Source organism: Mesorhizobium sp. M1406, from assembly GCF_040317555.1.
GTDB lineage: Bacteria > Pseudomonadota > Alphaproteobacteria > Rhizobiales > Rhizobiaceae > Mesorhizobium.
In genome coordinates, this window is record NZ_JAMYKW010000019.1 from 1 (window position 1) to 56,233 (window position 56,233).

Annotated in this window: 53 protein-coding genes and 1 pseudogene; 32 read left to right on the forward strand and 22 right to left on the reverse strand. The window is 60.2% G+C overall.

What is annotated here, in order from left to right; all coding sequences use genetic code 11:
* Window positions 1–149: 149 nt before the first annotated feature.
* Window positions 150–1,241, reverse strand: coding sequence for a hypothetical protein (locus tag NKH03_RS17510; RefSeq protein ID WP_352608046.1), 1,092 nt, complete (start codon window positions 1,239–1,241; stop codon window positions 150–152).
* A 673-nt stretch (window positions 1,242–1,914) separates the two neighbouring features.
* Here NKH03_RS17510 and NKH03_RS17515 point away from each other — a divergent pair.
* The 8 genes from NKH03_RS17515 (at window position 1,915) to secG (ending at window position 8,503) form a co-directional block, all read left to right on the forward strand.
* Complete coding sequence (locus NKH03_RS17515) at window positions 1,915–2,253, forward strand: helix-turn-helix transcriptional regulator (protein ID WP_352969525.1); 339 nt, start codon at window positions 1,915–1,917, stop codon at window positions 2,251–2,253.
* Entirely contained in the window at window positions 2,243–3,523 is a 1,281-nt protein-coding gene (locus tag NKH03_RS17520; RefSeq protein ID WP_352608042.1) for a type II toxin-antitoxin system HipA family toxin, read from the forward strand. The genes NKH03_RS17515 and NKH03_RS17520 overlap by 11 nt, the downstream gene beginning before the upstream one ends.
* 222 nt (window positions 3,524–3,745) lie before the next feature.
* Window positions 3,746–4,327 carry a hypothetical protein gene (locus tag NKH03_RS17525; RefSeq protein WP_352608040.1) on the forward strand — a complete coding sequence of 194 codons (582 nt, stop codon included), beginning with the start codon at window positions 3,746–3,748 and terminating at the stop codon, window positions 4,325–4,327.
* Window positions 4,324–5,700 carry a 7-cyano-7-deazaguanine synthase gene (locus NKH03_RS17530; RefSeq protein WP_352969527.1) on the forward strand — a complete coding sequence of 459 codons (1,377 nt, stop codon included), beginning with the start codon at window positions 4,324–4,326 and terminating at the stop codon, window positions 5,698–5,700. Before NKH03_RS17525 ends, NKH03_RS17530 begins: the two co-directional genes overlap by 4 nt.
* Before the next feature lie 5 nt (window positions 5,701–5,705).
* Window positions 5,706–6,890, forward strand: a complete 1,185-nt coding sequence (locus NKH03_RS17535; RefSeq protein ID WP_352608067.1) for an ImmA/IrrE family metallo-endopeptidase — start codon at window positions 5,706–5,708, stop codon at window positions 6,888–6,890.
* A complete protein-coding gene (locus NKH03_RS17540) occupies window positions 6,865–7,479 on the forward strand; it encodes a PIN domain-containing protein (RefSeq protein WP_352608036.1) in 615 nt (204 codons plus the stop codon). The genes NKH03_RS17535 and NKH03_RS17540 overlap by 26 nt, the downstream gene beginning before the upstream one ends.
* Before the next feature lie 231 nt (window positions 7,480–7,710).
* Window positions 7,711–7,863, forward strand: a complete 153-nt coding sequence (locus NKH03_RS17545; protein WP_352606528.1) for a hypothetical protein — start codon at window positions 7,711–7,713, stop codon at window positions 7,861–7,863.
* A gap of 178 nt (window positions 7,864–8,041) precedes the next feature.
* On the forward strand, window positions 8,042–8,503 hold the full coding sequence (gene secG, locus NKH03_RS17550) for a preprotein translocase subunit SecG (RefSeq protein ID WP_352606520.1): 462 nt from the start codon (window positions 8,042–8,044) through the stop codon (window positions 8,501–8,503).
* A 366-nt stretch (window positions 8,504–8,869) separates the two neighbouring features.
* On the opposite strand, the gene NKH03_RS17555 is transcribed toward secG, so the two are convergent.
* Window positions 8,870–9,115 carry a hypothetical protein gene (locus tag NKH03_RS17555; RefSeq protein WP_352606518.1) on the reverse strand — a complete coding sequence of 82 codons (246 nt, stop codon included), beginning with the start codon at window positions 9,113–9,115 and terminating at the stop codon, window positions 8,870–8,872.
* 513 nt (window positions 9,116–9,628) lie between these two features.
* Here NKH03_RS17555 and NKH03_RS17560 point away from each other — a divergent pair.
* From NKH03_RS17560 to NKH03_RS17585, 6 genes are all read left to right on the forward strand, one after another.
* Complete coding sequence (locus NKH03_RS17560; protein WP_502899599.1) at window positions 9,629–10,267, forward strand: TetR/AcrR family transcriptional regulator; 639 nt, start codon at window positions 9,629–9,631, stop codon at window positions 10,265–10,267.
* A 187-nt stretch (window positions 10,268–10,454) separates the two neighbouring features.
* Window positions 10,455–10,844, forward strand: a complete 390-nt coding sequence (locus NKH03_RS17565; RefSeq protein ID WP_352606514.1) for a hypothetical protein — start codon at window positions 10,455–10,457, stop codon at window positions 10,842–10,844.
* 194 nt (window positions 10,845–11,038) lie between these two features.
* A complete protein-coding gene (locus NKH03_RS17570; protein ID WP_352606512.1) occupies window positions 11,039–14,425 on the forward strand; it encodes a helicase-related protein in 3,387 nt (1,128 codons plus the stop codon).
* Window positions 14,426–14,439: 14 nt separating this feature from the next.
* A complete protein-coding gene (locus NKH03_RS17575) occupies window positions 14,440–17,724 on the forward strand; it encodes an Eco57I restriction-modification methylase domain-containing protein (protein WP_352606510.1) in 3,285 nt (1,094 codons plus the stop codon).
* Between the two features lie 300 nt (window positions 17,725–18,024).
* The gene (locus tag NKH03_RS17580) at window positions 18,025–18,420 is read left to right on the forward strand and encodes a hypothetical protein (protein WP_352606508.1); all 396 of its coding nucleotides are present in this window, start codon (window positions 18,025–18,027) and stop codon (window positions 18,418–18,420) included.
* A gap of 257 nt (window positions 18,421–18,677) precedes the next feature.
* Window positions 18,678–19,349 carry a tyrosine-type recombinase/integrase gene (locus NKH03_RS17585; protein ID WP_352606506.1) on the forward strand — a complete coding sequence of 224 codons (672 nt, stop codon included), beginning with the start codon at window positions 18,678–18,680 and terminating at the stop codon, window positions 19,347–19,349.
* A 397-nt stretch (window positions 19,350–19,746) separates the two neighbouring features.
* Here NKH03_RS17585 and NKH03_RS17590 read toward each other — a convergent pair whose 3' ends face one another.
* The 5 genes from NKH03_RS17590 to NKH03_RS17610 form a co-directional block, all read right to left on the reverse strand.
* Window positions 19,747–20,148, reverse strand: coding sequence for a hypothetical protein (locus NKH03_RS17590; RefSeq protein ID WP_352606504.1), 402 nt, complete (start codon window positions 20,146–20,148; stop codon window positions 19,747–19,749).
* Between the two features lie 40 nt (window positions 20,149–20,188).
* Window positions 20,189–20,680 (reverse strand): helix-turn-helix transcriptional regulator, encoded by a 492-nt coding sequence (locus tag NKH03_RS17595; RefSeq protein ID WP_352969531.1) that lies wholly within the window; start codon window positions 20,678–20,680, stop codon window positions 20,189–20,191.
* 281 nt (window positions 20,681–20,961) lie between these two features.
* Entirely contained in the window at window positions 20,962–21,354 is a 393-nt protein-coding gene (locus NKH03_RS17600) for a hypothetical protein (RefSeq protein WP_352606500.1), read from the reverse strand.
* Window positions 21,355–21,357: 3 nt separating this feature from the next.
* Window positions 21,358–21,627, reverse strand: a complete 270-nt coding sequence (locus NKH03_RS17605) for a hypothetical protein (RefSeq protein WP_352606498.1) — start codon at window positions 21,625–21,627, stop codon at window positions 21,358–21,360.
* 163 nt (window positions 21,628–21,790) lie between these two features.
* Entirely contained in the window at window positions 21,791–22,504 is a 714-nt protein-coding gene (locus NKH03_RS17610) for a ParA family protein (RefSeq protein ID WP_352606526.1), read from the reverse strand.
* 675 nt (window positions 22,505–23,179) lie between these two features.
* Between NKH03_RS17610 and NKH03_RS17615 the strand changes: the two genes are divergently transcribed.
* The 5 genes from NKH03_RS17615 to NKH03_RS17635 all read left to right on the forward strand — a co-directional run bounded on the left by NKH03_RS17615 (window position 23,180) and on the right by NKH03_RS17635 (window position 26,974).
* Window positions 23,180–23,581: a MobC family plasmid mobilization relaxosome protein gene (locus tag NKH03_RS17615; protein ID WP_352695716.1), complete on the forward strand. Its 402-nt coding sequence runs from the start codon at window positions 23,180–23,182 to the stop codon at window positions 23,579–23,581.
* 3 nt (window positions 23,582–23,584) lie between these two features.
* On the forward strand, window positions 23,585–26,038 hold the full coding sequence (locus NKH03_RS17620) for a relaxase/mobilization nuclease domain-containing protein (RefSeq protein WP_352606496.1): 2,454 nt from the start codon (window positions 23,585–23,587) through the stop codon (window positions 26,036–26,038).
* A 6-nt stretch (window positions 26,039–26,044) separates the two neighbouring features.
* Entirely contained in the window at window positions 26,045–26,251 is a 207-nt protein-coding gene (locus tag NKH03_RS17625) for a hypothetical protein (protein WP_352606494.1), read from the forward strand.
* A gap of 45 nt (window positions 26,252–26,296) precedes the next feature.
* The gene (locus NKH03_RS17630) at window positions 26,297–26,485 is read left to right on the forward strand and encodes a hypothetical protein (protein ID WP_352606492.1); all 189 of its coding nucleotides are present in this window, start codon (window positions 26,297–26,299) and stop codon (window positions 26,483–26,485) included.
* 237 nt (window positions 26,486–26,722) lie between these two features.
* Window positions 26,723–26,974: a DUF2285 domain-containing protein gene (locus NKH03_RS17635; protein WP_352606490.1), complete on the forward strand. Its 252-nt coding sequence runs from the start codon at window positions 26,723–26,725 to the stop codon at window positions 26,972–26,974.
* An 87-nt stretch (window positions 26,975–27,061) separates the two neighbouring features.
* On the opposite strand, the gene NKH03_RS17640 is transcribed toward NKH03_RS17635, so the two are convergent.
* The 4 genes from NKH03_RS17640 to NKH03_RS17655 all read right to left on the reverse strand — a co-directional run bounded on the left by NKH03_RS17640 (window position 27,062) and on the right by NKH03_RS17655 (window position 28,881).
* Window positions 27,062–27,313: a hypothetical protein gene (locus tag NKH03_RS17640; RefSeq protein WP_352606488.1), complete on the reverse strand. Its 252-nt coding sequence runs from the start codon at window positions 27,311–27,313 to the stop codon at window positions 27,062–27,064.
* Window positions 27,314–27,393: 80 nt separating this feature from the next.
* On the reverse strand, window positions 27,394–27,639 hold the full coding sequence (locus NKH03_RS17645; RefSeq protein WP_352606486.1) for a hypothetical protein: 246 nt from the start codon (window positions 27,637–27,639) through the stop codon (window positions 27,394–27,396).
* An 8-nt stretch (window positions 27,640–27,647) separates the two neighbouring features.
* The gene (locus tag NKH03_RS17650; protein ID WP_352606484.1) at window positions 27,648–27,830 is read right to left on the reverse strand and encodes a hypothetical protein; all 183 of its coding nucleotides are present in this window, start codon (window positions 27,828–27,830) and stop codon (window positions 27,648–27,650) included.
* A gap of 247 nt (window positions 27,831–28,077) precedes the next feature.
* A complete protein-coding gene (locus NKH03_RS17655) occupies window positions 28,078–28,881 on the reverse strand; it encodes a BtpA/SgcQ family protein (RefSeq protein ID WP_352606482.1) in 804 nt (267 codons plus the stop codon).
* A 264-nt stretch (window positions 28,882–29,145) separates the two neighbouring features.
* Here NKH03_RS17655 and NKH03_RS17660 point away from each other — a divergent pair, with 264 nt between their 5' ends.
* From NKH03_RS17660 to NKH03_RS17670, 3 genes are read left to right on the forward strand one after another with little or no spacing between them, the layout of a single operon-like run.
* Window positions 29,146–29,514 (forward strand): Rieske (2Fe-2S) protein, encoded by a 369-nt coding sequence (locus tag NKH03_RS17660; RefSeq protein WP_352606480.1) that lies wholly within the window; start codon window positions 29,146–29,148, stop codon window positions 29,512–29,514.
* A complete protein-coding gene (locus NKH03_RS17665) occupies window positions 29,504–29,851 on the forward strand; it encodes a hypothetical protein (RefSeq protein ID WP_352606478.1) in 348 nt (115 codons plus the stop codon). The genes NKH03_RS17660 and NKH03_RS17665 overlap by 11 nt, the downstream gene beginning before the upstream one ends.
* A gap of 4 nt (window positions 29,852–29,855) precedes the next feature.
* Entirely contained in the window at window positions 29,856–31,082 is a 1,227-nt protein-coding gene (locus NKH03_RS17670) for an amidohydrolase family protein (protein ID WP_352606476.1), read from the forward strand.
* A gap of 15 nt (window positions 31,083–31,097) precedes the next feature.
* On the opposite strand, the gene NKH03_RS17675 is transcribed toward NKH03_RS17670, so the two are convergent.
* On the reverse strand, window positions 31,098–31,757 hold the full coding sequence (locus tag NKH03_RS17675; protein WP_352606474.1) for a phosphoribosylanthranilate isomerase: 660 nt from the start codon (window positions 31,755–31,757) through the stop codon (window positions 31,098–31,100).
* A gap of 325 nt (window positions 31,758–32,082) precedes the next feature.
* Here NKH03_RS17675 and NKH03_RS17680 point away from each other — a divergent pair, with 325 nt between their 5' ends.
* Complete coding sequence (locus tag NKH03_RS17680) at window positions 32,083–33,846, forward strand: GMC oxidoreductase (protein WP_352606472.1); 1,764 nt, start codon at window positions 32,083–32,085, stop codon at window positions 33,844–33,846.
* A 100-nt stretch (window positions 33,847–33,946) separates the two neighbouring features.
* Here NKH03_RS17680 and purH read toward each other — a convergent pair whose 3' ends face one another.
* Window positions 33,947–35,485 carry a bifunctional phosphoribosylaminoimidazolecarboxamide formyltransferase/IMP cyclohydrolase gene (gene purH, locus NKH03_RS17685; RefSeq protein ID WP_352606470.1) on the reverse strand — a complete coding sequence of 513 codons (1,539 nt, stop codon included), beginning with the start codon at window positions 35,483–35,485 and terminating at the stop codon, window positions 33,947–33,949.
* Between the two features lie 131 nt (window positions 35,486–35,616).
* Between purH and NKH03_RS17690 the strand changes: the two genes are divergently transcribed.
* Window positions 35,617–36,636: a phosphoribosylaminoimidazolesuccinocarboxamide synthase gene (locus NKH03_RS17690; protein WP_352606524.1), complete on the forward strand. Its 1,020-nt coding sequence runs from the start codon at window positions 35,617–35,619 to the stop codon at window positions 36,634–36,636.
* 59 nt (window positions 36,637–36,695) lie between these two features.
* Here NKH03_RS17690 and NKH03_RS17695 read toward each other — a convergent pair whose 3' ends face one another.
* Complete coding sequence (locus NKH03_RS17695) at window positions 36,696–38,075, reverse strand: S8 family serine peptidase (protein ID WP_352606468.1); 1,380 nt, start codon at window positions 38,073–38,075, stop codon at window positions 36,696–36,698.
* A 302-nt stretch (window positions 38,076–38,377) separates the two neighbouring features.
* Here NKH03_RS17695 and NKH03_RS17700 point away from each other — a divergent pair, with 302 nt between their 5' ends.
* Complete coding sequence (locus NKH03_RS17700) at window positions 38,378–38,854, forward strand: NUDIX domain-containing protein (protein WP_352606466.1); 477 nt, start codon at window positions 38,378–38,380, stop codon at window positions 38,852–38,854.
* Here the strand turns inward: NKH03_RS17700 and NKH03_RS17705 are convergent.
* From NKH03_RS17705 to NKH03_RS17715, 3 genes are all read right to left on the reverse strand, one after another.
* A complete protein-coding gene (locus tag NKH03_RS17705) occupies window positions 38,811–39,842 on the reverse strand; it encodes a beta-ribofuranosylaminobenzene 5'-phosphate synthase family protein (RefSeq protein WP_352606464.1) in 1,032 nt (343 codons plus the stop codon). The genes NKH03_RS17700 and NKH03_RS17705 overlap by 44 nt on opposite strands.
* An 18-nt stretch (window positions 39,843–39,860) precedes the next feature.
* A complete protein-coding gene (locus NKH03_RS17710; protein WP_352606462.1) occupies window positions 39,861–41,369 on the reverse strand; it encodes a phenylacetate--CoA ligase family protein in 1,509 nt (502 codons plus the stop codon).
* Between the two features lie 281 nt (window positions 41,370–41,650).
* Complete coding sequence (locus NKH03_RS17715; RefSeq protein ID WP_352606460.1) at window positions 41,651–41,902, reverse strand: hypothetical protein; 252 nt, start codon at window positions 41,900–41,902, stop codon at window positions 41,651–41,653.
* Window positions 41,903–42,408: 506 nt separating this feature from the next.
* Between NKH03_RS17715 and NKH03_RS17720 the strand changes: the two genes are divergently transcribed.
* Entirely contained in the window at window positions 42,409–43,323 is a 915-nt protein-coding gene (locus NKH03_RS17720) for an ABC transporter substrate-binding protein (RefSeq protein WP_352606458.1), read from the forward strand.
* A gap of 152 nt (window positions 43,324–43,475) precedes the next feature.
* Window positions 43,476–44,198, forward strand: a complete 723-nt coding sequence (locus NKH03_RS17725; RefSeq protein WP_352606456.1) for an HAD family hydrolase — start codon at window positions 43,476–43,478, stop codon at window positions 44,196–44,198.
* Window positions 44,199–44,306: 108 nt separating this feature from the next.
* On the opposite strand, the gene NKH03_RS17730 is transcribed toward NKH03_RS17725, so the two are convergent.
* Complete coding sequence (locus tag NKH03_RS17730) at window positions 44,307–45,848, reverse strand: FGGY-family carbohydrate kinase (RefSeq protein ID WP_352695714.1); 1,542 nt, start codon at window positions 45,846–45,848, stop codon at window positions 44,307–44,309.
* Window positions 45,849–46,362: 514 nt separating this feature from the next.
* Here NKH03_RS17730 and NKH03_RS17735 point away from each other — a divergent pair.
* The 3 genes from NKH03_RS17735 (at window position 46,363) to NKH03_RS17745 (ending at window position 50,505) form a co-directional block, all read left to right on the forward strand.
* Window positions 46,363–47,628, forward strand: coding sequence for a type III PLP-dependent enzyme domain-containing protein (locus NKH03_RS17735; protein WP_352606452.1), 1,266 nt, complete (start codon window positions 46,363–46,365; stop codon window positions 47,626–47,628).
* Between the two features lie 153 nt (window positions 47,629–47,781).
* Window positions 47,782–50,124: a xanthine dehydrogenase family protein molybdopterin-binding subunit gene (locus NKH03_RS17740; protein ID WP_352606450.1), complete on the forward strand. Its 2,343-nt coding sequence runs from the start codon at window positions 47,782–47,784 to the stop codon at window positions 50,122–50,124.
* Between the two features lie 30 nt (window positions 50,125–50,154).
* The gene (locus NKH03_RS17745) at window positions 50,155–50,505 is read left to right on the forward strand and encodes a hypothetical protein (protein WP_352606448.1); all 351 of its coding nucleotides are present in this window, start codon (window positions 50,155–50,157) and stop codon (window positions 50,503–50,505) included.
* 150 nt (window positions 50,506–50,655) lie between these two features.
* Here the strand turns inward: NKH03_RS17745 and NKH03_RS17750 are convergent, their stop codons facing one another.
* Window positions 50,656–51,189, reverse strand: a complete 534-nt coding sequence (locus NKH03_RS17750; protein WP_352606446.1) for a Ros/MucR family transcriptional regulator — start codon at window positions 51,187–51,189, stop codon at window positions 50,656–50,658.
* A 208-nt stretch (window positions 51,190–51,397) separates the two neighbouring features.
* Here NKH03_RS17750 and NKH03_RS17755 point away from each other — a divergent pair.
* A pseudogene (locus NKH03_RS17755) lies at window positions 51,398–52,541 on the forward strand (ISAs1 family transposase).
* A gap of 183 nt (window positions 52,542–52,724) precedes the next feature.
* Window positions 52,725–54,071 carry an IS5 family transposase gene (locus NKH03_RS17760; protein ID WP_352969540.1) on the forward strand — a complete coding sequence of 449 codons (1,347 nt, stop codon included), beginning with the start codon at window positions 52,725–52,727 and terminating at the stop codon, window positions 54,069–54,071.
* A gap of 87 nt (window positions 54,072–54,158) precedes the next feature.
* On the opposite strand, the gene queE is transcribed toward NKH03_RS17760, so the two are convergent.
* The 3 genes from queE to queC are packed head-to-tail and all read right to left on the reverse strand — an operon-like array spanning window position 54,159 to window position 55,947.
* Entirely contained in the window at window positions 54,159–54,896 is a 738-nt protein-coding gene (gene queE, locus NKH03_RS17765; protein ID WP_352607715.1) for a 7-carboxy-7-deazaguanine synthase QueE, read from the reverse strand.
* A complete protein-coding gene (queD, locus tag NKH03_RS17770) occupies window positions 54,893–55,249 on the reverse strand; it encodes a 6-carboxytetrahydropterin synthase QueD (RefSeq protein WP_352607713.1) in 357 nt (118 codons plus the stop codon). The genes queE and queD overlap by 4 nt, the downstream gene beginning before the upstream one ends.
* Window positions 55,249–55,947 carry a 7-cyano-7-deazaguanine synthase QueC gene (queC, locus tag NKH03_RS17775; RefSeq protein ID WP_352695710.1) on the reverse strand — a complete coding sequence of 233 codons (699 nt, stop codon included), beginning with the start codon at window positions 55,945–55,947 and terminating at the stop codon, window positions 55,249–55,251. The genes queD and queC overlap by 1 nt, the downstream gene beginning before the upstream one ends.
* Window positions 55,948–56,233: the final 286 nt, after the last annotated feature.

Here is a 56,233-nt window from a genome sequence, read left to right on the forward strand (position 1 = left end):
GAACAAAATCGCGTGTCTCGCCGCAGCGTGACAGCCGTCCCGGCCAGCTATCGCTGCATCAATCCGCTGATAACTTTACAGTGCCCCGGCGGGAACTGAAATCGTCTTTACTCCTGACGGGAACGTGTAGGTTGGCACGGCGGAATCTCTCACGCCTCGTCGAGGCTGAGATAAGCTCTCGCCGCTCGAACAGCCGCATCCTGCTCACCCGCCTTGAGTGTCTCCAGCGGCGTTCGTTGCAGTGTAGGGTCGACTTCGATCAGGAATTGCAACGCCGACCATCTACCAGCGCCAGAGGCGTCGAATTCGCGCATGACGGCGCCCAGACCATCGACGATCTTGACCTTGCGATTCTTAATGACGAATTGCGCCTCGGGCACGACCAATTCGGAACCGCGCATCAAGCCGAGCGCCGTCCCAAGTCCAATGCGCTTGTGCAGGGCTTGTCGGGAAACGCCGAGCTGCTTTGCGGCTTCGGTCAGCGACAGCGATTTCCCCGCCTTGCCGAGCAATTCCGTCTGGACTGCCTTGAGCCGCGCCTCTTCCTCGCTCGCATCGTCTGATGCAATTGTCTCGAGTTCACCAGCCAGCTCGATCGCGGCCTTCAACTGGTCCGCCACCAGGTCCAGGTGACGTGTCAGTTCGTGAAAAGCGCGCGGCCGATCCTTGACGAAGAGATCGCGCAGCTGGCTTTCCACCGGCGTTATCTCGCTCAGCATGCGGAATGCATAGTAGGTAAGGGGTTCGACTTCGACAGGCGGCGACCACTTATGCAGCAAAGCGCATTTGAGCTCGCGATAGCGGTTGAACGTCGTGTTCACCAAGCTGTAGTACCACACACTGATTCCATGCGTTGGCTTCACTACATTGCGCGCCACGGGTAGCTCGAAGTCCACGACGTGCGCCTTGTCGAACGCAACATACATATGAAGCGAAGCGCATTCGACACGGTGACCAAACCGCGCAACCGAGGCGACGTCGCTGCGCTCCCTCTCCAGCACATGAACCAGGTCGATGTCATAAGGTTCTGCCCGACCGTGCTCCAGCAAGGAAGCCACCGCTGCTTCCATCGGTTGATAGTTGCCACCAAGTAGCCAGCTGCCTGACAGATACTGATGCGGCTCTGGTCGCCCAGCGGCGCGAAGCAAAACCTCTCGAAGCGACTGGTCCAGGATTGACCTGCCAGCTCCACTCAGGTCCGCCGCCGCCATCAACGCGCTTGTGAGTTCATTGGATGCCATGTCTATCTCCGATCCTCGTTCCGTCTGGATGATCGGACGGGTTGATAGTCAGGGTTGATATTGGGCCCTTGCCCCAGTTTGTCAACCTAGCGCCCAGCTAAACAGTCATCCGTCGGTAAGCAAAGAGCCGTTTCGACGGATGCCCCTGTGCCCTGGTGCCGTGGGGCTCGGCGAACCCGCCAAGCGGTTGATACATACGGGTGATGATCTCATGCATCGGACATGATGGCTCCGGCATAGATTTTCGACGGCATGTGTGATGATACTTCCTTGGTCAACCCCCGACGTTGAATGCCTACTTTTGGAGCGGGACACCTCCGGACGAGCTTGCATCGCGTGATCGAGCAACCGGGCGATTGGAGCGCGAAACGAATGGGACGCGTCGCGACGTCCCATCGGGCACCTGCAAATCACCAACGGTCTTACGGGCGACGCCGCGCGACCTCGAAGCCTCAAAATGCGTTCGCCTCCAAGGCCATGAACGAGGCTGCGCCTTCCGACCGGATGGGTGTCCTGGTGCCGATATCCACTATTCTGTAAGATGGTCCATTAACAGGTCTGGAAGCTATCTAAAAATCGATTTATGGGGCGTATTGTCGTATGTCGCAGGCTGGTGTATATGTTCATCAACAGAGCACAAAGTAGGTTAGCGACCCATTAATGGAACAATGCAATGGTCAAACCGACTGCGCGGTCCTTTTCGCGCTACAGCACCCAAGCTGTCAAGCTTCTCGGCCAGTCGATCCGGCTTGCACGCATCGAGCGAAAGCTAACCATTGCGGAACTCGCGGAGCGAACCGGGCTGTCGCGCGGCTTGGTCCAGCGCATCGAGCGCGGCGATATGGGCTGCGCAATCGGTGCAGTTTTCGAGGCGGCGGCCATCCTTGGCATTCGGCTGTTCGATGCGGGCGAGGTGACGATGACGCTAAGGGTCAATTCGAATGAACAGGTCCTGACCCTGCTGCCGCAATCCGTGCGCACACCAAAGAAGGCCCTCAAAGATGACTTCTGACACGCCTCTGGACGAGGTCTATGTCTGGATTTGGCTGCCAGGCGAAATCTCACCTGTTGTGGCAGGGTTGCTCGGGCGTGCCGGCAACACGTTGGTGTTCAATTATGGCCGCAGCTATCTCCAGCGGGACGATGCGATCCCTATCTACCAGCCGGAGCTTCCTCTTGAAGCTGGAATTCTGCCGCTGACCGCCGGACTGTCCATGCCTAACAGTCTGCGCGATGCGGCGCCCGATGCGTGGGGACGGCGCGTCATCGTCAACCGCAAATTCGGCCAGAAGGGCGCTGCCCTGGACGTCGGCCAGCTTGATGAGCTCACCTATCTCATCGAGTCCGGTTCCGACCGGGTGGGCGCCCTCGACTTTCAGCGCTCCGCCACGGTCTATGAGCCAAGGCAGGGGAAAGCCGCCTCGCTCGACGAGCTTCTCACGGCCGCCGAACGGGTCGAGTCCGGTGTCCCCATCACGGCGGAACTCGATCAGGCCCTGTTTCACGGCAGTTCCCTTGGGGGCGCCAGACCAAAGGCGATGATCGCGGAATGCGGGGCGAAATACATCGCCAAGTTCTCGTCGCGCACCGACGTCCTCAACGTTGTCAAGGCCGAGTTCGTAGCCATGCGTCTGGCCGACCTAGTCGGGCTCACCGTTGCCCCGGTGCGCCTCGTCGCAGCCGCAGGTAAGGATGTACTGCTGATCCAGCGCTTCGATCGGGTGCATGGCAAGGCGGGGTGGCTTCGAAAGGGTATGGTCTCGGCCCTCACCCTGTTGGCCCTCGACGAACTCATGGCGCGCTATGCTAGTTACCAGGACCTAGCCGAAATCATCCGCCATCGCTTCGAAGCGCCGAGGGCGACATTGCATGAGCTGTTCGGACGCCTGGTCTTCAACATACTGTGCGGCAACACCGACGACCACGCCAGGAACCATGCTGCATTCTGGGACGGATCGACGCTAACGCTGACACCTGCCTACGACATCTGTCCGCAGGGCAGGGCCGGCAACCAAGCAGGGCAGGCCATGCTCATTGCTGGCGATAACCGGCAGAGCCGGTTCGCGGTCTGCATCGCCGCAGCTGCACAATTTCAACTCCATGAGGAAGAGGCCATCACCATCATCGAAAAACAGGTCGATACAGTTCTCAAACAATGGAGCGTCATTTGTGACGAGGCCCAACTGAGCGCCGTCGAACGCAATGTGATGTGGCGCCGGCAGTTTTTGAACCCGTTTGCATTCGAGGGCGCACCCAAACGTCTGTCAGGAATGATCGAGTAGGACAAGGGCGCTTTCGAGGGGAAAACTTCACCCAAGAATTGCTCTGCCGCAGCCTGCGTCGTCACGACGCGTCATCAGCAGCAAGGGACGGGAGGCGGCAGGGTCATCATTCTTGACCGCCTGTGAAGCAACGGACGCCAGGGCAGCGACGTTCCTCCGCACGCGCCGGAGTTGACATTGTCAGGAAAAAATTTTACGACAGCTGACATTGTGGAGATTCGAATGAGCGACGGTCCGCACAAAAGCCTGCCATTGCGTCCCAAATACAGGCGCGTCGCCGAGTGGGCGTACAAGTCGGCATTCGCTATTCCAGAGGTCTGCGAAGCGGCCGAATCTGCACTCGTTCAAGACGCACACATAGAGCTGCGTAGTGTGATCAAGCAGCTGGTCGAGCTCGTTGAGGGGAGCGATCTTTTTAGCAGGCAACCGGATGAGTTGCAGCGACAGTTGTACGAACTACGTGACGACCCGGCGGTACATCCGTTGGCCGCAAACGCGATTGAATGCATTCAAATGGCAGTCCAACAAGGCTTGCAAGGACGCGATGCGGTCCAGAGCGGGATTGCCACGGCATTGAGCGAGCGTCTGGACGCGAATGGGCGGACGACGGAGGAGCATTATCTAGCCGAGCGCGGGCCGGGTGCAGGTCGCACCATCCGCAATCGCATGGGTGAAGTAAGCGCTGGAATGCACGAGAACGGCTCGTTCACCCGCATTGCTCGTTCGCTCCTCGGTGACGGTACTGTCGCCATCACGAGAACTCCCGCGGTGCGAGGCGGGCTTGATGAGGGAGTTTCCCTATGAAGGTTCTGCAAGGAGAATGCCCTGCTCTCAAAGTTCATGTCATTGAGGCCGGCGGAAAAGCACAGGAAGGCTGGCAACCCGTCGAGATTGGCAAATCCATCATTTTCAACATGAAGGATCTAGATGATTACCGCACGAAGAATTGGGACAGCCGAATCTTCGACACGCTCGTTCTGATCGCCGCGGTGGAATATTGCGACAAGGCCTGCAAACGCTCGGCATGGGGATGGATGCGGAAGTTCCAGTTGGCTATGCCCGTCAATGATCTGGATCGCTGGCAAGATCCCAAAGTCGTAGCGGCGCTCATGTCTGCCCTCAAATTTCTAACTGGCGATGCGTGGAACATATCGTTCTATCAGCGCCAACTCGCTCCCGAGGAAGACGTCGGTAGACAGAGTCGTTTGGAATTTGGTGATACCACACGCATAGTCACGCCGTTCAGCGATGGTCTGGACTCACGGGCAGTGAGCGCATTGCTTTCGGCGGGGGGACGTTCGGATCGATTGATCCGCATTCGGGTGGGGTCAAAAAAGGGCGATCGCCCCCGTCGCGGCAGCCAGAGGCTCCCCTTCCTCAACATTCCCTTCAAGATCAAAGCCGGGCCGGACGGATTCAAAGAGTCCTCCGCTCGGAGCCGCGGCTTTAAGTTTGCCTTTATGAGCGCGACCGCCGCGTATCTGATCGGGACCCATGACATCGTGATGCCGGAAAGTGGTCAGGGGGCGCTCGGTCCATCGTTGGTACAAACCAGCCACGGCTATGAGGACTACAGAAACCACCCTCGTTTTTTGACCAAAATGGAGCGGTTGTTCGCCGCGCTTTTCGAGTACCAAGTCGTGTACCGGCTTCCGCGCTTGTGGAAAACGAAAGGTGAGACGCTTCGCGAATTCGCAGCCCTTCCCATCGAGCCGAAAGAGTGGATCGAGACCCGTTCGTGCTGGCAGCAGAACCGGAATTCCTCCGTAGATCATAAATGGCGCCACTGCGGCATCTGCGCCGCTTGTATGCTCCGCAGACTCAGCTTTCACGCGGCCGGTGTCGACGAGCCGAAAGAGAACTACATCTGGGAAGAGTTGTCTGTTCCTGCGTTTGCTCAAGGAGCTGCCAAAGGGTTCGACAAGATAACGGGGGCGATGGAGCAGTATGCCGTCGCCGGATCTCTGCACCTTGATCATTTGGCCGATTTGAGCTCTTCGTCTGCCCATCGGAAACGCATGAGCCGGCACGCTTGGCAATTGTCCGAAGAACTGGACATGTCGCATGCGGATGCGGAAGGCGAGCTCTTCGGTCTTCTTGAACGGCATAGGATTGAATGGATGGCATTTACGAAAGATCTGGGTCCTAGATCATTTGTTGCTCGGTGGTTGGCTTGACTGCGATGAACGGAGCCGATGATCAGCTCTCAGCTGGGGAAGTAGGCGAGAGAATTCGTATCGCACGTGAAAATGCAGGCAAGACCCAGGCAGACGCTGCCCAGGCTATCGGTGTGGCACGCACCACCTTGGTCGCGATGGAAAAAGGGGCGCGGCGCGCAAAGATTGGCGAGTTGCAAAAGCTGGCACGCTTTCTGGACACCAGCACCAACGCGTTGCTCCGTAAAGAAGCGATCCACGTCGAGCTTACACCAAAATTTAGGAGACTAACCGAAAACGAAGGACAGCCCGTTGCGGCAGCAGCAGACCTGATGGCGCAACTCGTAAGGGCCGAGGTCGAACTCGAGGCTCTCCTCGGTGTCGAACATGTGCGCAATCTGCCGCCTGAAAGACGCATTCTTGCTGGCGACGTTCGTCAGCAGGCAGAACAACACGCCTTGGAACTTCGTCATTGGCTCGGTCTTGGGCTTGCGCCGATCGCGGATATCGTCACTCTGCTCGAACTGCAAATGGGTGTTCGTGTCTATGCGAGGCGTTTAGCGGCGAGAATTTCAGGCTTGTTCGCCTATGATGAAAAGGTAGGTGCCTGCATTCTCCTAAATGCGAACCATCCAATCGATCGCCGCACGCAAACGGCCGCGCATGAGCTTGGTCACTTAGTGGCCACTCGCGGAGACGCAGAAGTCTATGAGATCGATGAACTGGAGAGCTCGCGCGAGGAAAAATATGCCAATACATTCGCAAGAAGTTTCCTGACGCCGGCGCAGGCGGTTCGGCAGAAATTCGCCGAAGTGACGGCAGGTGCTACGAGCCTAACTCGCCGTCATGTGATCGTTCTTGCACATTACTTCCATGTTTCGCGCGAAGCCCTTGTCCGACGACTTGAAGAGCTGCAACTCACGAAAAAGGGAACCTGGGATTGGTTTGTGCAGAACGGAAACATTACGGATGAGCAAGCGCAACAAGTTCTAGGAGATGTGTCCAGAAATGACCATCTGAAGGACGACGCAGGCAGGTCCGTGTCGCTGAGAACCGGCCTGATGGCATATGAGGCGGCAAAGCGAGGCCTCCTCAGTGAGGGCCAAATTGCAAAGCTCCTTCGTATCGATCGGGTCGAGGTGCGCGATCTGCTGAGCGATATAGATGCCGAGGAAAGTGGGGCCAATGCGGCAACCTCGATTCTCCGGTGATCTTCCGTCTCACATAATTGCTGATACGAGCGTCATTATTAATCTCAATGCCACCGGCATTGCGAGCGACATCATTCGGTCGCTGAACGTGACGCTGCGTGCAAGTATCGTCGTAAGGGACGAGCTTATCGACGATCGGAATAGCGGTCGGAATGATGCCGACCTCGCTCAACAGTTGGTGCGGGATGGCCTGCTGCAGTTTGCTGAGTTTGACGACGAGAGTGAGGGGGTATTTGAAAGCCTGGTGAGTGGCAGCGCAGAGACGACCCTGGATGATGGAGAGGCGGCAACGTTGGCTATCGCGGTATCGTCTCAAGGGTTGGCGATCATTGATGAACGCAAGGCAGTTCGTATCGCCGGTGATCGCTTTCCTGCACTCCAACTGCTCGCTACCGCGGATCTCTTGCAATCCGATCGCATCCTTCGCGCGCTGGGAAATGAGCGTCTCGCACAAGCCGTCTTACGTGGCTTGAAGGGAGCGCGGATGGCGATTGCGGAGCGCCACCATGATTGGATTATAGGCCTACTTGGTGAGCAGATTGGAGAGTGTCGCAGTTTGCCGGCCGCACTGCGTCGAGCGTCGACCTGATCGCTCGACAGCCGTTGGCGCGTTTCGCGATCTCAGCACACCGCACTACTAGGCAATGGAATTGGAAATTCATCAAGGAATCCTGCGGGAGGTCGTAGAGCCGGTGCCGCAAATGTCGAAAATCGACGGGTGTCGAAATAATCAGTTGGCTTGAACAATCGTGTAATCTCTCCATCCCGGCAGGTCTGGTTCCGGAGGAAAGAAGGAGCCGTATGACCGTTTGAGTGCAAAATGACGCTCAATGGCTTTGCTCCTTTCAACCTTTGCCGCATCCGGGGTCAAGTCGAGCTAAAACACCACCTCACGAGAGCTCTGGTCGGCGGCGCCAGCCTGAAGGCGGCGGACTTTCTCGGCATCGCCGAAGCCTATCGAAATATCTCGTAGCATCCAAAGCCTATCGGGCGCTTCGGATAGGCTGTGCTGCAGCGGGAATCCTTGCAAAGGGCGCATTGCTTCTCATATTCCGGCGACGGGCTTGGAAATGCCGTCAAAGCATCGTATTGAGCCGCCTCCAAATCACCGGTCGTTTCCGCGGCCGCGCAAGGCTTTGCCAGGATAAACTATGGAAACCGTACTGATCGTCGTCCACCTCATGGTCGTGCTCGCTCTTGTCGGCGTGGTGCTGCTGCAGCGCTCCGAAGGCGGCGGCCTCGGCATCGGCGGCGGATCGGGCTTCATGACCGCGCGCGGCGCCGCCAACGCGCTGACGCGGGCGACGGCGATCCTAGCGGCGGCTTTCTTCGCCACTTCGCTGACGTTGTCCATCGTCGCCCGTTACGGCGAAAAGCCGATCGACATTCTCGATCGTGTGCCTGCGACGAACGGCGCGGGCGGCGGCGTGCTCAACCAGTTGCCTGGCACCACGGCGCCAACGCCACCTTCCGACAATACGGCGCCAACGCCGCCTTCCGGCAATGATGCCGCAGCCCCGGCTCCCGCTACACCACCCGCAGCGGGATCGACTACGCCGCCGGCTACAAACGGCGTCACCCTGCCAGTAACGCCGCAGGTTCCAAACCAGTAATCGGCAGTGTCCGGCGCCGCGATCTGTTGTTGTTTGAACACATTGGTCCGACGGCCAGGGTCATTTGGTCATTTAGGATTTAGGACACGTGAGTCCGGCGCCAGCTAGTACGACGCTTTGATTGGGGACGCCGGCGGTGTCGAGAACTCCGTTTCTGGTGCGGAGGACGTGCATAGAGCCAACGCCGGGCGCTTAGTTCGGCATCGAAGACGAAGGCGACGCTGAAGCACGCGGTACATGTAGCTGCGAAATAAGAGTTCCAGTTGGGGCCGGAGCCGGACCGAATAGCTTCGAGGCTCGGATTTTGTTAAGCGGACCGTCACATCCTTCGTGCCTCAGCGTGAACTGACCTATGCCGTCATTCGCCTATAGCCTCAGCTCTTCCAGAGTGAGGGAGTTTAGCTTCTTGCCACGGGTGCGCTTCAGCTCGGGGTTTTTCAGCTCATCGAGCATCACGAACTTTCCATCACGGAACACATGCCACTTCCGGATGGCGCTCAGCGACACCGTTCCCCCGTTCGTCTTGCTGAAGTGCTTCTTTTTGGTCTGCACAATTTCCATGGCGGGCTGGAACGGCCGACCGTGTGACGGCTCGATCCGCTTGCCGTCCATATAGAAGCCGTCCCCTCACGGATTACGGCTTCCCCGTCGGGAATACCGGCATACTTCGCGGGGCGAGACAGGACCAAATACAGCTTTTCGCCCACCGGCGGGTGGATGCCTTCCTTGTAGTCGATGAATTTAGCTGCGGGAGCAGCGGGCTTTGCTGTCTGTTTCTGAAGCGGGGTAAGCGCCCGCACCAGTATCTGTGACTTGGTATCGTCGGGGCTCTTCCAAAGCCCCTCAATCAGTCTCACGGCATCAGCGGTGAGGCCTGCAAGTGTCGCTGTTGGACAGCTTATAGATATCACCGATATATTCCGACGCGGCCTTCACGCCGACGGGCTGAGCCTTTCTGCCTAGCCGGTGTCCGGCCAGATGCCATGGCATTTTGCCAATCTGCATTGGCAGTCGGCCGCGGCCGGGAGCAGACTTGCGGGCTCGATGGACATGACATAGTCGATCCCATGACTATATTAACGGGGGCTCACCGGACCCTCCTCTGCCCGGTTCAAGCCCGGATTGATGTTGGAGAAAAAATTGGCCTCGCAGCCTCCCGTCACGCCTGGAGACAGGGCCGAAGCCGCAGCGACAAAACCGTTGCGCGCCGATGCGCAGCGCAACCGCGATGCGCTGATCGAGGTCGCCGCGGTGGCCTTTGCGGCACATGGCGTCGATGCCTCGCTGGAGGAGATCGCGCGCCAGGCCGGCGTCGGCGCCGGCACGCTCTACCGGCATTTTCCGACGCGCGAGCATCTGGTCGAGGTGGTCTACCGGCGCGAAGTGGAAGGCCTGTGCGCGGCCGCCGACGAGCTCGCCCTGCACCATCCGCCCGACGTCGCGCTCGAACAATGGATGCAGCGCTTCGTCGACTACATCGCCACCAAGCGCGGGCTGGCCACGAGCCTGCGCATCCTGCTCTCGACCAATTCCACGCTGTTCTCGGATACGTCAGGCCGGGTGTCGCTGGTCTTGCGGCGGCTGGTCGACGCCGCCGTCGCCGACGGCTCGATCCGCGGCGACGTCGACAGTTCCGACGTGCTGCACGCATTGGGCGGCATCTATTCGGCGCCCGACAGCCAGGACTGGCACGACCGCTCGCGCCGGCTGGTGTCGCTGCTGATGGACGGGCTGCGGTTTGGGGCGACGAAGGGTAGTGGGTAAAGGCTGGGCCGCCGAAGGCGCGGCGCTAGAACGAAGTCGGCTTTGCGCCCGAGAAAGACCCGCTGCGCGGGATGGGCGCGCGCTGTGAGGTAGAGGGCGCAAGCCGGCCGGCTTCGGATCTTGATCGGAAAAAGCGGACAGCCGGCCAACCGCCACTTCCATTCTACTCTACCTCGCATGGGGGCGCGTGGCGGGAGATTATGCCAGTTTTGTTGCTAACATCGTTTTGTCATCAAACACTGTGTTAGGAAGAAACGGTGCGGTGCCTTACGCTGAATTCCTCGCCGAACTTGATCGTGCTGGACTCAGTGTGCGCAGTTTTGCCGAGTTGATTGGTATGAACCCCAATTCGGTGACCAACTATGCCGGCCGGGGCGAACTGCCGCAGCACATCGCGCTCGTCGCCGTGCTGTGGCTGAAATGGCGGAGTGCGGGTCGACTATCGAAACGCAATTGCCAAGGTCGCACCAACCAAGAAGCCGCGCGGCGCGACCCGTTGCGGCCATTTCGGCGGCGACCGGCAGGCCAGCCTGGATTTGCAGTCGTGAGCGGGCGGAGGGATCACGCTCGTGACTGATTGGCTGGCGCGACTCGAACCCTTCGGCGCTGATCGGCAGGCGCTGCATACGCTCGACTCCATGCTTGTGGTACCTCCCTTAAACTCCTAGGCCTTTATTGGAATTCAAATTCCTGGGTATTTGTGGCATTACGGCTTGGGGCGAGAAGATCGCATGACCGCAGCAGCGGCAGGCGCACATCTAGGGGGAGCGATTGCCGCGAATATTTGACAACATTGAAACCGGCTTGCTTCCGGCTTTGCGTCAGACGCTTGAAGTCTCGGCGCGAGGTGATTTTTGCGTGGGCTACTTCAATCTGCGCGGGTGGAAGTCGATTGACGATCTGATTTCTGCTTGGCCTGGCGGCGAAGGCGATCAGTGTCGGCTGCTGGTCGGGATGCAACGTCTCCCGCAAGAGGAATTACGGATCGAACTCGGCGCTACCAAGGAAGAACATGCGCTCGATAACCAAACTGCGCTTCGCCTGAAAAGGAAGCTGGCAGAAGAATTCCGCGTTCAATTGACCCTTGGCATGCCAAACAACGCCGACGAGGCGGGGTTGCGCCGCCTTACTGCCCAACTCAAGGCGAAACAGGTGTCGGTTCGCCTTTTTTTGAAACACCCGCTTCATGCAAAGCTTTACCTGCTGTTCAGGCCAGATGCGAACAACCCGATTACCGGCTTTTTAGGAAGCAGCAATCTGACCCTCTCCGGCCTCGCGAAGCAAGGCGAATTGAATGTCGATGTCCTCGACCATGACGCAACATCAAAGCTGGCGAAGTGGTTCGACGACCGTTGGTCGGATCGCTGGTGCATCGATATCACCGAAGAACTGATCCAGGTCATTGAGGAAAGTTGGGCGCGCGAAGAGACACTCGACCCCTACATGATCTACGTGAAGATGGCCTACCATCTTGCGCAGGAAGCACGTGCTGGCCTGAACGAGTTTCGAATTCCCTCTGAGTTCGGCAACCGGCTCTTCGCCTATCAGGAAGCTGCGGTCAAAATCGCGGCTCATCACTTGAACAAGCGCGGTGGCGTTCTGATCGGCGATGTCGTTGGCCTCGGCAAAACGCTGATGGCCACGGCCTTGGCGAAAATATTCCAGGACGATCATTTCACTGAGACGTTGATCATCTGCCCGAAGAACCTCGTGAAGATGTGGGAGGACTATGTTTCCGAGTATCGGCTGATCGCCAAAGTTCTTTCGGTGACACGTGCCACCCGTGAACTGCCCGAGCTTCGTCGCTATCGCGTCGTGCTTATCGACGAAAGCCACAACCTACGGAACCGGGAAGGGCGAAGATATCGAGCGATCCAGGAATATCTCACGGAAAACGAAAGCCGCTGCATCCTCCTGTCCGCCACGCCCTACAACAAAACCTACGGCGACCTTTCAAGCCAGTTGCGGCTCTTTGTTCCCGAAGATCGAGACATCGGTGTCAGACCGGAACGATTGCTTCAAGACATCGGTGAAACGGAATTCATAAGGCGCCACCAATGTCCCGTCCGATCTTTGGCGGCCTTCGAAAAGAGTACCTATACGGATGACTGGCGCGAATTGATGCGCCTCTACATGGTCCGACGCACGCGCACGTTCATTCAGGACAATTATGCCCAGACCGACCCGGCCAACGGTCGGAAATTCCTGACGTTCGAAGACGGATCTCGCTCGTACTTCCCCGAACGTGTGCCGCGCACGCTGCGGTTCAACATCAATGACAAGGACACGACCGATCAGTATGCGAGCCTTTACGCTGCGCCGGTTGTAGATGCGATCAACCAGATGCATCTGCCGCGCTACGGCCTCGGGAACTATGTCGCGCCCAGACCACACAAGCCGCCGACGCCGAATGAGGCGAAGCAGCTCGATGACCTTTCGCGGGCTGGTAAGCGCCTCATGGGGTTCTGCCGTACCAACCTCTTCAAACGGCTGGAAAGCAGCGGTGAGGCGTTTCAGCAATCACTAGAGCGCCACGTCCTCCGGAACTACATCTTTCTGCACGCTATCGAGAACGATCTTCCTCTGCCACTCGGCACGCAGGACGCCGGACTTTTGGACACCGCGAACTATGACGAGGATATCGACGATCAGAGCGCCGACGCCGAACTCTTTGCGGAGGGCGAGGACGAGAATACGCAGAATTCCGAGACGCTTGATCTGCGCGACGAGGCAGCTTTTCGGGAGCGGGCGGCGGAGACTTATCGTTTGTATGCCGGCCAGTTCAAGCGGCGGTTCAAGTGGCTCCGGCCCGATCTATTCGTCGCGCAGTTGAAGAAGGATCTGGCGACCGATAGCACTCGACTTTTAAAGATTCTCCACGAATGCGGCGACTGGGACCATGCGAAAGATACCAAGCTCACCGCGCTGATCGAATTGCTGACCAAGAAGCATCCAAAAGAGAAAGTCCTGGTCTTCTCCCAGTTTGCAGACACGGTTCGCTACCTTGAGCGGCGCCTGAAGGGCGCGGGTCTCAAGGCAATGGCGGCTGTCTCCGGGGAAACGTCGGACCCAACCAGCGTTGCCTGGCGGTTCAGCCCAGGCAGTAACAACAAGCGCGACAAGATCCAACCCGAAGTGGAATTGCGCGTCCTGATCGCAACTGACGTGCTCAGCGAAGGCCAGAACCTTCAGGATGGCGCGATCTTGGTGAACTACGATCTGCCTTGGGCGATCATTCGCCTTATCCAGCGTGCGGGCCGTGTGGATCGTATCGGGCAGAAGGCCGAGAAAATCCTCTGCTATTCGTTCCTACCGGCCGATGGTGTGGAGCGCTTGATCCAATTGCGCTCGCGCGTCCGCCAGCGCTTGAAGGAAAACGCGGAAGTCGTCGGAACCGACGAGGCGTTCTTCGAGGACGAAGGCGAACGTCAGGAGCTTGTCGATCTCTACAATGAGAACGCGGGGATTCTCGACGGCGAGGCCGATACCGAGGTCGATCTTGCATCCTATGCCTACCAGATATGGAAAAACGCGATTGATGCGAACCCGGCGCTGCAGAAGGCCGTCCCGGAGCTTCCATCGGTTGTATATTCAACGAAGGCATATACGCCTCAGGATGGGCGCCCCGCGGGAGCGCTCGTGTATTTGCGGACCGCCCAAGGCAACGACGCTCTCGCGTGGGTGGACAAAGATGGCGCCAGCGTCACCCAATCTCAGTTCGAAATCCTAAAAGTCGCGGCGTGTGAGCCGAATACCCCCGCATTGGCGCGGCAAGAAGAACATCACACAATGGTTGCCAAGGGCGTCGAGCACATCGCCGCCGAAGAAAAGCAGGTCGGCGGGCAACTCGGCCGCCCTTCGGGCGCGCGCTTCCGAACCTACGAGCGGCTCAAGCGCCACGCCGACAAGGTGAAGGGTACATTGTTCGATTTGCGTGAGCTCGGCAAAGCTATCGAGGAGATTTACCGTTTCCCGCTCCGCCAATCGGCGACAGACACTTTGAACCGCCAGATGAAGACGGGGGTCAGCGACGATAAGCTGGCCGAACTGGCTTTGGCGCTACGAGAGGAGGATCGGCTCTGCCTGGTCCAGGATGAAGAACAATCCGGCGAACCGCAGATCATCTGCTCGTTGGGGCTTGCGCGTCTAACGGCGTGATGAAGGGGACGGGGATGGACTTCAACGCCGGGAATGCCAGAACGCTGCTGGAACAATTCGAGTTCGCGAAGCTCTTCATCGAGGAACTGGGATGGGATCGACACGCTGCCGACCTCTCGATTCCCAGCGCGGGCACGACATTTGCGCTGCGAGCAGTCGCCGAGAAGCGCGGGATGGTTGCCTGGGTCTGCCAGGCGCCTGCCGGGCAGCAAATCCCCGATCGCGCCATGCGAAGGAAGATCGAGACCCAAGTCGCAAAGACGACGCTTGAGCACCTCATCATCTTCACCGACGCGAAACGCGCGGAGCAGATCTGGTGCTGGGCGCGGCGCGAGGCCGGCAAACCCGCCTCGGTTCCCGAGCACTTTTGGTATGCGTCATCGGGCAATCGCGGCTTCCTGCAAAAGCTGGAAGCGATCGCGTTCTCACTCGCCGAGGAGAACGCCCTTACGCTGGTTGATGTCACGGCGCGGGCTCGCGCCGCCTTCGATGTCGAACGCGTCACAAAGCGTTTCTACGACCAGTTCACAAAGGAACATATCGCGTTCCTCAGCTTCATCAGCGGCATCACCGAGGTGGCGGACAAGGAATGGTATGCCTCGCTGATGCTCAACCGCTTGATGTTCATTTACTTCATGCAGCGGAAGGGGTTTTTGAACGGCGAGCGGGACTATTTGCGCGACCGGCTTGCGCGCTGCCAGCGGGAAAAAGGACAGGACAAGTTCTATTCCTTCTACCGCTATTTCTTGCTGCGCCTATTCCATGAAGGGCTTGGCGGCAAGGCGCGGAACCCGGAACTCGATAAGCTCCTCGGCCGCATCCCCTATCTGAACGGCGGCCTGTTCGAAAAACACCCGATCGAGGAGCGCTGCCCGGACATCAAGATTCCGGACGAAGCCTTCACACGCATCTTCGCCTATTTCGACCGCTATCAATGGCATCTCGACGAACGGCCGCTGCGCAACGACAACGAGATCAATCCGGACGTTCTCGGCTACATCTTCGAGAAATACATCAACCAGAAGCAGATGGGCGCCTACTACACAAAGGAGGACATCACCGAGTACATTTCGAAGAGCACGGTGATCCCCTTCCTGTTCGATGCCGCCAAGGCAAAATGCAAGGTGGCCTTTGAGAACCCGGGCGGGCCGACGATCTGGGATCACCTGCGCGACGATCCGGACCGCTATATCTACACCGCCGTCAAGCACGGCGTAGAACACGCGATCCCGCCCGAGATCGCGGCTGGCATCGAAGACGTTTCGGCGCGCTCGCAATGGAACCAGAAGGCGCCCGCCGACTTCGCCTTGCCTACGGAAATCTGGCGCGAGGTCGTGGCGCGACGCACCCGCCATGCGGAAATCCGCGCAAAACTGGCGGCGGGCGAGATCCGCGACGTCAATGATCTCATCACGCTCAATGTCGACATACGACAATTCGCCCAGGACGTGATCGAGCGCTGCGAAGGCCCGGACCTGCTGCGCGCCTTCTGGAAGGCGATCGAGGCCGTCACGGTTCTTGATCCCACCTGCGGCTCAGGCGCATTCCTGTTCGCCGCGCTTAACATCCTCGAACCGCTCTACGAGACCTGTCTCGATCGGATGGAGGCCTTTGTAGCCGATCTTGAGCGCTCGGCCGAAGGCCACGCACCGAAGAAGTTCGAGGATTTCAAAGCTACGCTGGCTAAGGTCAGCGCGCACCCGAACGCCCGCTACTTCACGCTGAAGAGCATCATCCTGAACAATCTCTTCGGTGTCGATATTATGGAAGAGGCGGTCGAGATCTGTAAGCTCCGCTTGTTCCTGAAACTTGCGGCACAAGTCGATCCCGATCAGAAGCACGAAAACCTCGGCATCGAACCGCTGCCGGACATCGATTTCAATATCCGCGCCGGCAACACGCTGGTCGGCTACGCAACTTATGGCGACGTGAAAAGAGCGCTGACGAGCAAGCTTGACCTTGACAACGCCGTGGGCCGCATCACCCGAAGCGCTGCCGATCTTCAGCAAGCGTCCGACGCCTTTCGCGCGCGCCAGATGGAGGGGGATGGCTCGGTCCCGCCCGCGGATAAGGCAAGGCTTCGCGAGCGGCTCAAGCATTTGGAGGAAGAACTCAACCGCCAGCTTGCTGTCGAATACGGAGTGAGTACCGACACCCCCGCTTATTCGAAGTGGCTTAAGAGCCACGAACCCTTCCATTGGTTTATTGAATTTTACGGCATCATGCAGGGCGGCGGCTTTGATGTCGTTATCGGAAACCCGCCCTACATAGAATTGCTAGAGGTAAGGGCTTACGCCGCTAGGGGTTATGAATGCGAGGGATGCGGGAATTTATACGCACTCGTACTTGAGAGATGCGGCCATTTGATTAGTGCGAGCGGCCGCCAAGGATTCATTGTTCCGGTTTCCTCCGTCTCGACCGACCGCTACTACCCTCTCCAAAAATATCTTACGAGCTACGACCTGTATTTCAGCAATTATGACGACAGACCTTCTCGACTGTTCGATGGACTCGAGCACATCCGCTTAACCATACACATCCTGGGAATCCGGTCCAATTCCCCGACGATCTACGCGACGCGCTATCAAAAGTGGTTCTCGGAAGAGAGACCACATCTATTTGGCATGCTGGCGTACGCTAGGTCGTCGCTGACGCTGGTGCCCAAGAGCATGGCGAAGATTGGCTCTGAACGTGACGTAGAGGTCGCTGAGCATCTTGCCCACCAGAAGACCCCAATCGCCAAGTATTTCGTGAGGGGCGGCAGTGGCTGCGTACTGTATTCAAGAAAGGTAGGATACTTTCTTCAGGTCCTGAACTTCACACCAAAGGTCTTGGACGGAAATGGTAACGAGAGACCGCCATCCGAATTCAAGCGGATAACGTTTACAAACTCCCGGCTAGCCAGTTTGGCACTGGCCTGCCTCAATTCTAATTTGTTCTATTGGTTTGTCACAGTCACTTCCGATTGTCGGCATCTCAACAAGCGGGAGGTTGAGGCGCTTCCAATGCACTTGGAAGCGTTGGCCAGCTCCCCGTATTCCGATCAGATAATCGATACGGTCGTATCACTGATGGATGATTTGCAGGAAAGGTCTGTGACCAGGTCGATGCGGTTTAAGCATGATACTCTTCGAATTCAGTTCATTTACCCGAAGAAGAGTAAAGCGATAATTGATCAACTCGATCGTCAGCTCGGGTCCTATCTTGAACTATCTCCGAAGCAGGTCGACTATTTGGTGAACTACGACGCAAAATTCCGAATGGGCGCGGCCGATGACCTTGCAGGCGAGGGTGAATGAAGGTCGCAGTCCTGGCCTGGGGTTCCCTTGTGAGAAGCGTGGCGATCTGGCCGTAGCCGCGGAGTTTGAGCCAAACGGTCCGCGTTTGCCGATCGAATTCAGCAGGGTCTCCCGTGGCGGGCGTCTAACGCTCGTGATCGACGAAGCCTTCGGCGCGTCCTGCTCTACCTATATCGCCGCAGGCGCGCCATTGGCGATCTCGATGCGGCCATCGAGAACCTCCGCCTCCGTGAAGGCATGCCAAGCGCGAAAGGTGTCGGATTTGTCGATGTCGCCTCTGGTAGGCACGGTGACAGAGCCATGGAACGTCACCCGCAAGCTGTCACGGCGATCAAGACCTGGGCGCAGGCAAACAGCTTTGATGCGGCAATATGGACAGCGCTCGCTACTAATTTCCATGAACCCGACAAAGTAGCCGAGCCGTTTTCGGTGGAAACTGCGATCCGCTATCTCGAAGCGCTCTATGCGCCAAAGCTCGACGCCGGCCGGTGTCGTCGAATTAGAGCGCGACCGGCTCAAATGAGTCGGCAATTAAGGGGTGGTCAAATAGGATTGCTACTTTCAATAGTGCCGGTCGTTCGAATTCCTGCCGACAAATTGGTTGCGAAGGATGCCGACGGAGTGAACGCCGTCATTACCTCGGCGGAGATCGAGGCGTTCGCCGCGCGCATGATCGCGAGCGGGAAGGTGAGGTGACCAAGGTTGATGATGTCTATGCCCTGAAGGTCAATCTTGCAGGGCTCCGGTGAGCTATAGATCGAACACATCGTCCCTCACCGGGTCGAGTAGATCGGGCCGGTTGTTTCTCGGGTTTCATCGGCGCATTCCTGGAGGACCTCGAGACACTGCGGTCCGCCTCAGTGAGCACCCGGAATCTCCGCCTCACGGCCATTCGGTCTTTCTTCAGATATGCATCGTTCGAGGAGCCGGCCCATAGCGCCCAGATTCAACGCGTGCTCGCGATCCCGAGCAAGCGATGCGACAAGCGACAGCTTCAGTTTCTCACCAGGCCCGAGATTGAAGCGATCCTGTCCTGCCCGGATCGCAGCACATGGCTGGGACGGCGTGATCACACTTTGCTCTTGCTGGCCGCGCAAACGGGGTTGCGGGTCTCGGAGATCATCGATCTCGACCGGGACTCGGTGATGCTGGGGCACGGTGCCCACGTGCGATGCGTTGGCAAGGGCCGCAAGGAGCGAAGTACGCCGCTCACCAAGGTTGCACAGCAAGCCCTTCGGGGTTGGCTCAACGAGCCCAGGAAGCGGGGCGCAACGGCTCTCTTTCCGAACATGCACGGCGGCAAGTTGAGCGCCGACGGTGTGCAGGCGCTGCTGAACAAATATGTCGCCAAAGCTCGTGAACATTGCGTCCCCCTCCGCTCGAAGCGGGTGTCGCCCCATGTTTTGAGGCACAGCGCTGCCATGGAGCTGCTGCAGGCGGGCGTCGATTGTTCGGTCATCGCCCTATGGCTCGGCCATGAGGCGATGGAAACGACGCTGACCTATCTTCACGCACATCTTGAGCTGAAGGAATCCGCACTTGGCAAGCTGAAGCCATACGAACGCGCAAAGGCCGAACGATTTCGGCCAAACGACCGACTTCTTGAATTCCTGAACGCCCTTTGAGCATGAGAACTATGCCGAGTGTCAACGACCGGTTCCTGGTCGAAATGGCGGGCAAAGCGCTTCATACCTCCATGATCGGAAGAGGCGCTCGGCATAGTTCGGCGGTCGGCATAAACCGCGAAGATGAACGGCGTCGATTCGTTCGCCTGGCTCGCCTAGACTCTTCAGCGCACCGCCGCCGGGATGGGCCGCTGGCGTCGGCAGACGGAGGCAACCGATTTTGGCCAGTCGTCCAGGTCCTGTGGCGGTGGCGGCATCGTGCTCGGCGGAGACTCAGGCCGGGCGGCGGGCCTGACGAGCTGCGCCATCTGCTTGAAGTCCTACACGCCCAGTGTGCCGCCGGCACGCGCCTTCGATCTGTGCATCGCAAGCCGCCTATTGCTTTTTGTAACGACCATCACGCTGCGCGATAGGTGAGGTAGACGGACCAGATACCGAGCGCGACCGACAATACCCCGAGGCAAAGGGAGATCACCGCCACCCGCGCCGGGACGCGCACCGACGGATTGGATGCGTGGTAGTACCAGAAGATGTGCTGCCACCACTTTGCGGGAACGATGTTCGCGCTGTCTATCCTACCGCCAAGCGCCACGCCCAACTGTCTGCGTAGGAACTCGTCCACCCAGATCACAGGCCTCGTGTCGTCAGCCAAGCCTCGGACCACCGCGTACACGGCTTTGCCATCGTTTTTTATCCGAACGACGGTACCGTTGGGTGTGCCATTCCGATGCTTCTTTGGGATCCGGACGGTGTCGGCAAATACCTCGTCCAGCTTCGCTTCTTCGACCGTCAGATTCATGCTTCCCTCCGCTTGGCCAGCACACTCAATTGTGCGGCTCCTAATGGCCGTTGCCCTTTGACGCATCCGCCGGCGCGGTGCCGGCGGCACGCTCCAAATCTACCATTTTCTTGACCAGGGCCAGCAGATCGCGCTTGGTGCCGTGCGGCAAAGACACGACCTGTCGCGCGAGTTCCACGGTGTCGCGCGCTTCCTCCGGCGTGCGGCCCCATAGATGCGGGGCAGCGCTGAACAGCATTTCCATCGGCATGAATCCGAGGATTTCGCACAGGTGGATCATGCGCGTGACGTGCATTTTTGAGAATGCGCGTTCATAGCGGCCATAAACCTGCATCGAAAGGCCAAGCAAGGGCGCGAGCTCGGCGCGCGTTAGGTCCTTGTCCTCGCGCGCCTTGCGAATGAACTGAGCTACTCTTTCATCGATCTCGCCGAGTGTTTTGATGCCTTCAAACCCCGGCCGGCGGAAAACAGGCTTGTCGATCTCAGGATCGATCGTCTCAACCAATTCCATCTTGTTTTTATAGGCGTCCATATCGTTAGCCACGTCCTCTCCCTTCTTGCCTTTTTCCAGTCGCGGGCAGGGCGACGACCTCAATCAAACATTCAAAACGGGATTGACCCAAGTACGCCCCGGCACTTCCTTGCACAGCGATTTTCCAGAAGCGGGGAGTGAGGACAGCGCTTTCCGCTACTCGCAATAAACGACCATCAGGGCCGTGTTGCGCTCGCCTCGCATGGTTCTTTCTGGCGGAAGCCTGCATTCATAACGCCCTTGAGCTGGCGCGGGGATAGGCACAGCCCACTGAGAGAAAATCAGCGCGCCCTGGCTGCAACCATTCGCCAAGTACCCGGTTCGCCCTCGAACACAGCTTCGACAAGTTTTTCCCCATCGACCCACCCCAGATGCGCCAAGAGTTCGCACGCGATAGAATCTTTGCCGAGACTAATACATCGCTTCACGGTAACCGTCGATCCGGTCCCGTGCATTGAGATATCCCAATTGGATAAGCGAAACAGCTCGCCTTTGGCGGTTTCGTCAGACGGCCGGATGGCCGCACCGAGAGCGGATTCCCTAAGTCCGTTCAATAGGGAAGCGGCCTTTGAGCCTTCACCAAAGTCGAAGCCTTGGCTACCGACGAACGGTGCGGCGTAGATGCCAATAAGGATACCAATCATCATCCCGAGCAGGAAGCTTCGGCCGCCCACGGATCAATAGCCGTTGTCTCGGAGAAACTGGTCGATGGCCGCCTTTATAATCACCGTCATCTTGATGTCGTTGTCGAAGGCGGCCTTTTGCAGTCGCATCTTCGTGTCGTAGTCCAGCGGGCAATTGACGTAGTGCTTGGCTTCTCGCGCGTGCGCTCGTTTGAGGTCGCGCAGGCGATAGCGTCCCTCCTCCTGAGCCAGAGCACGTTCGATCGACTTGCTCTTGCGCTCTTCACCGCCTGGGTTTGGCAGACCGCGCCGCGGCAGTTCCATTGTCGCGTCAGCTTCTGAAACCGGAGCCGCTGTTGGTTCCCGTGCAGGCATTCGCGCCTCTGCCTCTTCCGACAAAGAGGCTGGTTTCATCGCGGCTTTGGATGTGGCTGGCTTCGGCCGTCGCGGAGCGATCGGAAAGTCAGAGACGGACAGTTTGCCTGGCTTAGACATTTCCCACCTTTTCCCGGTTTGTCGCGAGATGGCGATCCAGCTCGGTCACAAACGCCGCGACCTCCGCGCGGCCCTTCATGACCGGGTCGGTCAGCTCGAGCATCTGCAAGGTGCCTAGGCCGTTACGGATTTCGCGGTAGCAATTTCTTTCGGTGAGCTCGGTTTCCATCAGCGTTGATTCATAGCCATTGTCGCGAAGATTGGCGATGAACGGACGGATCAGCCTGTAAGCTTCGAGAACGCGCCCCGGCAGGGCGATGCGCGTCACCACGTTGAGGTGGGGAATCGCGCGCCCCTCCTTGTCGCCAATATCCGCCGTGATGGTGGCGGCTTCGCCGGCCGCCTTGATTTCATCCTGGTTCGGCTGAATTGGCGTCAGCACCAGGTCGGAGTTGCGGATGATCGTATCGCGGATGACGCTGTCGACGCCCGGTGAGTCCATCAGGATTACGTCGTAGACGCCGTGTCGTTCGGCCAGCACAGTTTCAATGCTTCGCTGGGTTGCCGCGCCGTGCAGCTCGATGTTGGCCGGAAGATTGTCCTTGGCGTCACATCGCTTCCACCATTCGGCGAGGTTCTGGCGCGGATCGGCGTCGATCAGAAGAACCTTCTTTCCCTGAATAGCGTACTCGCCGGCAATGAGGATAATGGCTGTCGTCTTCCCGGCGCCGCCTTTGCCGCTGATCGCGCAAATTCTTCGAGGCATGTCTGATCTCCCTCTTTTGGCGCCCCAAAGCCGAACACGGCAGGCCGTCGCCACGCTCATGCCCTCCTCTTGGGCAACTGCATTTCCAAGCGAATGCTTGCGTTCGCATGGCCTTTTTACACGATGCGATCACGCCTCACTATCCCAAGGTGTGATACTTCAATCACATCTTCCTTTCACGTCGGAACGTCATGGCATGTGAACACATCGTGTGAAACTGGAATGTTCGCACGCTGGCGTTGAGCAAACCCTGGAGCCCTCGCCAGTCGACCTCGTTTAGCCAAAGAGGCAGTCAGCGCCGCCGCAGACCTTCCCGGTCCTTTTGTGGTGAACCCCGGAGCCGCGCGAAGGCCGTCTGTGACCCTCGCACGCAGCCGGCCAGGGCGAAGAGCGGAGCGTCCCTTGCGGGCGAGTCCGAGGGGCACACAAAGGCCGACAAAGCGGTCCTGGAGGTGAACCCTGGAGAGCGTTTTAACGTTTGATGGGCAGGGCGAGCTCGTGGTCGCGGTAAAGTCGAGCGAAGTGTCGGCCGCTTGAAAAGTTGGTGTTATTGAGTACAAATTTAACGCCTATTGAGGTGGCAGGATACGGAAAAATGTGCGACATTTTTCCCGACGATCGAGGAACAAGCCCTCGATGCCTGCCGCAAGCGCCAGAGAGAGGGGCCAAAGGCCAATGGACGACGCGAAATTCGAGGTCCGGCTCGAGCCGGACCGGAAGGGTCGAATGGTGCATGCCCGCGTCAGCGCGGACGAATATGCGGAGATCGAAAAGGCTGCCAAAGCGGCCGACATGACGGTTTCGGGATTTTTCCGGTCGCTAATCCTCGAAGGCGCCGGCGTACGACCAATCCTGACTAAGGATGATCGGCTCGTCATGGCGCTGTTGCTGGAGGACATGCGCGCGATCGGCGTCAACCTGAACCAGGTGGCGCGATCAATAAACAGCGGCAAGACCGTTCACCCAAGCGAGATCGACATCAATCTTGGCAACGTGCAGCGCATCCAGGCGGCCGTTTTGACCGAGTTACGGTCGCTGGCGAAGCGCGCCGGCCACAAGCGGCGAGGGGAGGGATAAGGGGTGGAAATCTTCTTCGGCGCCTTTACGAGCGAATGGGAACAGCGCCGCGCGGCGTTGCTGCATGAGCTATCGCTTGGGCCAAAACGCCGATCGTCGGCCGAAGACGAAATGAAGCGTCGATTGAAAGCGATGGCCGCGCTGGGCGGTGGCGGTGGTGCTGGTGGCGGCGGTGGCAGCCAGCCGAAAATGCGGCGGACGGCCGCCAAGTCGATCTTCGCGGCCGAGACGCGGGCAGCAGCAGATGCGTCCCGTCCAATAGAAGCGCGGCTAGCGGCGGTTGCCCAGGGCAGCCAGCCCGCGGTTGTCAAAATGGCATCCTATGGCGCCGGCGCGAGGGTAGGGGCGATGCTGAATTATGTGTCGCGCGGCGGCGAGCTCGCTGTCGAGAACGAGAACGGCGAGCGCATCAGGAGCCGCGAGGATCTAGCGCTGTTGCGGGGAGACTGGAACCATCTGTTCCAGAACCGCGCAGAGAGCCGCGATATCGGCAGCTTCACCGTAGAGATTGCGACTGCGGCGGTTTCGTCAGACGAGGCGATGCATGAGCTGGTCAGGAACAGTTTGACGAGCGCGTTCGGCGATCGACGCTATGCTTACGCCGTTACGCGCCTGGCCGACGGCGCGTTGACGGTTCAAGGAGCGGTGGTACTCAGAAGCGGGCAGGGCGAGCGGCTGACTGGCGACGACAAGGCCGCCAGCATCATTCAAGCGCGATATGACGCGAGTGCGGCCGCTCAGGATGTGGCGGCGCGGTTCTCGTTCCAGGGCTACGGCAACGGTGTCGAGTATGGCGCCAGCAAATTGCGCAGCCTGGTCGAACGTCATGACGGCAACGTTCGCGATGACCGCGGCCAAGTCATCGGTGACGAAAAGCTCGCTGGCGACCTGGTGCAAAAGGAATGGCGCGGTGATCTGCACAGCCGCAAAGGCCGCGACGTGATGCACCTGATCATGTCGGCCCGGGCCGGAACGAATGTCGAGGCGTTTGAAAACGCTGCACGCGACTTCCTTGCCGAGCAGTTCGCCGGCCATCGCTATGTGTTTGCCATGCATGATCCGGCCAATGATCCGAAGGAAGAAGGCGAGGGGGGCAAGCGGCCACATGTCCATGCGCACGCGATCATCACCATGCGATCGGAATCGGGCGATCGGATCGAGACGACCCCTCAGGTGTTTCGAGAGTGGCGGGCCACAATGGCGCGGATGGCTCGGGCGCATGGAATCGCGATGGAGATGACCGATCGCCGCGAGTTCGCCAGTCCGCCCGCCTTCACCCGCAATCAGGTGAGGCCGGTGAGCAGTGAAGGGCGGACCGAGCACGTCGGGACCAGCGAGGCGGCACAGGGACGGTACGATGCCAAGCGGGGCGGACGGCGCAGTCTGGCGAAGGCCGAAAGAAGCCGGGAGTATGCCATAAAGGCAACGCAGAGTTGGCAGAAAATTGCACTCGTCAGCGGTGATCGACGTGTTGTCGCTTATGCAGAGCAGCAGCGGGATCACTTGACAGCAAGCCTCTCGACTGGTCTGGCCGAAGGGAGCGTAAATGTCATCCATGCAGATTTCGGGTCAAAATTCCGCGCCAATCTGGTAACATTGCAGAAAATCGTTTTGGAGGGTCAGGAGATGCGCGAGACAACGCGGGCAGAGTTTGAAGCTTATGAAAAGAAGGTCGAGACGGCTTTGTTCCGGCTAGAGCGGAGCGTCGGTCCGGACGAGCGAGCCGATTTTGATGAAGTCGCGTCTGTTGCTCGCGAGCATGTGAATGGCCGGCGCGAGCTCATAGAGCTTTACGAGATGAAGGGCCAGGCACAGGCGGAGCAGGGAACTGCGACCGGGCGAGACAAAGGCCGGGAGCGTCGAGACGATGCGAATGAACAGTGGGATGCGGCAGCCGCCAAACACGGTAAGGCGGTTGTCGAGGCGGCAAATGACGTTCTTGTGGACATCGAAACCAGTCGCGAGGGTTTGAATAGAATTGAGGCCGGGGAGCTTTCCAACGATCCAAGGGTATTCCGAGCAGATATTGAACGCGGACTGGCTCGCGCGGCAGAGCTTGCCGTCCAGGGCAACACCTATATGCGCGAGGTAGCCGAGAAGGATCCGGAGCTCAAGCGCGCCATCGAGGCGGCAGAGCAGACCCAAGAGCGGCCGGCAGAAGAGCAGGGCAAAACCCCTGCAAATGTCGATGCCGTGATCGAACAGCAGCGAGATCCTCGCCCCGAGGAGGCCGAGCGCCGGCCGGGCGAACCGGCCGAGCAGGCTCACGAACTGGCGTCGACCGTGGATGCTACAAATCGGCTGCAGGATAAGTTAAACAGGGACAAGGAGGCCGCACAACGCGGCGGTGAAACGACGCGGACCGATCCGGCGCAACAGCATATTCCTCGCCTCGAGGAGTTGGAGCGCGAGGAACTAGAAAGAAGGGAACGCGACCGCGACGACCGGGACCGTTAATGGACCATGTTTAATCGACAGGATTACGTTTACCAGAGCAGCGACCCGAAGGGTGACGAGGGGTTTGGCAAGGTATTTGCTATCGTCATCTGTGTCGTTTTCTTCCTGGGTGCATTGCAGGTTGCTTATGAAACGGTGTCTGGCTGGTACCAAAACTTCATGCAGTGGAGCAGCGAAACGCTGGCTTTTTTGGCCGGATTTTGGCCGTTCTGATAGTTGCGGGCCCCTGGCGCTCGAGTCTTATGCAAGGATGAGAAAATGGCAGACGATCCGAACCGGAATCCGACTGCTGACGAAATAGCCGGTATGCAGTGGTGGAATTCACTCACCGAGGCTGAGCGCGCGGACTGGCTGGCCCGGGCGGATTCGGCAGTGCCCGCCGAGGCTTGGGCAGCATATAAACGTCAAGAGCGGCTCACTTTACAGCCTGCTGCGGGGATCCACTAACGACGAAGAAGATAGGCTGCCTTGTGGCAGTCCACTGTACCGATCAGCGCTCGTCCGAGCTGCTTATCGCGCCGGCGGCAGAACGTCGAATAGGCCGGACGCGGCGCTCGTATTTCAACGTCGGTGTAACGGCTGCACGAATTCCGAGAAGTCACCGCGACCCCAGGGCCCAAATGTGCGGCGCCTTTTTTTCTCTTGACGCTTTGGTACGATGCCGCCTTCTTTAGGTAGATCATCATGCTCAAGCCTTTGCTCGATCCCGATGTTGCCGACGTGGCGCCGACGTCTTCGTTCCTGACTTATATCCGTCTTCTCGATGCAGCCGCTGAAAATGCGGACTGGAGGGAGGTCGCCAGGATCGTTCTACATATCGATCCAGAGAAGGAGCCTGAGCGGGCATTCAGGGCTTGGGAGACGCATCTCGCCCGCGCCCGCTGGATGACGACGAACGGCTACAGATATCTTCTGGCAGGCGGTGCGCCGCACTGAACGCTGTTGGACGGCGGTGGCGATGCTGTTAGTTCTAATACGCCTCCATCTCGAAGCGCCATCTTTTTGCGCGGAACAGGCGTCCAATCAGTGATCGTATCGGCATCCACGGCCACCGGCCTTCACGGTCACTATTCTATGGTCCTCGTCCACGCGCGTGACTTCGCCTGTAAGCTGTAGTTTGTCGCCTGGCTTGGCCTTCTTCGGTACAGGGATTGAATAGGGGAACCCGCAGGACGGGATGCTGACGCTGGCCCGTCCGTCATCCAGCAGCTTCAAGACGGTGACGGTTACCGCCACCTCATCGCCGATATTGATGTCTGAGATTTCCCACGCCATTCCATGATTCTGGAGCTGCCTCGGCGGTCGTCAAGATATTGCTAATAAGCAGCGCGCCAAGCTGCAGATTTTTCGCTGAGCTAGAAAGGGCGGCCGGCGCGAATCATGGCGCGCGCAATCGCGAGCTGCGCCTCGACCTTGGCGTTTTCCATTTGCGTCATGTTGTCGGCCGCGATCAGGAGCCGAAGCGAGCGCATGATCTCTCCGCGCGTCCAGCCCGCTTCCAACATGCAATCGACAATCGCCTGGAAGCCTGGCTCCATGGCCTCCTGGCAATCGATCTTGCGATCGGGATATTCATTCTGACTTTTTGGCAGGCTGATCATGTTTTCCCTCAAAGATAGCTTTCGCCGTCGGCGCGATGTTCCAGGCAGAACCAGCGCGATGGTTTCCTCGGCTTAGCGAAACCGAAACCGCCAAACTTACCGCAGCCCGGATGTTCGCAAACGTGGCTTTCAATCGGGCCGTGCGCTCGCAAGGGCTCGGACGTTTCAGGAAGCCGGATTTCGTCGCTCATAGCAGTGCAATCGGTTCGATCATATGTTGGCTATCGTTCGGCTCCCCGTCTTTGACGGTCGCGTTTACGTCCCGGCTCACCCGATAGAATTGCAGTTGGCCATCCAAACTGCCAAGCGACACCCGACCCGGTCGGCAGCTTTGCCAGGATTGTGAAAGACGTTCTTGCCGACTCTGGGGTGAAGCGTCCGCGACCTCAACTCCCCGGAGACGTTCCAGTCCGAAATTAAAGGCCTCGACAACAAGGATCACTGCGCCGGGTGAAGCTGGCGCACCATGGACCGAACCTTGTCCGGATCGATCCGTGCGTCGGCGCGTTTCGAATCCTTGAAGGCAGTGCCGACGATGAAGCCGTTGGCCTGTTCGGCCAGTTTCGCGATGCTCTTGTCGGTCACACCGCTGCCGACGAAGATCGGTACGTCCGCAACGCCCTGCAACGTCGACAGATCCGATTCGTCGATGGACATGCCGGTCGCCGGTCCCGTCACGATCAGCGCGTCGGCATGCGACCTGGATACGAGATCGGCCGCTTCCGCCCGGATCGAAAAGCCGACGGCCAGCGGAGAGGAGTGCTTGATGTCGACGTCGGCGAAGATCTTGATGTCGGCGCCGAACCGCACGCGGTCGCGCAGCAACTCGTAGGCGCGGCCTTCGACCAGTCCCTGGTCGGTGACGCGCGGCGACCCGAGAATGCAGACGCGGATGAATTCGGCCTCGATGGCGTGGGCGACGGCAAGGGCGGCGCGGCCGTCGTTGCGCAGCACGCAGACACCCAGCGGCACATCGTGGCGGTCCCTGATCATGCCGCCGATGCGGCTCATCCAGGCGATGGTCTCGCGCGGAACATTGTCCGGGAAAAACGGTGTGTCGCCGAAATTCTCGATCATGATTGCGTCGACGCCGCCTTCGGCGAGCGCCGCCGCGTCAGCGAGCGCCATTTCGGCGATTCTGCGGCTATCGCCGGCGTATCTGGGCGCGCCGGGCAGCGGCAGCAAATGGATGACGCCGACGATAGGCTTCTTGCCGTCGAAGCCTCTGATATTCATCACCATGACAGGTTCTCTCCCAGTACAAGCACCACTGTACGTCGACAGCGTTCCCGCCGTCGGTGCCGTAGAAATTCTGCCGGCGTTAGTCGCCGGACACTAACACAGTCGAAACAGGTCAGACATCAAAAGAATGGAATTTCGTGCGCCTGACTTTGTTCACCATAAATGATAGCCACACCAGATACTGTGCCATGTCCCGTTTTCGATGGTGTTGCTCCACGATCCGGTGCTAGATTGCTTTGCACATGAATGATGCTGAGAGCGGTCATGGCCGAATACAGGGTTGCATCAGTTTCCGATTTCGAGGACGGTAGCAAGCTGCTGGTCAGCATAGGCGGGACCGAAATTGGCATTTTCAGGCTTGGCGATGCGTTCTATGCCTGGCGCAACGTCTGTCCACATCAGGGCGGGCCAGTGTGCCAGGGGCTCATCTTCAAGCGGGTCATCGAGAATATCGATGCTGACCGTAAGCTTCATGGTCTGCTCTATGACGAGACGGTGCGCCACATAGTCTGCCCATGGCACGGCGCTGAGTTCGACATCCGCACCGGCAGCCACGCCGGCACCAAAAGGCTGGCACTCGATCCGATCGAGGCGGTGGTCCACAATGGGGAGATCGTGCTGCATGTCGATTGAAGGGCGCAACGATCCCTATGCCGAGGCAGAGGCGGCTGCCGAGCGCTTCTGGGCCTTGGCGCGGCAGGCGTTGGACGGCGGCGATGCGGATCGTATCTCCGACGAGGCGGTTCGCCGCGTCATGACCGCAGCGATCAAGCTCTATGCGGCGAAGGCCGATGGCGGCATGCGCACGTTCCGCGCGCTGGTGGGCGGCTATGACGAGGTGGTGACGCCAACCGAAGCGCTGACGGCGACGACCGAGATATTGCGCGCGTTGCGCCTCGGACCGATGGAGTTCGGGCTGTGGTCGCGGCGGCGGCCGGAAGACCATTACCTGACCGATCCCGACAGGTGAGACGATGGACAGCAAAACCGGCCATTCCAGCGACCTCAAGGACATCGATACCTGCACCGACACGCGCGAATATCTGCGTCACGCGCGCCAGCATGCCGAGGCGAACGGCTATTCCGACTGGACCATCGTCGATGTCGATGCCCACCATGTCGAGTCGATATCGTGGAAGGAGATCGTCCGCTACATTGACGATCCGGTGCTGCGCGACCAGGCCGAAGCCTATCACCGCGAACGGGTGGGCTCGCCGCCTTACGGATTGGTCGGCGATTTCGGCATGCGCTACCAGGATTGCGGCGGCCGCATTCCACACCAGTCCGATCAGCGCGAGAGGATCGAGCCGCGGCCGGGCATTCACCGCGATGTCGAACTGACCCGCCGCGCCATGCAGGGGCTGGCGGCTGCCTATATGGTGGTTTTTCCCACCTCGATGCTGATGCTCGGCATGCATCCGCAGCCACACATGGAAGTGGCTCTCGCCCGCGCCTACAATCGCTGGGTCGTCGACACGCTGCTAGCCGGCGACAACGGCATCATCGCCTTGCTCTATTTGCCGTTCAACACGCCGGAGGAAGCTTGCAAGGTGGTAGCGGAGCATGCCGGCAACGACAAGGTTGTTGGCTTCATGGTGACGTCGACCCGCTATAAGCCGGTGCACGCCAACGACTATATGCGGCTCTACCGGATGATCGAGGAGACCGGCAAGCCGATCTGCTTCCACGCCGGCTACCATTGGCAGGACCCGTCGCTGGCGACGATCCCCACCTTCCTCGGCATGCATGCGCTGGGCTTCGTCTGGTGCAACATGGTGCACATGACCAACTGGGTTCTGCAGGGCATTCCCGAGCGGTTCCCGGGCCTGAAGTCGCTATGGGTCGAAAGCGGGCTTGCTTGGATCCCCTTCCTGATGCAGCGCCTCGACGACCAGTTCCTGATGCGCCAGTCGGAGGCGCCGGCGCTTAAGATGCTGCCGTCCGACTATATGCGACAGCATTGCTGGTATTCCAGCCAGCCGATGGAGCGCAGCAACATGAAGGCGCTGGAAGTCACTTTCGAGATGATCGCAGCCGAAACTCAATTGCTGTGGTCCTCGGACTGGCCGCATTTCGATTTCGACACGCCGCGGGTCATCCACGATCTGCCGTTTCTCGGTGAGACCGCCAAGCGCAACATACTGGGCCGCAATGCACAGGCGTTGTTTCGCTTGCCCGACAGGCGTCCGCCTTCCCTGTGACGTCCAGCCACACCCTCAACCTGCCGCGCGGGCCGCCTCGTGGTACCGCCGCACCCGTTCGAGATCCTTGGCGTGCGTGCCCTCCCGGTCGGTCCTGGTCTTGGAATCGACACCCGCCGGCCGCACCAGGCGGATCGCCTCGGCGACATTGTCGGGACCGAGCCCGCCGGCCAGGAACACCGGTATCGAGACGAGCTCGACGATGCGGCGGCTGAGGCTCCAGTCATGGGTGATGCCGAGCGCCCCGACCTTGTTGTCGGCCTGCCGGATGCTGTCCAGCATGAGAATGTCGGCGATGCCGTCATAGCTGCGGGCGACCGCAAGGCTGTCCTCGCCGGAAACGGGTATGCTGCGCATCATCAGGCTCTCCGGCAGCTTCCGCTTCAGCGCCAGAAGATCGGCCGGCGACAACATCTCGGGGCGCGCGCCGAGATGCACGATCGCCGGGCGCAATTCACGCGTCCATGTCTCGATCCGGTCGATATCGCTGCTCAGAAAGAGCGCCGAAAATTTCGACGGCGGCGGGATGGCGGCGATGATCTCGGCCGCCGCGGCGACCGACAGCTCGCGCGGAAACTGCCCCGAGCCGACCTTGGCGCCAATATGATCGACGCCGATCATGGCGACGGCCCGCGCCTCCTCCGGGCCGGAGACTTCATAGATCTGTGTCAACATGGAAGGTTGCCTCTGCCTCCCCCCGGCGCATCTCGTTTCTTTCTCCGAGCAGACTTTGCAACGAACAACAAAGTTCATCCGGTCGACCTGATCGATCGGACGTCGCGCGGGTCACCCGAAAATTTTGACTACCTTTCCTCTCCAAGTGTCAAAGCACGCTAGAGAACCATAAAACAATCGTCAAGAGATTTTCTTTTTAGCATTTCGTAAAATAAGAAGGAACTTTTTGTTGTCGGATATATAGTTGCTGATGCTGCAATTTCGACATAGGGTGTCAGTATCTCGTTTTCACTTCTGTAGCGCAGTCACCAAGAAGGAAGTTTCGATGGGCGCGGCCGCCTCTTCCGCCAATTTCAACTATGGCTATCCGACGCCGGGCCCGCAAAGCCCGACCGGTCAGCAAGTGATGAACAATGACTTCTTCCTGTCCGGGACGCAGTGGAAGAAAGCGCGCGAGGAGGGCATATACGATCTGGTGGTCATCGGGTCGGGTTTTTGCGGCCTGGCGGTGGTGCACAAGGCCCTCGAGCGCGACCCCTTCTGCCGCATCTTGATGATCGAGCGCGGAACGTTCTTCCTTCCCGAGCACTTTCAGAATCTCCCGATCCCGTTCGTCGAGACGATGGGCGGCCTTGCCGAAACCTTTCCCTGGACGCTCTCGAGCATCACCGCCACGGGGCTGGAAGGCGGCTCCATCCGCTGGCAGCACGGCATGGTGCCCTTCTTCGGCGGCCGATCGACGCTGTGGAGCGCCTGGTGCCCGCGGCCGACCACGGAAGAGATGGAAGGCTGGCCGAAAGAGACAATCGCTGCTGCCAGGCGCCATTTCGAGGCGGCTGAAAAGCTGCTGCATGTGCAGCCGGCCAACAAGGTCGATGCGGACGTTGCTCCCGAGATGTTGTTGCGTCTGGCCAAGGAGCGTCCGGTCTACGGCCCGCTTCAGAACCGCATGCAGGCGCTGCTCAAGGAGGCGCCCGGCAAGATTGCCTCGATCTACAGGACCGAGCCGGCGCCGCTGGCGTCGGATGCGCAGTCGGTCGATGGTCTCGATTTCCAGAAGTTCGCGACGCCTGGCGAGGTTCTGGGTCACGTTAGATTGCAAAGCGACCGCGCCAAGGTCGGTCTCGGTGCGCCCTTCCACATTGTCGCGGGCTGCGTGGTCGAGCGGATCGTCCAGCAGTTCGGCGCGGCGACGGCGCTGGAGACGAGCATGGGCGTGCTGCCGCTTGGCGCGGCGAAGCTCATCCTCACCATGGGCTCGCTGCCGGCGGCGACGCTGGTCCGCAACGCGTTCCCGGACAGCGGCCTGGGCGATCGCTTCGCCTCGCATTTCACCTCGTCGATCACGGCGCGGGTGCCACGCAAGGACTTCGACCCCAACGGCGCTTTCCACGGGCTGCAGCTTGGCGCCTGCTATGTGGCGGGCAAGGACGGCAGCTACGCCAGGCAATTCCACATCCAGATCTCGGCGGTCAGCGACCCGGAGCCGGTGAAGAACGCCGGCATCGCGCTGCGCTACATGCCGGACGTGCTGACGACGGCCACGATGGCGCAGCTTCTGACCTCGCGCGATCACGTCATCTACCCTTGCGCGACCCTTGGCGAGCTCGACTGCCACAACCCGCAAACCTGGTACCGGGGCAATCCGGACGATGCCGATCCGACGACCAATTCGCTGCTGCAGGTCGTCGAGAACGCCGGCGACCGTTCCACCTGGGACACCATGGATGAAGCGACATTCCGGACGCTGGAAGATGTGCTCTCGCCAAAGGGGCCGACCCACCTCGAATACTGGCATGGCAGCGCCGATGCCGGCGAGTGGCGCCGGGAACGGCCGAACATCACCGAGCGGCGCAACACCGCGCTGGTGCATGACAGCTCGACCTTGCATATCGGGTCGAGTGAGGATGCGCCGGTCGACCTCGACTACCGGCTGCGCGCGGCAAAGAACATCTATGTCACGGGCGGCGCCTTGTGGCCGAAGGCTGGCTCCTGGAATCCAACCATGACCATGGTCGGTCTTGCCTTCGACCTCGTCGAACGGCTGGTACCTGAGTCCGACCGCAAGAAGGCGAAACGCAAGAGTTGAGAAACGAGTTGCTTGGACCACGATCCCGAACCGAAGGTCCTCGATGGTCAAAAGTGAGTGGATCTAGGTTTCACTTTAGGTGGAATTTGCTCTAGCTGGTTCAGTGGCGAAAGGCGCGTACGCCGGTGAACGCCATCGCAATTCCGGCCGCGTCGGCGGCAGCGATCACGTCGCGGTCGCGCGCAGCACTTCCTTGCTGGATGATCGCGGCGACGCCGGCCGCGGCTGCCGCCTCGACGCTGTCGGGAAATGGAAAGAAGGCGTCCGACGCCAGCACCAGTTGCAACGGCCGGGGTGCGCTCTCGCCGTGTTCAGCCAACGCTAGCTTGACGGCGCCGATCCGGCTGCTTTGTCCGCCACCGATGCCGAGCGTTTGCCGATCGCTGACCAGTACGACGGCGTTCGACTTGACGAACCTGACCACTTGAAAGCCGAACAGCATGTCGTTCAGCTCGAGCGGCGACGGCTGTCTGCTGGTGACGACGCGCAGATCGTCGATCGTCAGCGCCAATTGATCCACATCCTGCATCAAGATGCCGCCGCCGATCGAGCGGAACTCCGTGCAGCCGGGCGCGCCAACCGTGCCATTGACCAGCAGACGCAGATTGGGCTTTGCCGCCAATAGTTGCCGCGCCGCCGGCGTGGCGTCGGGCGCAATGACCACTTCGGTGAACACCTGCGACAGGCGTTCGGCGGTGGCGGCGTCGAGCGGGACATTCAAGCCGACAGTGCCGCCGAAGGCGCTCAACGGATCGGCGGCATGTGCCCTTTGATAGGCTTCGAGGCCAGTTCCTGCCACCGCGACGCCGCACGGAGCCGCATGTTTGACGATGACGGCGGCGGGCTCGGTGAAGCGGCAAGCTAGCGCGAATGCGGCATCCGCGTCGAGAAGATTGACATAGCTGAGCTCCTTGCCCTGCAGTAGCGTCGCCGTCGCCGCGCCGCAGCTCCGCGCGCCGGTCAGATATAGGGCGGCGCGCTGGTGCGGGTTTTCTCCGTAGCGCAGAATCTTGCGACTTGCAGCCGTCAGATGTAGCGCCTCCGCCGCGAAGGGATCGGCATCGCGCGCATACCAAGCGGCGATCGCGGCATCGTGCGCGGCCATCCGTGCAAAAGCCCTGGATGCCAGCGAACGGCGAAGCGAGGCGCTGACGGCGCCTTCGTTTGCGAGCGCGGCGATGACAGGCGCATAGTCTTCCACAGCGGTCATCACCACGACGCCATCGGGGTTCTTGGCGGCGGCGCGAACCATAGCCGGCCCACCGATATCGATCAGGTCCAGGGCACCGGCTTCGTCTTCCGCGGTAGCTTCGAACGGCCGGACGCCGGCAACCAGAAAATCGAAGCGGGCAAAGCGGTTGCTGCGCAATTCGTCATCGTGCTGCGGCCTGTCCGGGCGCGCCAGCAGACCGGCGAAGACGGCAGGATGCAGCGCCTTGACGCGACCGTCGAGGAGCGGGGCGACGCCGGTCAATTCGCCAATGTCGGCGACCCGCATGCCGGCCGCGGCAAGAGTGGCGGCGGTGCCGCCGGTCGAGAACAGCTCGACACCCAGATCCCGAAGGACCCGGGCGATTTCGACCACACCGTCCTTGTTCCAGACCGAAATAATGGCGCGGCGTGGCCTGGGATTGGACATCGGAGGCTTCCTTCCATGCGGCAGCGCTGCGGTTGCCGCTTGAACAATGCCAGTCCATGGACGGCCCGTGGACGAGCCATGAAACGGACTTCATCTAAACTATAAATTGAATATAGCGACGCTTCTTGTTAGTGTCATCATACTGCCTCAATGGAAACGGGAGACGTACGATCCCCAAACGCTGGTCGACCAAAGACCTTCGCGTCGTCGAAGCTCCCAAACCGGGGCGAAGTGGCCGTGGCGCGTTCGTTTTCACTGACGACTACTCTGTCTTTCATTTCAGCAAAATGCCCGACCAGATCCCCGACAAGGGCGAAGTGATCGCTCGCATGGCGGTGGCGACCTTGCGCGAGGCGGCAAAGGCCGGCGTTCCGACCCACCTCATCGCCTTCGACCCGCCGCGCTCGATCAATGTACGGTTGCTCAACGTCCTCGACCCGGCCCGAGACGAACTCCACGAGGGGGACCGCGCCCGCCTGGTCCCGCTGCAGGTGATCTACCGCAACATGTTGCCGCCAGGCGCGTCGGTCTATCGGCGGCTCGCGGCGGGCAATGTGACGCTTGAGGAACTGGGGCTCAAGACGTTACCGGAGGCCAACACTTGGCTGGAGCAGCCGATCATCGAATTCACCACCAAGCTGGAGGAGATCGACAGGTTCATCCCGGCCGACGAAGCGCGCGAGATCGCCAGGCTAGATGCCGGGGATTTTGCCATGGTGCGCGAGCTGACCCTGCACACCAATGCGGTGGTATGCGGCCTTGCCGCGCGAAGCGGTCTCATCTGCGCCGACGGCAAGGTCGAGTTCGGCATCGACGATGACGGCCGGATCATGCTGGTCGACGTCGCCGGCACGCCCGACGAGAACCGCTTCCTGCTCGCCGGCCGACATGTCTCGAAGCAGCCCTTGCGCGACTACTATCTGACGCATGACCTCGAGCGGCAGGTGCAGCAACTGGTGGCGGCCGGCGTGCCGCGCGAAAAATGGGCGAGGCCCGAACGGCTGCCCGCCAACCTGCTGGCCGCGGTCGCCGAAATGTACCGGGCGCTGTGCGAAAGCTGGACGGGCGAGACGGTGTGGGGCGCCCGGCCTCTCGATGAAACGGTGGAAGAGGTCGACCGGGTGTTGATCCGCCATCTGGCGGCGGCATGAGTTGCGGCGCCACGCCGGCGCCCGGCCTCTGCGGCAGCCGAGCTTGGTGACGCCGCGGTTCAGTCTGCCCTCGGTCTCTTCGCGGCGTGATCTGCCTCAAGGGCCTCGATCGCCCGACCGATATCGATCAGCCCGAAGCCGGTGGCCAGATTGGGATAGGGCGGACCCGACGGCGAGCCTTGCGCGGAGGTTCCGATGTCCACCTTGAACGCCGTGCGGGCAAGCATCTCCTTTACCGCTGCCTGGTTGAGCTTCCGGTCGACCTGGCGCAGCAACGCGACCGTGCCCGACACTTGCGCCGAGGCGGCGGACGTGCCGCTGATCACCACCCAGCCGTCGTCGGGAAAGCCGTCGTCGCCATCGGGAAACCGCCTCTCGGCCGAATAGCTGTCGATGATCGATCCGGGCGCGGTCGGCAGAGCGATGTAGACGCCGGCCGGCCACGGCCCGACCAAGCCGCAAAAGTCCGGCACGATCCGCCCGTCGAAAACGACGCTGCGATAGCCGCTGGCGTAGGTCGAGGCGATGATCTGGCCCTGCTCGTTGATATAGGCGCCGCCAACCCCGATGGCTTCGGGAATCTGCGGCGGGAACAGGATCTTTGCGTTGCCGGCGGCAAACACCACCACGCAGCCCTTGGCAATGGCGTCCAGCACCGCCGCCTGAACGGCTCTGTCATAGGCGGCGACAATGCTGCCGTCCGACGGGTTGCCCCAGGCATTCTGGATCACGTCCGGGCGCGGCTTCAGCGCCACCGCTTGCTTGAAGGCGGCCAACGAAGCGTCATCCGTCGTCTTGATCATGGTGACGCGCGCGCGTGGCGCGATGCTGACGATGTTGCCGCAGATCATCGTGCCGTGGCCAAGTGTGTCCACGTCAGGATCGGACGCACCGGGCCCGAGCACCACTGTGATCTCGGCGTTGCGCTGACGGAAAAACGGATGCTCGACATAGCAGCCGGAATCGACCACGGCGACGTGCGTGCCGCAGCCGGTCCAGCCGGCGGCAGCGGCGTTGACGCCGTTGAGAACGACCTGCAAATCGCCCGGTGCCCGCAGATGGAAATAGCCGGCTGGCGGCGGCAGTGGCGGTAGCGTACTGAATTCACTGGGGGCAAGTGCTGCCAGACCGCCGACAAGCACATCGGACGCCGGATCGCCAAGCCGCAGGCAGGTTGCATCGCCCATGCTCGCCACGCCGAAGCTTGCCGTCGGCCGCATCGCGTCGACGCTGACCGTGATGGTGAAATCATTGCGGGCTACGGGCGTAAGCCCGAGCGCGCTCAATGCCCCTTCGGCGGCCGCGAGCTCCACCGGGTTCGCCCGGAACGCTTCGAGATTGTTGGCCGTGGGAAGAGGGCCGTCTTCGAACAGATGGTGCCCATTCGCCAGCCGTGGCGCCGCTTCATAGAAGCTGGCGCGATTGCTCGTATTCGCCATGCCGTTCCTCCTCGGCGCAGTCCGCGTGTTTCTGTAAACTGAAACACAACAAGGCCGCTACATCTTCAGATGCTAAAACAACGCAGAACCCTCATCCACTTGACTGTGGAATATACCATCGATACTTGAGGAACGGTAGTTCACAATCTCCGAAAATCTCCAAGAAGGCCCTGAATTCTCACCTGAGAATTCAGGGAAGGGCAGCTGCCCGATCTTGATTGTTTCCCGGCGGTGTCAGACAACATGTTGCTCCCATGGCGATGGGGCCGCAATCGTTCAGACGTTCCCCGAGAGGACCACCCATGCCGCTGCGAACGGTGACCTGCCTCATCCTGCGTTCCTGCCGGCTGCTGCTGCAGGAACGGCCCGCCGGGCGAATCTGGGCGGGCATGCTCAACGGCCCGGGCGGCAAGATCGAACCTGGTGAGACCGCTGCCGAGGCAGTCGTCCGCGAGGTGCTGGAGGAGACCGGCCTGCGCGTCGTCGATCCTTCGCCGCGCGGATCGCTGACGCTGCTTTTCCCCGCGCCACAATCGCTGGAACTGAGCGTCGAAATTTTCGTCGCCACAGCCCTGGAAGGCGACGCCTTCGAACGGGAGGGGGCGCTGTCGTGGCACGCGCTCGACGCATTGCCTTTCGACAGCATGTGGGCGGACCAGCGCTATTGGCTGACTGCCGTTCTCGACGGCTTCAGCGTCGAAGGCACTGTTTGCTACGAGCTGGACAGCTTGCGTCTCACCCTGTGCGAGCTTGTTCTGCGGCAGCCGGCAACTGCGTGACCTTTGCAGGACCGTTGGCTACCCGCGTGAACCAGTGGCGGCGCACGACGCCGCGGGCCTGAAGCTCGTCGAGCCAGGCGCAGGCGCGCTCCGGTGTCTGTGTGACAGAAAAGCAGACCGGCCCCATGCTGCTCATGCCAATGGCGTCGATGCCATTGTCGCGGGCGTTGGTGACGACGTGATTCAGGTTCTCGTTCTGCAGGGCGATCTGGCGGCCCTTGAAGTAACTTTCGAAGGTGATGGCGTTGAGCGCATTGCAGAATGCTCCATAGTCCTGGTCGAGCACGGCGGGAGCAAGGTTCATCAGCACGATGTGGGCGGTGCGGCGGGTCTCCTCGATCGGGATCGGCAACGTCGACTGGAAGAACTTCAGTTCCGCATCGCCGTGGATGTGTCGCCCGGCCGGCAGGATCATCAGCAGCGGCCAGCTGGGGAAAGCTGCCGAGATCAACACCGGCGGCCGGCGGCCGGCCCCCGCATAGCGGCTCGGCAAGAGATATTTGTTGGGCGCTTCGGCAAAACCCGGCGGCGTTGCGTGGCCGCCATCGACAAGGAAGCCGCCGCGGTCGATCAGGTTGACCGTGCCGCCGGACGTGCCGGCACGCCCGGCGATGCCAGCCAGGCGGTCTGTGGTGACGTCCAGGCCATGGGCGGCCGCGAATGCCTTGCCGATCGACAGCAGGGTGTTGGTCTTGGAGCCGAACCCGGAATGGGTCGGTATGGGGCGATCGACGACGATTCTGACGCGCCCGCCGCCGAGCTCGCGGCGCAGCTTTCCGAGATAGTCGGCAATGTGCTCACGGTACTCCGATCCTGCATCATCGACCTCGACGATGTCGCGGTCGCTCGCGCAGACGCGGCAAGCAAAGCTTGGATCCTCGACCACCATCGACGCCATGCCGTTCTTCCTGCCGGTTGCTCCAGTCAGATCGATCAAGGTAAAGGAGAGGCGGCAGGGCGATTCGATGGCGACTGGCTGGAAGGACATGGCTGGTTTCCCGCGAAATCAGATCTTGATGACGATCGGTTCGTTCAGGCCCTCTGGCGGCCTAAAGTCGAATTCGAGGGCGACCTCGCCACGATCCATGGCGCTGCCCAGCGTGGTCCCTTCGACGCCGCGAAGCTGCAGGGTGATGGTCTCGGCGATCGCCCGCGTCCGCTCGCGAAAACAGTGGGGCGCATAGCGCAGTTCGATGGCGATCCGCAGCGTTATCTTGCCGACGTCGTCGTCACTTGCCTTCACTGCCATGACAGGCAGCGAGCCAATGGTCCGGTCCTTGGCGACTCGCACATTGGCGAACCAATCATAGAGGCGGATGTCGGCGATCGGCGACAGGATTTCGTTCAGCGGCCCTGAGAACAACAGCCATTCGAGTTTGCCGTTCAGCTTGCGGCGGATGGCGTTCTTCTGTTTGCCGAGGAAGCGGAAGGTCATGCTGGACAGGTCGTCACGGCGCGTGCGCCAGACCAGATCGCCGGTGTCGTAGCGGATCAACGGCTGCATCTGTATCCACGGTGCGAGGCCGGTGAGCACTAGGCGGCCGACGCCTTCCTCGACCGGCTTGCCGTCGTCATCGACGACCTCGCCGATGATCTGCGGGTCGAGCACGAATTCCTCGCTCCTGCCGAGACGCGAGGCGCCGCCGACGAATTCAGTCAGCGTGAAACGGTCGTTGAGGATCGCGCCCCAGGCATCGGCCAGGAAGTCGCGCCAATGGCTAGCGACGAGGTTGCCGGTGATGTTGACGGATTGCAGCCCGAACTCGCGCGGGTCGATGCCTTGCTCCATCAGGAAACTGGTGAAGAAGAGGATGTGGTGCTCAAGTCCCGACAGCACCGATATGCGATCGTTGTGGCCGGGAATACGGTACCTGGTTCTGAGCACGCGCACTGCATCGCGGATCAGCGTGTCGTCGGTGACGCCACCATGGAAGGTCTTGCCGAAACCGGGTATCGGCAGCGGCATACCATGGTTGACATTTGGAAACGACAAAGCGAGCGGCATCTTGGTGAACATCTTGCGCAGTGGCGCAAACATGCTGCCGAAATAGTCGCCGATGAAGGCGACTTCCGCATAGGATTTATAGACTTCGAGCGGCGTGCCGGTGGTGCCGGAGCTATGGCATATCTGGCGCAACTCCAACGTGTCGGAAACCATGGATTCGAGGTTTTCGACGACAGTCCTGCGGTCGATCACCGGCAAGGCAGTCAGATCGACGGGGTCGCCTGGTGTGATCGCCGGAAGCTCGGCATAGGCCGAATGCGCCCGATAGTAGGGCGAGTTGGCGCGGGCCTCGCGCAGCGTATAGCGCGCCAGCCAGTCATGCAGACAATTGAGCGTCGCGCGGTGCAAGGCGGATGCGCCGTTGGACCTGTAGAACAGTTCGGGAAGCGCCGTCGCCGATGGTGTCTCGACCATGGACAGGCGGCGTGCGAGTTCGCTGGCATAAGTCTCTGGCGACGGTTTCTTGGATATCGCCGTCATGCGGATCTGACCCCGGGAATCATCAGGCATGTTCGCCTAGTGAAGAAACAAAGATCGAGCAGCCTGCTGAACCCGCCCGCGCACTGAAATTTGCGCATGGCGGACCCCACGGTGCAATAGTTCCGGCCACGGACGACACCGCACGGACAACCAAAGATTTCAGTCGCGTCGGAACGGCCGGCGGTACCCGTCGTGCGTCAAGGGCAAATGCTTGAAATGCTGCAGTAATATTTGGACGTTGCTGATTTGCCATCCTGTGCACGACAAGAAGTCTGTCCGCCGGCCTTCCAATGGCCTGCCTGCTATGACGATTAACGGCTGAACCGGAAGGCTCCTGGTATTCCCGCCTCTGAGGCGGCTTCCGATGCCGCTTCCGACGCTGCCTCGGAAGCGACCTCACTGGCAGCTTCGCTGGCGGCTTCCATCGATGCTTCGGCGGCCGACTCGGCTGACACTTCGGCCGAGACTTCGGACGTCAGGTCCGCCGCCAGCTTCGACGCCGAGGTTTTGTCTATTTTCTGCGCAACCAGAGTGTCAGTAACCCATTTCACCACTTCTTCCATGACTTCCTCCTATGGTAGGCAGAAACAGCATACATCTTCCAGATGTCTCTAGCAACCTGCCGTGATCGCAATAAAATTTTTCTTTTTAAGAAAATAGGCTGTACTTGGAAAATCGACACGAAGTGCAATCGACCTGCGAAGGCGTTGTGTTCATTTGGTTTTCTGTTCTCGATGCTTTTTTAGTATCTACTAATCTTAGCGGGTTTGCGTAAGCACCGGCGTTGCCAACGTAGCTGAAGAATCTGCCGGCAAGGCGGAACCGTGCGCCGGATACCAGAGCCTTGGCGAGGATGATTGCCTTGCCTCGCCAACCACCTGCAACACCCGCGAAACCGGTGGGCGAGATCACCTGGACTTAACGATGAGGGCGGGGGCAGGTTGGGCGACACCCCGGCTGAAATATTTCTCGATGCAGATCAATTATTCATGGAACGGGTTGCACGTGCTAAGATCATCGGCGACGGTATAAATGTTGTCCAAATATCGCAGCTGGTCAGGAGGCACAGATGTTGAGAAGAGTTGTGAGTGAAGGCAGAGGCGTATCGACCGTTTTTGCGCTGCCCTGGCTTGTTGCCAGGGACTGCGGTTTCTTCGAGGAAGAAGGGATAAAGGTCGAGTTTCGCGAAAACCGTCAGCGACAGGCATTGCCGCTGACATCGATGGATCCGAACCAAGTGGATTCCATCCGCACCCATTCGCCGTTCGAGGACGGCGAGGTCAACATCTACCGGGCCTGCGAATGGGGTCAGATCCGTCGAGCCTTCGACAGCCGGCGTGGCGGCAAGGTGATCGGCAAGCGTTCTTCGGTTGCGGTCATGGCGATCGTTTCGGCGCCCGGCTCACGCTACACCTATCCGCAGACGCTGAGGAATGCGCCGATCTCGGTCAGCTACCACAACGGCAACCACTACGCGACGCTGCAAATGCTCGAAGGCTTTCTGCAGCGCTCTGAAATCGAAGTGATCGGCCAGCATCACGTCGACGGCTACAAGGCGGTGCAGAATGGCGAGGTCGCTGCTATCGCGTTGACCGAACCCTGGCTGACTGTCGCCGAGAAGCAAGGGTTTCAGAAGATCATCGAGACGCATTATTCCGGATCAGAGATTGCCGGTCCCGAGATCGACGACGAAACCTATGCCGCCTTGCGGCGCGCCGAGATCAAGGCGGTCCATGTCATAAACAAGGACAAGAGGAAGTGGCTGCATTATCTCGTCGAGGCGCTGCCCGAGGATGTGCGCGGCACGATCACGCCGGACGACTTCTATCTTCCCCGCCTGCGGTTCGTCAAGCCGGAACCCTATACTCGCGATGAGTTCGAGCGCGCCTACGCATGGATGCAAAGCTGGGATCTGATTGCCGGCGGCGCTTCCTATGACGACGTTGTCGACAACCGCATCGCCGCGAGCGAACTCAGAACCTGACCGCAGCGAAAACTGCGTAGTCACGCTCCTGCACAATGGCCGCCGGGTGCATTGTCCGCAGAAGAGAAATTTGCGTCCAGTCCCGGCGGTTGGCAACGCCGCGTCACCGAACGGACTGGTCGGCGCCGCAGTAAAGATCAAAGAGACAGAACATGAGCAGGGACGTCGAGAAGAGGCTGGTCGTCGGCTTGGACGGTGACGACACCTTGTGGCACAACGAGAACATATTGTGGTACGCCGAGCAGAAATTCCAGCAAGTCCTGCTCCACTACCTGTCCGCGGAGGATCTGAGCCACAGGCTGTACGAAACCGAAATGCGCAATCTCTCGCTGTTCGGGTATGGGGCAAAAGGCTTTGTTCTCTCCATGATCGAGACGGCGATAGAAGTGACCGACGGTCGCATCGCAGTCGCCGACATACAGTCTCTTATCGGCCTACTCAAGGACATCATCTGGCATCCGGTGCATCTGATCGACAGTGCGGCACAGGTGGTGGACGAGCTGTCGCGAAGCTACAAGCTAATCCTGATTTCGAAAGGCGAGCTCTTCCACCAGGAGCACAAGGTGGCGAGATCCGGCCTGGCCGATTTCTTCAGCGGCGTCGAGATCGTTTCGGAGAAGGACCAATCCGTCTATGCGCGAATTCTGGCGAAGTACGACGTCGACCCGTCGAACTTCGTCATGGTGGGGAATTCGCTGCGCTCTGACATCGACCCGATCCTGAAGCTCGGCGCGCGCGCCATACACGTCCCATACGAAATCACCTGGAAGCATGAGGGCCAAAGCTCACTCGACCCCAACAACCGCACCTATGTCCTGTGCAATTCGCTCACCGAGGTCGCAGACGCCCTCCGAGAGATGGAAGGCATGGATTGACGTCTGACGCATCGACCCCGAAAATTGGAATCGATTTCCGGAAAGCACGATGCGCAGGTCCAAAGTTGTTAGAGCGTACTTTGTGTGTCTAGGTGAACGCACGTCGCACTAAGCTTTCTGCCGGGACTGCGGCTCGCGCAGCGACGCAAGCGCGGCGGGTGCATGGCGATAGACCGATTTGAAATAGGCGTCATAGAAGGCCTGGTCCTCTGGCACCGGCAGGATCGTCGTCCTCGGCAGAGCAAGTGTTGCCAGAGCGCTGTCAAGATCGGCATAGACGCCGGCGCCGAGCCCGGCCATCAACGCGGCTCCGAGGCTGGTGGCATCGTCCACGTCGATAATATCGATCGGCGTTCCCGAGACCGAAGCTTTGATGCTCATGCGCAGCGGATTGCGGGTGTCGCCGCCAACAGCGTTGATCCGTCGTATCGCACCAACCTCCGGCCGTGAGGTAAGCGCCTCGATGCATAGCCGGGCTTCATAGGCCAGACCTTCGAGAATGGCGCGAAACATTGCGCCGTGATCCGCTGCCATGCTCAGCCCCCAGAACGAGCCATTGGCGTGCGGGCTGGGATGCGGCGCCGATCCCAGCGCGAGCTGCGGGCGGAAGCAGACGCCGCGACTGCCGATCGGTATGGCGGCGGCGGCAGCGATCAGCGGTTCATGTGTGATCCCGCCCAATATGGTCTGGCGGAACCATTCGATCGAGGCGCCGGCCGTGAACACGCCACCGAGAACATAGTGACGCGGCCGTCCGGTCGTCAGCACACCCTGGCAGAATCCTTGCCGCCCGAGCTTTGCCGAGCGGGACGGGCTGGTGACGGCAGCCAGCAAGGCTTCGGTGGTTCCGAGCGTCGCCGACAGGATGCCATCCGCCAACCCGCTGCAGACAAGCGCGCTCAGCGCCTGGTCGTGCCCACCAACCGCCACGACGCAGGATGTAGGCAGACCCGTCGACGCCGCGACAGGCTGGAGCACTGTGCCGAGCGGCGCGCCATTGGCTTCCAGTTCAGGAAAGAGATCGGCGCGAAGTCCGGCTTGCTTCAAGAGCTCCATGGCCCATCTCCGCCGATGCAGGTCGAAGACACCGGTGCGACAAGCCAGGCTCGACTCGGCGCGGATTCTGCCGCTCAGCCGAAATGCGAGATAGTCCGCTACATTCAGCCATTGTGCCGGGCGTGCAAACAGGTTGGGCTGCCGTGCCATCAGCCAAAGCAGCTTGTAGATGCCAAGAATGGGCTCGGGCGGCTGACCGGTGATGCCATACAGCGCATCGGCGCCCAGCCGGCCGACGAAGTCATGGCACTCGGCGATGGCCCGCCGGTCGTACCAGGCAATGATCGGCGTGAGCTCTTCGCCTTTTGCGCCGATCAGTAGGCCGGCCTCGCCAACGCTGGCGCAGGCAATCCCGCGCACGTGAGAAGGCTCGGCAATGCCGTCAAGCGCGGCGCGAATAACCTCGAGCGTTGCCGCCCACACCGCCTCGGGTTCGTGATGGGCGCTGTCCGCATCGGGCCTGACCGTCGGCGTGGCGACCTTGCCGGCAGCGACCAGCGTGCCGTCCGGCGCATAGATGCTTGCCCGGATCTGGGTGGTTCCGAAATCGATGCCCATCAGAAGGGTCGGTTGCGAGCGCACCTGAAAAGGCATTGATTTTCTTACCAAGTGTAGTTGGCCAGGTCTGCGATCACCCGGATGGGGGTCACGAAAGTTTCAAATTAGCGAGAACTTGATTAGTATAGGCTGAAACCAATTCCAGTGGCTCAGGTGAAATCTAGCACCAAAAAAATAGAAGAGATACAGAAGGTATTTACGAAAGCTGTTGCCCTATGCTAGTAGTGGTCAACTACTTCCAGCAACGAAGTCGCACCAGGGGATTATCGGGCCATGGAGAGTTTTTGAATTTCCCGGAGACTTAGCCGGGGAAGCTAGTTTGCCTATAGCCTGCTCCAGGCACTCCTCTCTGACGTCGAGGAAGATCGGAATACAGCGCAGATGAAGCATGCACGGCGCCTAAATTACGCCAACGAACGGTTGCTGCTTCACCGGTCTCGATGTTTTTCCCGCCTGCGGCTGTCGCGGGTCGGGCACGGCTTCCGCGCCGCGTCAGCCTTCAACAAGCATGAAGAAGCCAGGACGTTCAGAAGCGAAGTGAGGTGTTGCGATGAACTACGATGCGAGGATTTCAAGCAAAATCGCCGATGTCGACGGATGGATCAGTCGCTCGGATCTGCAACTGATCGCCGCGGAGGCGGGGACCCCGGTCTTCGTCTACAGCGAAGAACAGCTGCAGAGGAATATCGACCGTATCCAGGGTGCCGCGGTCGCAGCGGGGATCGACGGCAGGGTTGAACTTTATGTGCCGTTCTTTCCCAACTCCAACCCTCATATATTGAAGCCGCTCCAAGCCGTCGGCATTGGCATATTGCTGCAATTGCCGAGCGAGTACGAGATCTTGCGCAAGTTCGGTTTCGACAAGTTCATCATTTCCCCCGGACATGTCTCCAACGACGAAATCAGCGCATGGGCCAAGACCGGCCATCCGATGTTCCTGTCTAGCATGGACGAAATCTCGCAACTGCTCGCCGTCGATCCCAGCGCCTCGATTAATATGCGCTTCGACAGCCTGGGGTCGGGAAAGCCCGGTATCAAGTACAGCGAATTGACAACGCTGTCGGAATTGCTGGCCAGGCATGGACGCGATCTCGACTGCTTCGAACTCTACTGCGGCAGCGGAAACTCCGCCGACGCGATGATCAGCATCATCGAACAAGTGTTCATGATCTTCAAAACCTATTTCCCCAAGGCCAAGGCGATCAATTTCGCGGGAGGGTTCGGCTTCGACTACGAGGGGCGGGCGTATTCGGAAAAGCACTTCAACTGGGAGAAATACTTCAAGAGGCTGGGCGAGATCGCCAATCGCTATGGTGTGCCCGCCGATGTGAAGTTTCTGTTCGAGCCGGCACGCGATCTGTTGGCCGATGTCGGCGCGCTGCTGCTCAGCATCGAGCGCACCGTCATCAAGCATCCGGGCGCCAATCGCGTGCTAACCAACGGGTCGAGGGTTCTGATGCCGTCGGCACAATACAAGGATCGGCGCCACAATGTGCTTTTCCTGGATTCCAACATGGCCGAGATCACGTCGAACCGCATTCCCGCGGCCCTGCGCGGGCGTGGCATCTTGCGGCACGACTATGTGCTTCCCGGCGACTACATGGTTCCGGAAACGCTCGCCGAGGACGACTATCTCGTGATCCTCGACGTCGGTGCCTACTGCGCGACGCAGCACATGGAATTCCTGAACATTCCGCCAGCCGCCGAAGTGCTGATCGACAAGTCGGGTTCGCCTGCACTGATCACAGCGCAAGGCAACAAGTTCGACAAATGGCGCAACCTTCTCGACCAGAAGAAGGAGCTGAGACCCAGCTAGGCCTGGCCAGAGCCGGCAGCCGTACGCGCGTCGCTTCGAAATGGCCTTGCAGTCCGATCGAAAGGCATGGCGGTCGGGAATCGCTGTATCGGCCGATGGCGACCGGCGCATGGTGCCGCGGCGCGCCTGGGTCATGTCGCGAGGACCGCGACCATGACCCAGGCGCAACCTGCCCGTGCTGGCGGCATGCGCGTCGAGGATGATGCGCTGATCCGCGGCGAGGGCCGGTACATGGCGGACGCGGGAAAGGCCGCGCAGGTCTGTGCGGTGTTCGTTCGCTCGCCATATGCAGCGGGCGGGATCACCTCCATCGACACAGCCGAAGCGGTCGCGGCTCTGGGTGTGCTCGCGGTTCTGACCGGCGCGGATATGGCCGGCCTCGGCAGCCTCGCGCCGCATCCACCCATGCAAGGTCGCGCCGGCGCGGCCTTGGTCAATCCCATGCGGCCGCCGCTGGCGGACGGCGCGGTGCGCCACATCGGCGAGGCCGTCGCAATGGTGGTGGCGCAAACGGCGGCACAAGCGCACGATGCCGCCGAGTTGGTTGAAGTCAGCTATGTCGAGCGGACGCCGATCGTCGATCTGCAGGACGCCGCCGCGGACGGTGCGCCGCTTGTCTGGCCGCAGGCGCGTGGCAATCTCGCCATCGAATGGCAAGGGCTGATCGCCGATCCGGACGCCAATGCGTGCCGGGTCGAGGCAGCCATCGCGCAAGCTCGCTTCGTCGCCCGAGCCTCGTTTCGGCAGCAGCGCATCCTCGTCAACTCGCTCGAGCCGCGTGGCGCAACTGGCGAATTCGATACGGCCGACGGCGGCTATACGCTCAGGGTCTGCACGCAAGGCGTGCGCCCGGTGCGTGACGCGATGGCCGCCATCATGGGCGTCGATGGCACCAGGATGCGCATTTTCACCGACGATGTCGGCGGTGCCTTCGGGCTGAAGGTCGGCGTCTTTCCCGAATATGCCGCCTTGCTCGTCGCCGCGCGAAAACTCGGCCGTCCGGTCCACTGGATGTCGACGCGCTCGGAGGCCTTCGTCAGCGACCATCACGCCCGCGACACCATCAGCGAAGCCGAGCTGGCGATGGACAAGACCGGCCGGTTTCTAGCGTTGCGTGTCCGCCATCTCGCCAATATGGGCGCCTATCTCGGCGTCGTTGCCGCCAAGATCCAGACCGACAATTTCATCCGCTGCCTGCCGGGCTGCTACGACATCCCGCTCATCGATGTCGGCATCAAATGCGTCTTCACCAACACCGTGCCGACCGGCCCCTATCGTGGCGCCGGCCGACCGGAGGCGAGCTATCTCGTCGAGCGGATTGTCGAGGAAGCGACACGCATCAGCGGTATCGATGCGGTCGAGCTGCGCCGCCGCAATTTCGTAGCACCCGCGGCGATGCCTTACGTGACGGCGATCGGCACCGTGTACGACAGTGGAAAATTCGAACAGGCACTCGACAAGGCCCTGGACCTGGCGGCCTACCGGAACTTCGAGGAGAGGCGGTGCCTTTCGCAAGCAGCCGGCCGCCTGCGCGGCATCGGCATCTCCTCAGCCTTTGAACACTCGGGGTCGCAGCCGACCGAGAGCTCCGAGATCGCCTTCCCCGGCCATGGACGCATCATCCTGAAGCTCAACGTACAGTCGACCGGCCAAGGCCATGCCACTACCTTCGGCCGCCTCGTCGCAGAGCGCCTCGGCGTGCCGGCCGAGACGATCGGGCATCTCCATGGCGATTCGCGTTTCGAACTAGCCGGCTACGCGGCAGTCGGCTCGCGATCGGCGATGACGGTCAGCCATGCGGCGATCAAGGCGGCGGAAGCGGTGCTGGCAAAGGCCCGAAAAGTTGCCGCGACCATGCTGCAGACCGCAGAAGAGGATCTTGTCTATGCCGACGGCGGCTTCCATGTCGACTCCAAGGCCAATAGCGTCTCGCTATTCGAAGTCGCCGACTGGGCCGCGCAGATGAAGCATGAAATCGGCGAGACCCTGGATACGCGCATCACCGCCGAGACTCCGACGGCTTTTCCGAACGGCTGTCATATCGCGGAAGTCGAAATCGACCCCGACACCGGCGCTATCGAGATCGTTTCCTATGCCGCGGTAGACGACTGCGGCTCGGTGCTCGATCCGACACTTGTCGCCGGGCAGATCCAAGGTGGTATCGCGCAAGGGATTGGCCAGGCGCTCATGGAGCAAGCGATCTTCGATGGAGCGAGCGGTCAGCTGATCACGGGTTCATTCATGGACTATAGCATGCCGCGGGCCGGTGACATGCCTGCGCATCTGGCACTTGCCAGCCAGCAGGTGCCCGCAACGACCAATCCTGCCGGCGTCAAGGGCATCGGCGAGATGGGTGCGGTTGCAGCCATTTCGGCCGTCATGAACGCCATTGCCGATGCCATTCCGTGCCGCGCCGGCCGCGAGATGGAAATGCCCGCGACGCCGGAAAAGATATGGCGCGCCTGCCAGGCCCTAAAGGCTGGCAACGATTTCTAGACCGCGATCTTGCCGCCGCCCTGTTTGGTGATGGCAACGACCGCCGGCCGTACCGGCATGTCAGGCTTGAAGCTGTCTTTGCATCTTCTTCTGAGCGCTACATTCGCACTTGAAGTTGCATTGAGAGCCGCAATTGGCGGCTCTTTATGCTTGGGCTTCGGCGGCCGTCAGGCCGAGTTCGACGGGATCAGGGACCGTCGTCGCGAAAATATCGAGATAGTTTCGCCGTTTCATGGGCGATGCTTGGCCGAGCTTTTCGACTCTCTGAGAAACCGTCTCCCGGAGAAATTCGACGACGACAAAATGAAGTCGCTCGGCAACGCACCTATTCACGGCCAGCTCAATCGTGCCGCTGTCAGTCTTCAGTTCAAGCAGTGCTGAATGCGATAGATCGACGCTTATCCTGAAATTGGCCGCGCGGCGGCGATGCGACCATCTAACTGATTTGGCCGGTTTCTAAAACAGCCTGTTGCCACGGGGTTCGCCATGTACAAGTGCGCCATTGCCTGGCGCCCCGCCCAATGCTGGACGCTACACTGCGACGGGTGCCTTGCGCGGTTTCTTTGATGGGGATTTCACCACCGTTGCAATCGCTTCGGCTGGCGCTGCGCGTGCGGTTCGCTTTGTTTTTTCTGTCACAACTGGTGCGGGCGCCGCCGCCTTGCGGCCGAGCCCCGATGCCTTTGCCAAGGCCGAACGCGCCGCGGCATAGGTCGGCGCCACCATCGGATAATCGGCTGGGAGGCTCCACTTCTGCCGGTATTCATCAGGACTCAAATTGTAATGGGTTGCTATATGACGTTTCAGGGATTTGAACTTTTTTCCATCTTCCAGACAGATAATGTAGTCGGGCGTTACCGACTTCCGGGGCGACACTGCCGGCTCCTGCTTGACCGCGGTCGGGGACACAGGCGTGCCAATTCCTTGCAAGGCGGCATAGGTATCCCCGATCAGCTTCGGCAACTCGCCGATCGGAAGCGGATTGTTTGACACGTAGGCTGAGACGATATCGGCGGCGATCGACACAATATCGGTTTTGTCGTCCTGTTCGGGAGAAACGATCATAGAGTTTCCTGTAGTCATATGGGCGTCACGCTGAGAACGTGCGATTTGTTTATTCACAGACAAATTAATTGCCCACTATTTAAACATTCTCGGTTCGTCGTCAACATCTAGCCGGCAACCGGCAGGGCAATCGGGTGAGTTAACGCGTGACAAGGAGGTTGAGAGCTGAATCTGTCGAGATGATTTGATTCTGAGAGGGAATATCTGGATGGACGATGTGGCTTGCAACGCCGGTGCGTTCGCGGAAACGGTTGTTTTTCTGGGTCATTTCAAGGATCTGCCTGATGGTCGGCAGAGTGCGAAGGTAAGGTACCCGCTGGATGAGGTGCTGCTGCTGTGTCTTATGGCGGTGATCGCCGGGGCGGAAGCCATCACCGACATCGCCCGCTTTGGTGAGAAAAAGCTCGATCTGCTTCGTCGGTTTCGACCCTTTCGTGAAGGCGTGCCAGCGCATGATCATCTGGGTGATATCCTTGCCAGCCTTGATGCCGAACACTTCCAGCGCTGCTTTGTGGCGTGGGTAGCGTCACTGACGGGTGCGCCGGAAGGCGTCGTCGCCATAGATGGCAAGACGGTCCGCCGCTCCAAGGCTCCAGGAATGCCGAGGAGCCGATACACATGGTTTCCGCCTTCGCCGCCCGCCAGCGTCTGGTGCTGGGACAGGTCAAGGTAGCGGACAAGGCCAATGAGATCCTCGCCATTCCCAAGCTGCTGGACATGCTGGCCATTGAAGGGGCCATCGTGACCATCGATGCCATGGGCTGCCAGCGCGCCATCGCCCAGAAGGTCCTGGACAAGAAGGCCGACTACATCTTCGCCCTCAAAGGCAATCAAGGCACACTGCGCAATGACGTCGAACTCTTTGCGGCCGAACAAAAAGCCAGCGATTTCAAAGACACCACCGTAAGCCGTGCCAGTACGGTCGATGGCGATCACGGACGTATCGAGACCCGGATATTACCGTCATCCACGACATTGACTGGCTTCAACAAAGCCATCAGTGGCCGGGCCTCAAGAGCGTCGTCATGGTCCAAAGCACCCGTGAGGCTGGCGGCAAGATCGAACGGGAGACGCGTTTCTACATCACCTCGCTGGCTCTCATCGCCAGCTTGATCGGACCTCTCATCCGCGACCATTGGGCCGTCGAGAACAGCCTCCATCGGGTGCTGGACATGGTCTTCCGAGACGATGAATGCCGCCTGCGTACCGATCATGCTCCCGCAAACTTCACAACCATAAAGCACATCGCTCTCAACCTGATACGAAAAGCCCCCGGAAACGATTCCTTGCGGCTGAAACGAAAGGTCGCCGCATGGGACGATGACTTTCTGGCAAGCATCATCACACGATAATTAGTCGACCGTGAACTATCCGCAAGCTGTTGATCTAGCATGTTGATTGAGGCGGATAGCGGCTTTCGGATTGCAGGATTAGCGGTTTATGGGGGCTGTTTTCCTGCAATTCGTTTTGCGATTCCCTTGTGCTGCGGAGCGTGATTCACTTGGTTCGGCGGCGGCGAATCGAGGGGACGGCGAATGTCCAGGCCACGCGAGAAGCGGGAGACGGGAAAGCAGGATCTGTTCCGCTCCAGGCTCGATCAGATCATCAATATGAAGCACGAGCTGGTGCGGCTGGCGCAGGCGATCGACTGGCCGGTGCTGGAGGAGCGTTTCGGCGCCGTCTATTCGGACGGCCCCGGCATGCCGCCCTTGCCGACCCGGCTGATGGCGGGGCTTGCGATCCTCAAACACACTTTCAACGTGTCGGATGAGGTGCTGTGCGAGCGCTGGGTGGAGAACCCCTACTTCCAGTACCTTTGCGGCGAGGAATTCTTCTGCCACGCGCTGCCGTTCGATCGCTCGTCGATGACGCGCTGGCGCGGCCGCATGGGCGAGGAGCGGATCGTGGCGCTGTTGCAGGAAAGCCTCAGCCTCGCGGTCAAGACCGGGGCGATGAAGCCGTCCGACACGCGCCAGGTGATCGTCGACACCACCGTGCAGCCGAAGAACGTCATGTTCCCGACCGACGCCAAGCTCATTCACCGGGCGCGTGAACGGCTGGTGCGGCTGGCCAGGAAGACGGGGCTCAATTTGCGCCAGAGCTATGTGCGGGTCGGCAAGCTGGCGCTGATCAAGCACCAGCGCTATGCCCACGCCAAGCAGTTCAAGCGGGCCAACAAGGCGCTGCGCAGGCTCAAGACCTATCTCGGCCGGACCATTCGCGACATCGCCCGCCAGATTGCCGGCGATGCGGGGCTGGACGCGCTCTTCAAATGGCCGCTCTACCAGGCCGCCACCGTTCTCGAACGGCGTCAGCGCCAGCGCGGCCGCAAGATCTACAGCCTGCACGCGCACGAGGTGGAATGCATCGGCAAGGGCAAGGCGCACATGCCCTACGAGTTCGGCGTCAAGGTCTCGGTGGCCACCACGCTGAAGCGCTCCAAGGGTGGCCAGTTCGCTCTGCATGCAAAAGCACTGCCCGGCAATCCCTACGACGGCCACACGCTGGCAAGCGTCATCCCCGATATCGAAGAGACCATCGGCAACGAGATCGGCCGCATCCTCGCCGACGCCGGCTATCGCGGCCACAACGCACCCCAGAGCCACAGGTTCAGGGTCTTCACCAGCGGCCAGAAACGCCGCGTCACCCCGGCAATCAAACGCCAGATGCGGCGGCGGTCGGCGGTCGAGCCGGTGATCGGCCACATCAAGGCCGAGCACCGCATGGGCCGCAACTACCTCGCCGGCCAGCAGGGCGACGCCGTCAACGCCATCCTGGCCGCCGCCGGCTACAACTTCTCCCTCCTGCTCAGGTGGCTGAAGGGTTTTTTGTCGCTCTTGATCGCTCTCTTCCAACTCCGGCCCAAGCCGGTCGCCGCTTAGGGGGTGGATTGTTCACGGTCGACTAATTAACGCACCCGATTCCCCTGCGGCAACCGGGGATGTGCTGCGCCGAGAGTATTGCGCGGGCTAGACGCCCCTTTTGTTGCCCCAGAGCAGAACATGAAGCTGCGGCAGGACGCGCGCCTCAAACCATCTGTCACGGATCACCTTCTCGACCAGCCATTCCATCCGTTTCATTATGCCGTCCATGTCAATGAACGCATCTTCGTGACCGGGGCGCGGCGGCGTGTGATTGCCGGGCTGTAGATAGACGGGAAGTTGCGGATAACGCGCGGCGGCATCCCTAGAATAGGCGTAGTCTCTTTCGTCGAAGACGACGAGTTTGAGCACGGTTTGCGGCTTATCCTGCGCCGCATCGACACACGCCTCGAACGCAGTCCAATCGGTCGTCATTGCGCTCGATGGCGGCTTTGGGCTTAGAATGAGAACGTCAAGCTCGGCAAACCAATCCCTGGCCACGGAACCTTGGGTTTCCAACGCAAATCGGTACCCATTACGATGTCCGTGTTCGATCAGCGCGCCGAGCGGCTGGATGGCCGGATTGCCGCCTGATAGCGACACCATCATTGGCCGGCCACCCGAAAGTGCGACGACCTTTTCCCAGATCGCATCGGTCGACATCATGTTCCACTCATGACGGAAGCGATTATCCACGGCATGCAGGCTGTCGCACCAGGAACAGCGATAATCGCATCCGCCCGTGCGAACGAACACCGTCGGCAAGCCGGCCAGCATGCCTTCGCCCTGGATGGTCGGCCCGAAAATCTCGCTCACGCGGATTCCGGGATCCAACGCGCAGGTCATGGCCGGTATTCTGCCCGGGTTTTTGGCGTCTCGCTCACCCGCACAGCCGAGGTTTCGGGTAGTCGCGCCTTGCACCAGTCGTAAAAATGTCTGGCCAGATATTCCGCCGTGACCTGGTCATGCCCGAGCACGTCGTTGAGATGCCGATGGTCGAACGTCTCGTCGATATAGTGCTTGAGGGCGGCAAGGTCATGATAGTCGCGCACAAAGCCATGTTCGTCCAACTCGCCCGCCGAGAGCTCTACGTCGACGACGTAGTTGTGCCCGTGCAGGCGCGCGCACTGATGGTTGGGCGGCAAGGAGGTGAGCTGATGCGAGGCCGAGAAGTGGAATTCTTTAGTGATGTGGAACATTACGCGCTCCTTGTCCGTATTGCGTGCAGCCAGAAGTCGTGGTCCGCGTAATTGGTCGGATCCGCTTGCCCTGCCAGGTGGAACGCTTCCCGGCGCTCAACGCAGGTGCCACACCGCCCGCAGTGACGTTCGCCGCCCTTGTAGCAGGACCAGGTCTGAGCAAATGGCGTGTTGTACCTCGCCCCGTCCGCAACGATGTCCGCCTTCGAGATATTCAGATAAGGGGCGTAAAGGCGAATTCTGGCGTAGCCGTCAAGCGCATGGTCTTGCATCATCTGGAAGGCGTCGATGAAGGCCGGACGGCAATCGGGATAGATGAAGTGGTCCCCACCGTGCACGGCCATGGCAACGGCATCAGCCTTTTGTGCGGCGGCAACACCGAAGGCGACTGCCAGCATGATGGCGTTCCGGTTTGGTACTACTGTGACCTTCATGGTGTCTTCGGCATAATGACCGTCCGGCACGGGCAAATCATCGGTCAACGCCGAGCCGGAAAGGTTGCTGCCGATTTCGCGGATGTCGATGATCCGGTGCGGGGTGTTCAGTCGCTCCGCACAGAGGGCGGCAAAGCCCAGTTCCTTCCTGTGCCTTTGTCCGTAGTCGAAGGACAGGAGGCCGGCAAGCGCATGCTCGGCCGCTACCTTTTGAGCAAGTGAAACGAAATCCAGTCCGCCTGAGCAGATGACGAGAGTCTTCATAGTTTGAGTCCTTGTTTTGACCGGGTAGGCTGCGACCGGAGATTTCTCTGCGCTCCAAGTACTCTAGGGAGTCGGTTTTGTGAATGGGGATGGACGCGGTTTGACGCAACGGTTCTACCGCTCCTGCGGACGCGACTTACCGTGCCCTCGAGGCGACCTTGCCGGTAAGGATCGCAAGCCGCTGTCATGGCGCGGGAAATCAATAGGTCTTCTGTCTGTCGAAAGATTGTCGAGCAGATGCCCAGCAGCAGCAGCAGTGAGGATCGCTACGTCGCCATAATCACAT

Excerpts from the sequence above, each read along its gene's own strand:
- NKH03_RS17510 (WP_352608046.1), bottom strand. The coding sequence starts at position 1,241 with ATGGCATCCAATGAACTCACAAGCGCGTTGATGGCGGCGGCGGACCTG.
- NKH03_RS17515 (WP_352969525.1), top strand. The coding sequence starts at position 1,915 with ATGGTCAAACCGACTGCGCGGTCCTTTTCGCGCTACAGCACCCAAGCT.
- NKH03_RS17520 (WP_352608042.1), top strand. The coding sequence starts at position 2,243 with ATGACTTCTGACACGCCTCTGGACGAGGTCTATGTCTGGATTTGGCTG.
- NKH03_RS17525 (WP_352608040.1), top strand. The coding sequence starts at position 3,746 with ATGAGCGACGGTCCGCACAAAAGCCTGCCATTGCGTCCCAAATACAGG.
- NKH03_RS17530 (WP_352969527.1), top strand. The coding sequence starts at position 4,324 with ATGAAGGTTCTGCAAGGAGAATGCCCTGCTCTCAAAGTTCATGTCATT.
- NKH03_RS17535 (WP_352608067.1), top strand. The coding sequence starts at position 5,706 with ATGAACGGAGCCGATGATCAGCTCTCAGCTGGGGAAGTAGGCGAGAGA.
- NKH03_RS17540 (WP_352608036.1), top strand. The coding sequence starts at position 6,865 with ATGCGGCAACCTCGATTCTCCGGTGATCTTCCGTCTCACATAATTGCT.
- NKH03_RS17545 (WP_352606528.1), top strand. The coding sequence starts at position 7,711 with ATGACGCTCAATGGCTTTGCTCCTTTCAACCTTTGCCGCATCCGGGGT.
- secG (WP_352606520.1), top strand. The coding sequence starts at position 8,042 with ATGGAAACCGTACTGATCGTCGTCCACCTCATGGTCGTGCTCGCTCTT.
- NKH03_RS17555 (WP_352606518.1), bottom strand. The coding sequence starts at position 9,115 with ATGGACGGCAAGCGGATCGAGCCGTCACACGGTCGGCCGTTCCAGCCC.
- NKH03_RS17560 (WP_502899599.1), top strand. The coding sequence starts at position 9,629 with ATGTTGGAGAAAAAATTGGCCTCGCAGCCTCCCGTCACGCCTGGAGAC.
- NKH03_RS17575 (WP_352606510.1), top strand. The coding sequence starts at position 14,440 with ATGGACTTCAACGCCGGGAATGCCAGAACGCTGCTGGAACAATTCGAG.
- NKH03_RS17580 (WP_352606508.1), top strand. The coding sequence starts at position 18,025 with ATGGAACGTCACCCGCAAGCTGTCACGGCGATCAAGACCTGGGCGCAG.
- NKH03_RS17590 (WP_352606504.1), bottom strand. The coding sequence starts at position 20,148 with ATGAATCTGACGGTCGAAGAAGCGAAGCTGGACGAGGTATTTGCCGAC.
- NKH03_RS17595 (WP_352969531.1), bottom strand. The coding sequence starts at position 20,680 with ATGGACGCCTATAAAAACAAGATGGAATTGGTTGAGACGATCGATCCT.
- NKH03_RS17605 (WP_352606498.1), bottom strand. The coding sequence starts at position 21,627 with ATGGAACTGCCGCGGCGCGGTCTGCCAAACCCAGGCGGTGAAGAGCGC.
- NKH03_RS17610 (WP_352606526.1), bottom strand. The coding sequence starts at position 22,504 with ATGCCTCGAAGAATTTGCGCGATCAGCGGCAAAGGCGGCGCCGGGAAG.
- NKH03_RS17615 (WP_352695716.1), top strand. The coding sequence starts at position 23,180 with ATGGACGACGCGAAATTCGAGGTCCGGCTCGAGCCGGACCGGAAGGGT.
- NKH03_RS17625 (WP_352606494.1), top strand. The coding sequence starts at position 26,045 with ATGTTTAATCGACAGGATTACGTTTACCAGAGCAGCGACCCGAAGGGT.
- NKH03_RS17630 (WP_352606492.1), top strand. The coding sequence starts at position 26,297 with ATGGCAGACGATCCGAACCGGAATCCGACTGCTGACGAAATAGCCGGT.
- NKH03_RS17635 (WP_352606490.1), top strand. The coding sequence starts at position 26,723 with ATGCTCAAGCCTTTGCTCGATCCCGATGTTGCCGACGTGGCGCCGACG.
- NKH03_RS17640 (WP_352606488.1), bottom strand. The coding sequence starts at position 27,313 with ATGGCGTGGGAAATCTCAGACATCAATATCGGCGATGAGGTGGCGGTA.
- NKH03_RS17645 (WP_352606486.1), bottom strand. The coding sequence starts at position 27,639 with ATGATCAGCCTGCCAAAAAGTCAGAATGAATATCCCGATCGCAAGATC.
- NKH03_RS17650 (WP_352606484.1), bottom strand. The coding sequence starts at position 27,830 with ATGAGCGACGAAATCCGGCTTCCTGAAACGTCCGAGCCCTTGCGAGCG.
- NKH03_RS17655 (WP_352606482.1), bottom strand. The coding sequence starts at position 28,881 with ATGGTGATGAATATCAGAGGCTTCGACGGCAAGAAGCCTATCGTCGGC.
- NKH03_RS17660 (WP_352606480.1), top strand. The coding sequence starts at position 29,146 with ATGGCCGAATACAGGGTTGCATCAGTTTCCGATTTCGAGGACGGTAGC.
- NKH03_RS17665 (WP_352606478.1), top strand. The coding sequence starts at position 29,504 with ATGTCGATTGAAGGGCGCAACGATCCCTATGCCGAGGCAGAGGCGGCT.
- NKH03_RS17670 (WP_352606476.1), top strand. The coding sequence starts at position 29,856 with ATGGACAGCAAAACCGGCCATTCCAGCGACCTCAAGGACATCGATACC.
- NKH03_RS17675 (WP_352606474.1), bottom strand. The coding sequence starts at position 31,757 with ATGTTGACACAGATCTATGAAGTCTCCGGCCCGGAGGAGGCGCGGGCC.
- NKH03_RS17680 (WP_352606472.1), top strand. The coding sequence starts at position 32,083 with ATGGGCGCGGCCGCCTCTTCCGCCAATTTCAACTATGGCTATCCGACG.
- purH (WP_352606470.1), bottom strand. The coding sequence starts at position 35,485 with ATGTCCAATCCCAGGCCACGCCGCGCCATTATTTCGGTCTGGAACAAG.
- NKH03_RS17695 (WP_352606468.1), bottom strand. The coding sequence starts at position 38,075 with ATGGCGAATACGAGCAATCGCGCCAGCTTCTATGAAGCGGCGCCACGG.
- NKH03_RS17700 (WP_352606466.1), top strand. The coding sequence starts at position 38,378 with ATGCCGCTGCGAACGGTGACCTGCCTCATCCTGCGTTCCTGCCGGCTG.
- NKH03_RS17705 (WP_352606464.1), bottom strand. The coding sequence starts at position 39,842 with ATGTCCTTCCAGCCAGTCGCCATCGAATCGCCCTGCCGCCTCTCCTTT.
- NKH03_RS17710 (WP_352606462.1), bottom strand. The coding sequence starts at position 41,369 with ATGCCTGATGATTCCCGGGGTCAGATCCGCATGACGGCGATATCCAAG.
- NKH03_RS17715 (WP_352606460.1), bottom strand. The coding sequence starts at position 41,902 with ATGGAAGAAGTGGTGAAATGGGTTACTGACACTCTGGTTGCGCAGAAA.
- NKH03_RS17720 (WP_352606458.1), top strand. The coding sequence starts at position 42,409 with ATGTTGAGAAGAGTTGTGAGTGAAGGCAGAGGCGTATCGACCGTTTTT.
- NKH03_RS17725 (WP_352606456.1), top strand. The coding sequence starts at position 43,476 with ATGAGCAGGGACGTCGAGAAGAGGCTGGTCGTCGGCTTGGACGGTGAC.
- NKH03_RS17730 (WP_352695714.1), bottom strand. The coding sequence starts at position 45,848 with ATGCCTTTTCAGGTGCGCTCGCAACCGACCCTTCTGATGGGCATCGAT.
- NKH03_RS17735 (WP_352606452.1), top strand. The coding sequence starts at position 46,363 with ATGAACTACGATGCGAGGATTTCAAGCAAAATCGCCGATGTCGACGGA.
- NKH03_RS17740 (WP_352606450.1), top strand. The coding sequence starts at position 47,782 with ATGACCCAGGCGCAACCTGCCCGTGCTGGCGGCATGCGCGTCGAGGAT.
- NKH03_RS17745 (WP_352606448.1), top strand. The coding sequence starts at position 50,155 with ATGGCAACGACCGCCGGCCGTACCGGCATGTCAGGCTTGAAGCTGTCT.
- NKH03_RS17750 (WP_352606446.1), bottom strand. The coding sequence starts at position 51,189 with ATGATCGTTTCTCCCGAACAGGACGACAAAACCGATATTGTGTCGATC.
- NKH03_RS17760 (WP_352969540.1), top strand. The coding sequence starts at position 52,725 with ATGTCCAGGCCACGCGAGAAGCGGGAGACGGGAAAGCAGGATCTGTTC.
- queE (WP_352607715.1), bottom strand. The coding sequence starts at position 54,896 with ATGACCTGCGCGTTGGATCCCGGAATCCGCGTGAGCGAGATTTTCGGG.
- queD (WP_352607713.1), bottom strand. The coding sequence starts at position 55,249 with ATGTTCCACATCACTAAAGAATTCCACTTCTCGGCCTCGCATCAGCTC.
- queC (WP_352695710.1), bottom strand. The coding sequence starts at position 55,947 with ATGAAGACTCTCGTCATCTGCTCAGGCGGACTGGATTTCGTTTCACTT.